The 57,671-nt window shown below is 55.2% G+C and carries 51 protein-coding genes, 1 pseudogene and 1 other annotated feature (2 of these 53 cut by a window edge); of the genes and pseudogenes, 38 read left to right on the top strand and 14 right to left on the bottom strand.

The window, feature by feature from the left end; translation table 11 throughout:
* From COHPA_RS0107760 to yunB, 9 genes are all read left to right on the top strand, one after another.
* Positions 1–2,082 carry the 3' portion of a hybrid sensor histidine kinase/response regulator gene (locus COHPA_RS0107760; protein WP_027085628.1) on the top strand. 1,020 nt of this gene lie to the left of the window's left edge, so the window shows 2,082 of its 3,102 coding nt (coding positions 1,021–3,102); its start codon lies beyond the left edge, outside the window; its stop codon occupies positions 2,080–2,082.
* Positions 2,079–3,209 carry a response regulator gene (locus COHPA_RS0107755; RefSeq protein WP_027085627.1) on the top strand — a complete coding sequence of 377 codons (1,131 nt, stop codon included), beginning with the start codon at positions 2,079–2,081 and terminating at the stop codon, positions 3,207–3,209. The genes COHPA_RS0107760 and COHPA_RS0107755 overlap by 4 nt, the downstream gene beginning before the upstream one ends.
* Before the next feature lie 172 nt (positions 3,210–3,381).
* Positions 3,382–3,693, top strand: a complete 312-nt coding sequence (locus COHPA_RS0107750; RefSeq protein ID WP_027085626.1) for a hypothetical protein — start codon at positions 3,382–3,384, stop codon at positions 3,691–3,693.
* An 18-nt stretch (positions 3,694–3,711) separates the two neighbouring features.
* Complete coding sequence (locus tag COHPA_RS24285) at positions 3,712–9,051, top strand: InlB B-repeat-containing protein (RefSeq protein ID WP_027085625.1); 5,340 nt, start codon at positions 3,712–3,714, stop codon at positions 9,049–9,051.
* Between the two features lie 309 nt (positions 9,052–9,360).
* Positions 9,361–10,521 carry an alpha-D-ribose 1-methylphosphonate 5-triphosphate diphosphatase gene (locus COHPA_RS0107740; protein ID WP_027085624.1) on the top strand — a complete coding sequence of 387 codons (1,161 nt, stop codon included), beginning with the start codon at positions 9,361–9,363 and terminating at the stop codon, positions 10,519–10,521.
* A gap of 21 nt (positions 10,522–10,542) precedes the next feature.
* On the top strand, positions 10,543–11,208 hold the full coding sequence (locus COHPA_RS0107735) for a potassium channel family protein (RefSeq protein WP_027085623.1): 666 nt from the start codon (positions 10,543–10,545) through the stop codon (positions 11,206–11,208).
* Positions 11,195–12,016: a TrmH family RNA methyltransferase gene (locus COHPA_RS0107730; protein WP_027085622.1), complete on the top strand. Its 822-nt coding sequence runs from the start codon at positions 11,195–11,197 to the stop codon at positions 12,014–12,016. Before COHPA_RS0107735 ends, COHPA_RS0107730 begins: the two co-directional genes overlap by 14 nt.
* 194 nt (positions 12,017–12,210) lie before the next feature.
* Positions 12,211–13,077 (top strand): helix-turn-helix transcriptional regulator, encoded by an 867-nt coding sequence (locus tag COHPA_RS0107725; RefSeq protein WP_027085621.1) that lies wholly within the window; start codon positions 12,211–12,213, stop codon positions 13,075–13,077.
* A gap of 103 nt (positions 13,078–13,180) precedes the next feature.
* Positions 13,181–14,083 (top strand): sporulation protein YunB, encoded by a 903-nt coding sequence (yunB, locus tag COHPA_RS23170; protein ID WP_156926613.1) that lies wholly within the window; start codon positions 13,181–13,183, stop codon positions 14,081–14,083.
* Positions 14,084–14,111: 28 nt separating this feature from the next.
* On the opposite strand, the gene COHPA_RS0107715 is transcribed toward yunB, so the two are convergent.
* On the bottom strand, positions 14,112–15,104 hold the full coding sequence (locus COHPA_RS0107715) for a M23 family metallopeptidase (protein ID WP_051421814.1): 993 nt from the start codon (positions 15,102–15,104) through the stop codon (positions 14,112–14,114).
* Between the two features lie 186 nt (positions 15,105–15,290).
* On the opposite strand from COHPA_RS0107715, the gene COHPA_RS0107710 reads away from it, so the two are divergent.
* The 9 genes and pseudogenes from COHPA_RS0107710 (at position 15,291) to COHPA_RS25065 (ending at position 25,552) form a co-directional block, all read left to right on the top strand.
* Entirely contained in the window at positions 15,291–17,042 is a 1,752-nt protein-coding gene (locus COHPA_RS0107710; protein WP_027085618.1) for a sensor histidine kinase, read from the top strand.
* Positions 17,011–18,618, top strand: coding sequence for a response regulator (locus tag COHPA_RS0107705; protein WP_169733252.1), 1,608 nt, complete (start codon positions 17,011–17,013; stop codon positions 18,616–18,618). Before COHPA_RS0107710 ends, COHPA_RS0107705 begins: the two co-directional genes overlap by 32 nt.
* 95 nt (positions 18,619–18,713) lie before the next feature.
* The gene (locus COHPA_RS0107700; RefSeq protein WP_027085616.1) at positions 18,714–20,141 is read left to right on the top strand and encodes an ABC transporter substrate-binding protein; all 1,428 of its coding nucleotides are present in this window, start codon (positions 18,714–18,716) and stop codon (positions 20,139–20,141) included.
* A 58-nt stretch (positions 20,142–20,199) separates the two neighbouring features.
* Positions 20,200–21,099, top strand: a complete 900-nt coding sequence (locus tag COHPA_RS0107695) for a carbohydrate ABC transporter permease (RefSeq protein WP_035119396.1) — start codon at positions 20,200–20,202, stop codon at positions 21,097–21,099.
* 21 nt (positions 21,100–21,120) lie between these two features.
* Positions 21,121–21,951 carry a carbohydrate ABC transporter permease gene (locus COHPA_RS0107690; protein ID WP_035120333.1) on the top strand — a complete coding sequence of 277 codons (831 nt, stop codon included), beginning with the start codon at positions 21,121–21,123 and terminating at the stop codon, positions 21,949–21,951.
* A gap of 15 nt (positions 21,952–21,966) precedes the next feature.
* Positions 21,967–22,689: pseudogene (locus COHPA_RS0107685) on the top strand (mannonate dehydratase); the annotation flags it as partial.
* 58 nt (positions 22,690–22,747) lie between these two features.
* Positions 22,748–23,593 (top strand): SDR family oxidoreductase, encoded by an 846-nt coding sequence (locus COHPA_RS0107680; RefSeq protein ID WP_027085612.1) that lies wholly within the window; start codon positions 22,748–22,750, stop codon positions 23,591–23,593.
* Positions 23,594–23,687: 94 nt separating this feature from the next.
* Positions 23,688–24,593, top strand: a complete 906-nt coding sequence (gene lipA, locus COHPA_RS0107675) for a lipoyl synthase (protein WP_027085611.1) — start codon at positions 23,688–23,690, stop codon at positions 24,591–24,593.
* Between the two features lie 5 nt (positions 24,594–24,598).
* Positions 24,599–25,552, top strand: coding sequence for a YutD family protein (locus COHPA_RS25065; RefSeq protein ID WP_084760972.1), 954 nt, complete (start codon positions 24,599–24,601; stop codon positions 25,550–25,552).
* Positions 25,553–25,619: 67 nt separating this feature from the next.
* On the opposite strand, the gene COHPA_RS0107665 is transcribed toward COHPA_RS25065, so the two are convergent.
* Both COHPA_RS0107665 and COHPA_RS0107660 read right to left on the bottom strand, forming a co-directional pair.
* Complete coding sequence (locus COHPA_RS0107665) at positions 25,620–26,414, bottom strand: NAD kinase (RefSeq protein WP_027085609.1); 795 nt, start codon at positions 26,412–26,414, stop codon at positions 25,620–25,622.
* 82 nt (positions 26,415–26,496) lie between these two features.
* Positions 26,497–27,591 (bottom strand): nucleoside recognition domain-containing protein, encoded by a 1,095-nt coding sequence (locus COHPA_RS0107660; RefSeq protein WP_027085608.1) that lies wholly within the window; start codon positions 27,589–27,591, stop codon positions 26,497–26,499.
* A gap of 462 nt (positions 27,592–28,053) precedes the next feature.
* Between COHPA_RS0107660 and COHPA_RS0107655 the strand changes: the two genes are divergently transcribed.
* Together COHPA_RS0107655 and COHPA_RS0107650 are read left to right on the top strand one after the other, a co-directional pair.
* The gene (locus COHPA_RS0107655) at positions 28,054–28,437 is read left to right on the top strand and encodes a globin domain-containing protein (RefSeq protein ID WP_027085607.1); all 384 of its coding nucleotides are present in this window, start codon (positions 28,054–28,056) and stop codon (positions 28,435–28,437) included.
* A gap of 18 nt (positions 28,438–28,455) precedes the next feature.
* Positions 28,456–29,154, top strand: coding sequence for a DUF2225 domain-containing protein (locus COHPA_RS0107650; protein WP_027085606.1), 699 nt, complete (start codon positions 28,456–28,458; stop codon positions 29,152–29,154).
* On the opposite strand, the gene COHPA_RS0107645 is transcribed toward COHPA_RS0107650, so the two are convergent.
* Positions 29,151–29,384 (bottom strand): hypothetical protein, encoded by a 234-nt coding sequence (locus COHPA_RS0107645; RefSeq protein WP_027085605.1) that lies wholly within the window; start codon positions 29,382–29,384, stop codon positions 29,151–29,153. The two genes, COHPA_RS0107650 and COHPA_RS0107645, sit on opposite strands and share 4 nt — an antisense overlap.
* 75 nt (positions 29,385–29,459) lie before the next feature.
* Here COHPA_RS0107645 and COHPA_RS0107640 point away from each other — a divergent pair, with 75 nt between their 5' ends.
* Entirely contained in the window at positions 29,460–31,235 is a 1,776-nt protein-coding gene (locus COHPA_RS0107640; RefSeq protein ID WP_027085604.1) for a M3 family oligoendopeptidase, read from the top strand.
* A gap of 175 nt (positions 31,236–31,410) precedes the next feature.
* On the opposite strand, the gene COHPA_RS23160 is transcribed toward COHPA_RS0107640, so the two are convergent.
* The gene (locus COHPA_RS23160) at positions 31,411–32,316 is read right to left on the bottom strand and encodes a transposase (RefSeq protein WP_245590334.1); all 906 of its coding nucleotides are present in this window, start codon (positions 32,314–32,316) and stop codon (positions 31,411–31,413) included.
* Between the two features lie 389 nt (positions 32,317–32,705).
* Here COHPA_RS23160 and COHPA_RS0107630 point away from each other — a divergent pair, with 389 nt between their 5' ends.
* Positions 32,706–33,101, top strand: a complete 396-nt coding sequence (locus COHPA_RS0107630) for a hypothetical protein (protein ID WP_027085602.1) — start codon at positions 32,706–32,708, stop codon at positions 33,099–33,101.
* Positions 33,102–33,185: 84 nt separating this feature from the next.
* Here COHPA_RS0107630 and COHPA_RS0107625 read toward each other — a convergent pair whose 3' ends face one another.
* Positions 33,186–34,037, bottom strand: a complete 852-nt coding sequence (locus tag COHPA_RS0107625) for a TIGR03943 family putative permease subunit (protein WP_027085601.1) — start codon at positions 34,035–34,037, stop codon at positions 33,186–33,188.
* A gap of 15 nt (positions 34,038–34,052) precedes the next feature.
* The gene (locus COHPA_RS0107620; protein WP_027085600.1) at positions 34,053–34,979 is read right to left on the bottom strand and encodes a permease; all 927 of its coding nucleotides are present in this window, start codon (positions 34,977–34,979) and stop codon (positions 34,053–34,055) included.
* Between the two features lie 128 nt (positions 34,980–35,107).
* Positions 35,108–35,347 (top strand) — a binding site (T-box leader).
* A gap of 44 nt (positions 35,348–35,391) precedes the next feature.
* Between COHPA_RS0107620 and trpS the strand changes: the two genes are divergently transcribed.
* On the top strand, positions 35,392–36,399 hold the full coding sequence (trpS, locus tag COHPA_RS0107615) for a tryptophan--tRNA ligase (protein ID WP_027085599.1): 1,008 nt from the start codon (positions 35,392–35,394) through the stop codon (positions 36,397–36,399).
* Here trpS and COHPA_RS0107610 read toward each other — a convergent pair.
* Positions 36,396–36,578, bottom strand: a complete 183-nt coding sequence (locus tag COHPA_RS0107610; protein WP_027085598.1) for a DUF5325 family protein — start codon at positions 36,576–36,578, stop codon at positions 36,396–36,398. The two genes, trpS and COHPA_RS0107610, sit on opposite strands and share 4 nt — an antisense overlap.
* 93 nt (positions 36,579–36,671) lie before the next feature.
* On the opposite strand from COHPA_RS0107610, the gene COHPA_RS0107605 reads away from it, so the two are divergent.
* On the top strand, positions 36,672–36,887 hold the full coding sequence (locus COHPA_RS0107605) for an alpha/beta-type small acid-soluble spore protein (protein WP_027085597.1): 216 nt from the start codon (positions 36,672–36,674) through the stop codon (positions 36,885–36,887).
* Positions 36,888–37,009: 122 nt separating this feature from the next.
* Here the strand turns inward: COHPA_RS0107605 and COHPA_RS0107600 are convergent, their stop codons facing one another.
* Positions 37,010–37,993, bottom strand: a complete 984-nt coding sequence (locus COHPA_RS0107600; protein ID WP_027085596.1) for a metal-dependent hydrolase — start codon at positions 37,991–37,993, stop codon at positions 37,010–37,012.
* An 86-nt stretch (positions 37,994–38,079) separates the two neighbouring features.
* Between COHPA_RS0107600 and COHPA_RS0107595 the strand changes: the two genes are divergently transcribed.
* Entirely contained in the window at positions 38,080–38,367 is a 288-nt protein-coding gene (locus COHPA_RS0107595; protein WP_035120318.1) for a hypothetical protein, read from the top strand.
* Here the strand turns inward: COHPA_RS0107595 and gerQ are convergent.
* Positions 38,357–38,836 (bottom strand): spore coat protein GerQ, encoded by a 480-nt coding sequence (gene gerQ, locus COHPA_RS23155; RefSeq protein WP_027085594.1) that lies wholly within the window; start codon positions 38,834–38,836, stop codon positions 38,357–38,359. The two genes, COHPA_RS0107595 and gerQ, sit on opposite strands and share 11 nt — an antisense overlap.
* Positions 38,837–39,044: 208 nt before the next feature.
* Here gerQ and cyoE point away from each other — a divergent pair, with 208 nt between their 5' ends.
* Both cyoE and COHPA_RS0107580 read left to right on the top strand, forming a co-directional pair.
* Entirely contained in the window at positions 39,045–39,935 is an 891-nt protein-coding gene (gene cyoE, locus COHPA_RS0107585) for a heme o synthase (RefSeq protein WP_084760466.1), read from the top strand.
* Positions 39,936–39,938: 3 nt separating this feature from the next.
* Positions 39,939–40,643, top strand: a complete 705-nt coding sequence (locus tag COHPA_RS0107580; RefSeq protein ID WP_027085592.1) for an SCO family protein — start codon at positions 39,939–39,941, stop codon at positions 40,641–40,643.
* 109 nt (positions 40,644–40,752) lie between these two features.
* On the opposite strand, the gene COHPA_RS0107575 is transcribed toward COHPA_RS0107580, so the two are convergent.
* Positions 40,753–41,115 carry a ribonuclease M5 gene (locus COHPA_RS0107575; protein ID WP_027085591.1) on the bottom strand — a complete coding sequence of 121 codons (363 nt, stop codon included), beginning with the start codon at positions 41,113–41,115 and terminating at the stop codon, positions 40,753–40,755.
* A gap of 333 nt (positions 41,116–41,448) precedes the next feature.
* Positions 41,449–42,690, bottom strand: a complete 1,242-nt coding sequence (locus COHPA_RS0107565) for an MFS transporter (protein WP_027085590.1) — start codon at positions 42,688–42,690, stop codon at positions 41,449–41,451.
* 167 nt (positions 42,691–42,857) lie between these two features.
* Here COHPA_RS0107565 and COHPA_RS0107560 point away from each other — a divergent pair, with 167 nt between their 5' ends.
* From COHPA_RS0107560 to COHPA_RS0107550, 3 genes are read left to right on the top strand one after another with little or no spacing between them, the layout of a single operon-like run.
* Positions 42,858–43,313 carry a hypothetical protein gene (locus COHPA_RS0107560; RefSeq protein WP_027085589.1) on the top strand — a complete coding sequence of 152 codons (456 nt, stop codon included), beginning with the start codon at positions 42,858–42,860 and terminating at the stop codon, positions 43,311–43,313.
* Between the two features lie 6 nt (positions 43,314–43,319).
* Positions 43,320–44,462 (top strand): transglutaminase domain-containing protein, encoded by a 1,143-nt coding sequence (locus tag COHPA_RS0107555; RefSeq protein ID WP_027085588.1) that lies wholly within the window; start codon positions 43,320–43,322, stop codon positions 44,460–44,462.
* A 30-nt stretch (positions 44,463–44,492) separates the two neighbouring features.
* Positions 44,493–46,595: a peptidoglycan D,D-transpeptidase FtsI family protein gene (locus COHPA_RS0107550; protein ID WP_027085587.1), complete on the top strand. Its 2,103-nt coding sequence runs from the start codon at positions 44,493–44,495 to the stop codon at positions 46,593–46,595.
* A 94-nt stretch (positions 46,596–46,689) separates the two neighbouring features.
* Here the strand turns inward: COHPA_RS0107550 and COHPA_RS0107545 are convergent, their stop codons facing one another.
* A complete protein-coding gene (locus tag COHPA_RS0107545; protein WP_027085586.1) occupies positions 46,690–47,778 on the bottom strand; it encodes a GGDEF domain-containing protein in 1,089 nt (362 codons plus the stop codon).
* Between the two features lie 148 nt (positions 47,779–47,926).
* Between COHPA_RS0107545 and ytxC the strand changes: the two genes are divergently transcribed.
* The 7 genes from ytxC to COHPA_RS0107505 all read left to right on the top strand — a co-directional run bounded on the left by ytxC (position 47,927) and on the right by COHPA_RS0107505 (position 55,233).
* The gene (ytxC, locus tag COHPA_RS24280) at positions 47,927–48,793 is read left to right on the top strand and encodes a putative sporulation protein YtxC (protein ID WP_027085585.1); all 867 of its coding nucleotides are present in this window, start codon (positions 47,927–47,929) and stop codon (positions 48,791–48,793) included.
* Between the two features lie 378 nt (positions 48,794–49,171).
* Complete coding sequence (gene thrS / locus COHPA_RS0107535; RefSeq protein ID WP_035120302.1) at positions 49,172–51,112, top strand: threonine--tRNA ligase; 1,941 nt, start codon at positions 49,172–49,174, stop codon at positions 51,110–51,112.
* A gap of 97 nt (positions 51,113–51,209) precedes the next feature.
* The gene (locus COHPA_RS0107530; RefSeq protein WP_027085583.1) at positions 51,210–51,554 is read left to right on the top strand and encodes a helix-turn-helix domain-containing protein; all 345 of its coding nucleotides are present in this window, start codon (positions 51,210–51,212) and stop codon (positions 51,552–51,554) included.
* Positions 51,476–52,360 carry an IS3 family transposase gene (locus COHPA_RS0107525; protein WP_084760463.1) on the top strand — a complete coding sequence of 295 codons (885 nt, stop codon included), beginning with the start codon at positions 51,476–51,478 and terminating at the stop codon, positions 52,358–52,360. Before COHPA_RS0107530 ends, COHPA_RS0107525 begins: the two co-directional genes overlap by 79 nt.
* Before the next feature lie 198 nt (positions 52,361–52,558).
* Positions 52,559–53,083 carry an RNA polymerase sigma factor gene (locus COHPA_RS0107520; protein ID WP_027085581.1) on the top strand — a complete coding sequence of 175 codons (525 nt, stop codon included), beginning with the start codon at positions 52,559–52,561 and terminating at the stop codon, positions 53,081–53,083.
* A 332-nt stretch (positions 53,084–53,415) separates the two neighbouring features.
* On the top strand, positions 53,416–54,864 hold the full coding sequence (locus COHPA_RS0107510) for a methyl-accepting chemotaxis protein (protein WP_245590291.1): 1,449 nt from the start codon (positions 53,416–53,418) through the stop codon (positions 54,862–54,864).
* Between the two features lie 15 nt (positions 54,865–54,879).
* On the top strand, positions 54,880–55,233 hold the full coding sequence (locus tag COHPA_RS0107505) for a hypothetical protein (RefSeq protein ID WP_027085579.1): 354 nt from the start codon (positions 54,880–54,882) through the stop codon (positions 55,231–55,233).
* Positions 55,234–55,401: 168 nt separating this feature from the next.
* On the opposite strand, the gene COHPA_RS0107500 is transcribed toward COHPA_RS0107505, so the two are convergent.
* Complete coding sequence (locus COHPA_RS0107500) at positions 55,402–56,682, bottom strand: ammonium transporter (protein ID WP_027085578.1); 1,281 nt, start codon at positions 56,680–56,682, stop codon at positions 55,402–55,404.
* 264 nt (positions 56,683–56,946) lie between these two features.
* On the opposite strand from COHPA_RS0107500, the gene liaF reads away from it, so the two are divergent.
* On the top strand, positions 56,947–57,671 hold the 5' portion of the coding sequence (liaF, locus tag COHPA_RS25945; RefSeq protein ID WP_027085577.1) for a cell wall-active antibiotics response protein LiaF. It continues 352 nt past the right edge of the window; only the first 725 of its 1,077 coding nucleotides appear in the window; its start codon is at positions 56,947–56,949; the stop codon falls past the right edge of the window.

The following is a 57,671-nucleotide window of genomic DNA, read 5'->3' as shown; positions in this document are numbered from 1 at the left end:
GGATTCGGTCTGGCTTCGCTGCGCGGACGCAGCGGGGCGCTGCTTCAATTGATCGGGTGGCTTGTCTTTATAGGCGCTGCTTTCCATGACATTCTGTACAGCAATGGCCGAATCATCTGGATCGATGCGCAGCTCGTCCTTTACGGCTTCATAGCACTCGTCTTCATGGAGGCGCTGGAATTGTCCAGAAGGTTTACGAAGGCTTACCGGGTCATCGGGACGCTCTCGGAAGAGTTAACTGAATCGAACCGGATGAAAGACGAGTTTCTGGCTAACACCTCGCATGAACTGAAGACGCCGTTGCATGGGATTATGAATCTGTCTTTGGCGCTCAGGGAGGAGAAGTCCGGTCCTCTTAACGCCGAACAACGCGATCAGTTGGAAGTCGTCGTCGGGGTCGCAAGAAGGATGTCCAATCTGATTAACGATATCCTCGACCTATCGAGGCTGAAGCATCGCGGCATCCTGCTTGAAGTAAAGCCTGTCGATGTACGGGCCGTGATCTCGTCGCAGCAGGAAATCTTCCGCAATTATATCGGGGATAAGCCCGTGAGTCTAAAGTTCGAGTGGCCGGAATCGCTTCCCGACGCGCTGGCGGATGAAAGCCGGCTGCTTCAGATCGTATATAACGTTGTCGGCAACGCGATCAAATTCACGCCGGCAGGGGAAGTCAGCGTTACGGCCATGTTCGAAGGGCGCATGATCCGCATCGCGGTCGCCGATACCGGAATCGGCATCGAGGCGGACAAGCTGGAAGCGATCTTCCAATCATTCGAACAAGTGGGCACTTCCGTCGCGCGGGAATACGGGGGGACGGGACTTGGACTCGGTATCGCCCGTCGCCTGGTCGAATTGCACGGGGGAACGATAGCGGTCGAATCCGAACTGGGCAAAGGCTCCGTATTTTCGTTCACGATTCCCGCGAGCGACGGGAGATCGTCGGTACGGAGGCCGGTAATGTTGGAAACCGAGTCCGATGCAGTCGCTTCGGGAAGATTCGAGAACGATCGAAGCAATTGGGAAACGGCGGCCGCGGTCGCTTCAGATCGCCTCGTCAATCGAGAACAAGTGATTCTCGCAGTCGATGACGACCCGGTTAATCTCCGCGTTCTCAAAGCGCTGTTCGCGTACGAGCCCTATGAGATCGTCACGGCGTCCAGCGGCGCTGAAGCGTTGGAAAGGTTGGAGCGGGACGGAAACAAGATCGGACTTGTTATTCTGGACGTCATGATGCCAGGATTATCGGGATTCGAGACGTGCAGGCTGATTCGCTCGAAGCACGCGCTGTCCGATTTGCCAATCCTTCTCACGACCGTACGGAACGAGCCGGAAGCCGTGACGCTTGGATTCGAGGCGGGGGCGAACGACTATTTGATCAAGCCGTTCCAGGCTTATGAGTTGAGAGCCCGGGCGCGCACGTTGCTGGAAATGAAACGTTCCGCGGAGGCGGCGGTACGGACGGAGATGGCGTTTCTTCAGGCGCAGATCAAACCCCATTTTCTGTATAACGCGCTGAACACGATCGTCTCGCTGACGCTGGACGAGCCGCAAACGGCCCATGACTTGCTGCTGTATCTGGGACGGTATTTACGCGGAAGCTTCGACTTCAAGAACAGAGACAGACTCGTTCCGCTTCGCAAAGAGTTGGAACTATCGGAAGCTTACCTGAAAATCGAGCAAGCCCGGTTCGGTCGTCGCTTGAGAGTCAAATACGACATCGATGAATCCCGCGATTGCATGCTGCCGCCTTTGACGATACAGCCGTTGATCGAAAACGCCGTCAGGCACGGGTTGACGAAGAAGGAAGCCGGCGGAACGGTAACGGTATCCGTTCGAGCCGAAGCCGAGCATATCTTGATCGCCGTCGAAGACGACGGAGTCGGGATGTCCGAGCCGGCGAACTGCATTCTTGCGAGAGAAGGAGACGGCAACGGAGGCGGCGTAGGGTTGAAAAATATCCATCAGCGCATGCTTCGCCAATTCGGCAGGGGGCTCGAGATCGAAAGCGTCGGCGGCATTGGTACCAAGGTCGCGATGAGAATTCCCCGAGCGGGGGAGCCGGAAAAGGAGGGTCGTATATGATTCGCATCATCGCCGTAGACGACGAACTCCCTGCGCTGAGGCGCGTAGGGCGACTCTTGGAATCGTTCGAGGACATTCGGGTGTGTGGGCTGTTCGGTACGCCGCAAGCTTTGCTCGAACACGCGTTAACATCGATGGAGCCGATCGACTTGGCACTGCTGGACATGGATATGCCGGGCATGCACGGATTGGAATTGGCGCGGAAGCTGCGGGGCGTTCGTCCGGAAATGCAGCTTGCGTTTCTGACTGCCCACGAAGAATACGCGCGGGAGGCATTCGATGTAGAAGCGCTGGATTATTTGCTTAAGCCGATCATGAAGGAAGATCTGGAGCGGACTTTGGGCAGGTACGCGAAGCGGAAGTCGATCGGAGGGAAGTCGGAAGAGGCTCCCGGGAAAGGGATTGTCGTGCGGAGCTTCGGTTCGTTTGACGTTACGGCGGAGAACGGACAGCCTGTCCGGTTTCGCAATTCGAAAGGCAGGGAGCTGCTTGCGTATTTGCATTCCCAACGCGGCAGATTCGTAGGCAAAGCGCAGATTATGGAAGCTCTTTGGTACGGCCGCGACTTAGAGCGGACGCAGGCGAACTTGCATACGACGGTCTATCAACTGCGCAAAGATCTCGAAGCCTGCGGGCTCGGGAACGTCATTCATCAGTCGAAGACCGCCGGTACCGGATACGGTCTGCAGTGGTCCGTCGCATTCGACGATGTGGCCGCTTACGAGGAAGAGATCCGCATGTTCAAGATGAATTCCTCTCTAACCGCTTTGATGCGCGCCGTCCAGTTGTACGGCGAAGGCTACTTGTCGGGAAGCGGATACGAGTGGGCCGCCCCGCGGCAAGCGGAGCTTGAGCTCGGATTCGTCGAGCTGCTGGAAGCGATGGTCGATACGTACGTCAAGCATCGGCGGTACGAAATCGCCCTCGGTCCGATGCAGAGATGGTCGCAGCTGCTTCCTCTTAGCGGCCGTCTGCATGCGAAGATGATCGCTCTCCTGCTGCTGATGAATCGGGACAAGGACGCTCATGACTATCACGGGCTCGCGCTCGAGTTGCTCGATCAGGCGGACGAATCGGCAGAGCTGGATTACGCGCGGATATTCGCGAATCCTTCGGCATTATTCTAAGAAATTAGGTTAAGAACGGCTTTCCGGATACGGGAAAGCCGTTTTTTTTTATGCAATTTGCCGCCAAACCTGACATGAAGCGCTTTCTTTTTAGTTTGACAACAGATGAAGGCGATATGCTGGAGGTATATTCGACAAGTTTGGCTATTTTGTGGAAACGAGGTTAGGCGCTATGAACCGTAATGCAACGCTTGCGACGCTGGTCGTATCGCAGCTCGTGTACGTTCTGTTTATCGTCGTCTGGCTGTTCATGGCAGGCATGTCCGTCATGATGTTCGATTCCCCCGACGCGGCTGGCAATGCGACGACTTGGCTCGTATTTATTCTGATCCTGCTATATCCCGTGGGGCTTCTGGCCGCACTGATCGCAGGTTGGAAACGGTTTTCCCGGCGAAGATACAAGGCAGCGTTGATCTGGAACGGCATTCCGCTCGTCTGGATCGTGCCGCTGGGCGGATTTCTATTGTATGCAAACCTTAGTTGAATTTCAGGAGGGCGAGAGATGAGATTCGGATGGAAAAAAGCAAGTGCCGCAATGTTTGCGGCGATCGTCGGTATTCTAGGGCTGTTTATTCTTGGGAGCAGTCAAGCCTCCGCGGCGACGACGAAATTCGTGACGGTAGGCGATGCCGGTATTTCGGATGGCATAGCCAGTTATAAGTCGTTCTTCGTGGATAACGGTACTCCTTACGTTGCCTATATGGATGCCGGGAACTCCAACAAGGCCACGGTGGAGAAGTACGACGGTAGCAGTTGGGTGACGGTGGGCACCCCCGGATTTACGTCGGATATCGCAACTCATATGTCGCTGTATGTTTATGAGGGCACTCCTTACCTCTCTTTTACGAAAGGAACGAGTCCGCGCAAGGCTATAGTGATGAAGTACGACGGAAGCGACTGGTTAGAAGTAGGCAGCGGCGGGGTGTCTGAGGGCGATGCCACGACAACGTCGTTGTACGTATATAACGGCACTCCTTATCTGGCATATCGGGATGAGCAATCGACTTTTAAAATAAAGGTAGCGAAGTACAACGGGAGCAACTGGGAGACGCTGGGTAACGGTCCGGTGTCGGAGAAACTGTCGATTTACCCATCGTTGTACGTATATAACGGCACGCCTTATGTCGCCTATAAACAATATGGCGGATGGCAGAAGGTCAGCGTCAAGAAATATAACGGAAGCGCTTGGGAATTGGTAGGCGCTGATGAATTTACCACGGATGCAGACAGTTTGTCGATGAGTATCGCGGGCGACGGGACGCCCTACGTGGTCTATCGGGAATTCGAGGACCCGCACAGGACGACGGTGTATAAATATGACGGGAGCGCTTGGGTAACGGTAGGCGGAGATAGGATCATACCAAGCAACGCCTTAAGCCCCTCTATCTATCTCGATGGAAATACGCCTTACGTCGCTTTCACCGATAGCGCTGTAACCAAATCTTCGGTGATGAAGTTTAACGGCAGCAGTTGGGAATTCGTGGGCCAACGCGGTATTTCGGCTGACAGCTCCAATTCTGCGCTGGTATACGTGGATGACGGAATTCCCTATGTCGCTTTTATGGATTCTGGCTACTCTAGCGGGGTAACGGTGATGACGCTGAAATACGCCGTGATCTACGACGGCAACGGCGCTACGTCCGGGACGGTGCCGGATGACGGCAACGGCTACGAGATGAACGCGAGCGCGACAATACTGGGCAATAGCGGGAATCTTGTACGAACCGGTTACACGTTTACAGGATGGAACACGAAACCGGATGGCACCGGGACGGATTACGACGCCGGGGATACGGCCGCTATCGGCACGGAAGGCGTCATGCTGTATGCCCAATGGTCCATCAACAGCTATGCGGTCGCATTCGACGGTAACGGAAGCGAGAGCGGAACCGCGCCTGCGGGCGGCAGTTACGTGTATAACTCAAACAATACGCTGCCGGGCAATACGGGAGGCTTGGCGAAGATCGGCTATACGTTCGCGGGGTGGAATACGCAACCGAACGGAAACGGAACGGACTATGCCGCTGGAAGCTCCTATACGATGGGAGCGGGAGACGTTACGCTTTACGCGAAGTGGACGATCAACAGTTATTCGCTCTCTTACGACGGCAACGGCGCTACGTCTGGAAGCGCTCCGGCGGGCGGCAGTCATAACTATAGCAGCGACGTCGTCGTAGCAGGAAGCGGCAGCCTAGTTAGGACAGGCTACACGTTCGAAGCATGGAATCGGCTCGCGGACGGGACGGGAACGGTTTACGCGCCGGGGACGATGTTGGTGATGGGCGCGTCTGACACGACGCTATACGCGAAGTGGACAATCAATAGTTACACGGTTGCATACGACGGTAACGGAAGCGAGAGCGGAATGGTGCCAGCGAGCGGCAGCCATGTCTACGATACGAGCGTCACGGTACAGGGCAATCCCGGCACTCTGACTCGGACCGGTTATTCGCTTACGGGTTGGAATACGAAGGCGGACGGGACCGGAACGAATTATGCCGCCGCGGCCGCATTCACCATAGGCGCGGCGGACGTTACGCTGTACGCGAAGTGGACGCCTAACCACTACGCGGTTAACTACGATGGCAACGGCGCTTCATCCGGCAGCGCGCCTGCAGGCGGCAGCCACGAATTTAGCTCTAGCGTTACACTGCCAGGCAACATCGGGAATTTGGCTAAGACCGGCTATTCGTTCGCGGGTTGGAATACGCAAGCGGACGGCAACGGTACAAATTATGGCACGGGTGACACGTTCTTGATCGGCGCGGCGGACGTTACGCTGTACGCGAAGTGGACGATCAACAGCTACGCGTTGAACTACGACGGCAACGGCGCCTCGTCAGGTACAGCTCCGGCGGACAGCAGCCATGAATATGGCACAAGCGTCGCGGTATTGGACAACGCCGGAAATTTGGTCAAGACGGGTCATACGTTCGCAGGATGGAATACCCAAGCGGACGGCAACGGTACGAATTATGGCACGGGTGACACGTTCTTGATCGGCGCGGCGGACGTTACGCTGTACGCGAAGTGGACGGTCAACAGCTACGCGGTGAATTACGATGGCAACGGAGCAACGTCTGGAACCGCGCCGACGGACGGCGACCATGATTTCGGCACGAGCGTCACGGTATTGGACAATGTCGATGGTTTAGTCAAGACAGGCTATTCGTTCGCAGGGTGGAATACGCAAGCGGACGGCAACGGAACGAGTTACGCCGCAAACGCGACGTTCACGATGGGAGCGGCAGACGTCACGCTTTTCGCGCAATGGACGATCAACAGCTTCCCGGTGACGTTCGATAGCAATGGCGGATCGCCGGTTACGAGCAAGACGGTGACGTATGGCAGCACGGTAACCGAACCCGACACCGTACCGACCAAGACGGGGTATACGTTCGCCGGGTGGTACGCGGATGGCGACTTGGAGACGGCATTCGACTTCGATTCGGCAATCGAAGACCATACGACGCTATACGCCAAATGGACGGTCAACCGTTACACGGTGAACTATGACGGTAACGGCTCTACATCCGGCAGCGCGCCGAGCGGCGGCAGCTTCGACTATGATACGAACGTCACGGTAGGGGGTAACGCCGGCAATCTAGTCAAGACAGGCTATTCGTTCTCGGGATGGAACACCGCGGCAGACGGAAGCGGAGCGGCCCTTGCTGCCGATGCGACGTTCAATATGGGGGCGGCAGACGTGACGTTGTACGCGCAGTGGACGATTAACAGCTACACGATCGTATACGATGGCAACGGCGCAACGTCGGGAATCGCGCCGAGCGGCGGTAGTCACGAGTACCAGACTGAGTTGAGCGTATCTGGCAATGCCGGCATGCTGGAAAGGATAGGTTATACTTTCAGTGGGTGGAATACCGCGGCGGACGGAAACGGGACGGACTATGCGGCGGGGGACGCGCTGATGGTGGGAGCGGAAGGCGTGACGTTGTTCGCGAAGTGGGCGGTCAACAGCTATGCGGTCTCTTACGACGGGAATGGCGCGACGTCTGGCAGCGCGCCGGGCGGAAGCAGCCATGACTACGGCACTAGCGTAGCCGTATCGGGCAACACCGGAAATCTAGAAAAGCCGGGGTATTCGTTCGCGGGGTGGAATACGGCGGCGAACGGTAGCGGCATGCATTACGGAGCGGGAGACACGTTCAGCATGGGCGCGGGAGACATCGCGTTATACGCGCAATGGGCAAGCAACAATGCGCAATTGTCCGTGCTGTCCGTTGACCAGGGCGTTCTATCGCCTGCTTTTTCTCCATCGGGTTTGAACTACGACGTGGAACTGGATGATACGGTCTCAACTCTTAACATTAGCTTCGCGGGGACGGATCCGAGCCAGGAGATTTCGGTCACGGGCGCCGTATATCAATCGGTTACGGATGCGGTATATACCTACCGGGCTTCCGAATTGATCATCGGATCGACACCGATCAGGATTAATGTTACGGCGGAGGACGGTTCCGAGAACGTATATACGGTTAACGTGAATCGCGTATCCGGCAGCAACGCGGATTTAAGCGGAATCGTGTTGTCGGGCGGCACGTTAAATCCGGTCTTCGCATCAGAAAAGACGGACTATGTTTCGAACGTGGGGAACGGCGTAACGAGCTTGACCGTGACGGCGAACGTATCCGATCCTCGGGCGACGATCACGATCAACGGACGGCTTGCGGCCAACGGTCTCGCGAGCGATGCCATCCATCTAGATGTCGGCCGTAACGAATTAACGCTCGTGGTGACGGCGCGGGATGGACTAACGACGAAAACTTATACAATCGTCGTAACCCGCGCATCTAGCAGCAGCGGTGGCGGTGGCGGCGGCAATGCTACGGTGCCGGTAAGCGGCGTACCGGCCTCCGATAACGGGCTGCTTACGCTGCCGGTTGGCAAAGAGGGAGAAGTCAGCCTGGAGAAAGCCATTACCGTTTCCATTCCGGCCGGCGCCTCGGATCGAGAGTTGCAAATTACGATCGAGAAGGTGCTGAACACGGAAGCGTTCGTCACCGATAACGTCGTGCTGACTAGTCCGATTTTTGAAATCCTGAAAAACCAATCCGAGAGCTTCAGCAAGCCTGTCACTCTGACATTCGTCTTCGACCCGGCGATCCTGAAAAGCGGACAAAAGGCAGCTGTATTCTATTACGACGAAGCGAATAAGAAGTGGGTGGAAGTCGGCGGCGAAGTGAATGGCAACCGCATCACCGTAGAAGTCGATCACTTCACGAAATTCGCGGTGCTAGCCGCTGGCGACGCGGAAGAAGTACCGGCAAACCCGATCGTATTCGCCGATATTGCCGGTCACTGGGCGGAAGCCGCCATCACGCAATCGGTAAGAGCGGGAATCGTCAACGGCTATACGAACGGCCAATTCAAGCCGGATGATACCGTGACGCGCGAGGAATTTGCAGTCATGCTTGCCAAAGCGTTGAAGCTCCAAGGGGAAGCGGCTCCTCTCGCATTCACGGATTCGGCGAAAATCGGGGCATGGGCCAAGGAAGGCGTCTCGCATGCCGTTAGCGCCGGCATCCTGAGCGGTTACGAAGATGGGCGGTTCCGTCCGGATGCGGAGATTACGCGGTCCGAAATGGCGGTCATGCTCGAGCGTTCAATCGGTATGTCTGAAGAGGAGCCAGTCGCCACCGGCTTTGCTGATGATAGCGGAATACCGGTATGGGCGAAAGGCGCTGTAAACGCCATTCAGAAGTTGGGACTTGTAAAAGGCAAGAACGGGAATCGGTTCGACCCTTCCGGCAGCCTGACCCGCGCGGAGGCCGTTACGGTACTGCTGAACTTGTCGGCAGCAAAAAACGAATCGCGACCATAATGCGACAGAGTGAGTTAACAAGGGTGACATAAAGGAGAACCGCATCCCGTGAGGGGTGCGGTTTTATGCATCTTTTAACGATATCCCCTTCGCTCAGGAATAGGGAGCTGCGCCACTCCTGAGCGAGCGGGATATCGATAAAAGCGCTCAGGAATAGGAGAGTACGCCGCTCCTGAGCGAGCGGGATATCGTTGTAATGCACGCCAGAGGAGGGCCCTTCATCGGCTTCCGGCAACCGATGCCTTGGATAACGTTTCGATGATGTTGTAAAATGGGTTATACGAAAAGGGAGAAGGGGACGGTTGTGGTATGAACGGCCGGTTGACGATAAAAGGCGGAAGGCTCGTGCTTCCGGACAGAATCATTCATAGTGACGTTACGATCGAGAATGGAAAGATCCTATCGATAGGCGACAACGACGGTTCTGCCCAATCCGCCATCGATGCGGAAGGTGCTTGGGTGCTCCCGGGCTTGATCGACGTCCATTGCGACGCGATCGAGAAGGAAGTCGAGCCGAGGCCGAATACGCTGTTTCCGATGGAGATGGCGTTCTTGAACTTCGAGCGCAAGCTGGCCGGCCACGGGATTACGACGATGCTGCATTCGCTGTCGTTAGGCGTGGGACTCAGCTTGCGCGGAGAGCACCTGGTCGCCAAGATGATCGAGCTGATCTCGTCTTTCCAGGGACAGCCGGCGATGATTCGCCACGGCGTGCATTTAAGGTACGAGGTGTCCCATCTGACCGGGTTCGACCTCGCCAGCCGTTGCATCGCGGAGGGACTTATCGACTATCTGTCGCTGATGGACCACGCGCCGGGAGTCGGGCAGTATCATCGTCTAGGCGCTTTCGAACGATACGTGATGAAAAATCAAGGCGTCGGACTGGACGAAGTGAAAGCGATCGTAGACGAGCTGCAAGGCCGAAGGTCGCTCGTCGATTGGGATCGGCTAAGAGCGTTGACCGCCGAGGCGCGCAGCCGCGGCATCGCCGTAGCCTCCCATGACGATGATAGCGAGGCGGCTGTCGACCGTTCGTTGTCGTTCGGAGCGAGCGTGTCCGAATTTCCGCTGAGCTTGGAGACTGCGGCTTATGCTGCCTCGCGGGGAATGGACATATGCGTAGGCGCGCCGAACATCGTGAGAGGCGGATCGCACGACGGGAATATGAATGCCGCGGACGCGATTAGAAGTAAAACGGCGAACATGATCTGCTCGGACTACCATCCGGCATCTCTGTTGCATGCGGTGTTCGAGCTTGAAGCTGCCGGAATTCCGCTGGAGGAAGCGGTTGCGATGGCATCGCTCGTGCCGGCACGCATGCTCGGCCGGGAATCCGAGATCGGATCGATCGCCGAAGGCAAGCAGGCCGACCTTATCGTCGTGCGCAAAACCCGCGGCGTTCCGATCGTCAGCGATACGTTGGTGAACGGGAATGTCGTGTTTACGGCGCGACCATACGTACGGAATTGAAGCCATGGAGGAGGGATCGCAATGGGGAAAAAGCAATACGCCGTCATCGGGCTCGGCCGATTCGGCTCGAGCGTAGCGAAGTATTTATCCCAGATGGGTTATGAGGTTCTCGCCGTGGACGACAACGCGGAGCGGGTACAGAACGTAGCGAATGTCGTGACGCACGCGGTCAGTGCCGATTCCACCGACGAGGAAGCGATGCGTGCGCTAGGTATTCGCAACTTTGACGTCGTAATCGTCGCAATTGGACAAGATATCCAATCCAGCATTCTGACGACGCTGATCCTAAAGGATCTTGGCGTCCCTAATATTATCGTTAAAGCGCAAAGCGATTTGCACGGCAAAGTGCTGAACAAGATCGGCGCGGACAAAGTCGTGTTCCCAGAGAGGGACATGGGACTGCGAGTCGCGCACCAGCTCATATCGCCGAACATTCTGGAGCATATCGAGCTGTCGCCCGAATACAGCATCGTGGAGTTGCAGGTTCCTACGGCGATGTTAGGGAAAAGCCTGATGCAGCTCGAGTTCCGGCAGAAATACAATTGCAACGTGCTGGCCGTCAAGAAGGGCGGCGTCATGAACATTACGCCGCGCGCGGACGAGCCGTTGACGGCTGAAGACATTCTCGTCATCGTCGGGAAGAACGATCAATTAACGAAACTGGAGCAGGCATATGCGGAAGCATGAGGGATATATTAGCTCGGCGGCCAATCCTAGAGTCAAAGAGTGGGCCAAGCTGCTTGACCGAAAGTATCGGGAACGGGAAGGCAAGTTTCTGCTGGAGGGCGTTCATCTCGTGAAGGAAGCGCTGGACGCCGGATGGCCGCTCGAAGCGGTCGCGTTCGACGAAGGCTCGGACGTTGCGGAACCGTTCGCGCCCTACATGGAGGAAGGCGACTTGCCGGGAGCGCCTGCGTGGGTACCCGTGTCGCCGGAAGTCATCGCCAAATGCAGCGGTACGGAAACGCCTCAGCCGATCTTCGCCGTCGCGCTTAAGCGGCCGCCGAAGCGGGACGCCCTATTCGCGGATAGCCGTGCGTTAGTCGCCGTGCTCGACGGCGTGCAGGATCCGGGCAACGTCGGCACGATCGTGCGCAGCGCCGCCGCTTGCGGGGCGACGGCCGTCGTCTTAGGCAAAGGAACGGCCGATCTGTACAATCCGAAGACGATCCGCGCGACGATGGGGGCGTTGTTTCACGTACCCGTGCTGGAGGCGGATTTATCCGAGCTGCTGCCGGAAGCCCGGCGCCATGGCGCTTCGATCGCGGGAACGAGCTTGCAATCGTCGCGTTCCTGCTACGGATACGACTTCCGGGGCCGCGGCGTATGGCTTGTCTTCGGCAACGAAGGGAGCGGCATGTCGGAGATGGCATCCGAGCTCGTCGACGACAACCTGATCATCCCGATGTCGGGACGCGCCGAATCGCTGAACGTCGCGATGGCGGCTACCGTGCTGTTGTTCGAAGCGCAGCGGCAGCGGACGTACAACCCATAATCGCCAAAGACTGGAGATGCTTAAACAAACTCCAGTCTTTATTATTGAGTCGCAAAAAACGGATTGACAAAAATAGGTTAGCTCAATCGGTGAACCTGTGTTACGCTACTATCATATTGCGCTGTTCCGGGGTCTTTTTAATCGATTTTGTCAATTATTTGTCCGATATTGCGGTTTGAGGTGATTCGAGCCACATGAGATTCTTACGTCAGGAAAATACGCGGCTGTCGGCGTGGGATTTTCCGATCAACGTGTTCCATCCCCGATTCGAGGAGCACCATCATCTGCCGCTGCACTGGCACGAGCATCTCGAGGTAATCTTGATCGAGCGGGGGGAGGCTACCCTGACGATCGGCAACCGCAAATACCAAGCGCGCGCCGGCGAGCTCTACTTCGTGAACAGCGGAGAGCTCCACGGAATTGGCGAACCGTCGACTCCGTTCATATTCTACGCGATCGTGTTCCATCCCTCGCTGATCGGGCTGCAAGAGGTCGATCTCGAGGCGATGGGATTAGCGACCTCGTATACGGAAGGCGACAAAGCGTTCGTGAACGTCCCTGATCCGAGCAGCGAGCATGATCCGCGAATCCGCAGCGCGGTCGATACGATCATAGGCGAGTTCCAGGCCAAGCTTCCCGGCTATCAGCAAGCGGTTCAAGCGTCCGTTCGGCTGCTGTTCACCTGGCTCTATCGTTGGTATACCGAGCCTTACGCTTCGGATAACCGACTGAGCGATACGAACTTGAAAGCGAAGAGATTCAAAGCGCTGCTGCGGTACGTCGAGGATCACTACGCCGAGCCGATCTCGCTGGATAAGGCCGCGGGCATCGTTCATCTGAGCACCTTCCATTTCTGTAAAACGTTCAAGAAGCTGACCGGGTTGACGTTCGTGCAATACGTGAACCACTACCGGATTCAAGAAGCGGAGCGATTGCTGCTCGGAACGACGCTGAGCATCACGGAGATCGCGGACCGGATCGGCTGCGGAAGCATTAACGCGTTCTCCAAGCTGTTCAAGCAAATCAGAGGCTGCTCGCCGAAGCAACTGCGGGCAAGATGACTAGACGCTATAGGGCACCGCGAACCGCCGTACCGGCGGCGAGCGGTGCTTTTTTGTCGTGCCCAAGCATAAGCATGAACGACACGGAAGAGGAGGGATCGCGTTGGCCAGACGATGGGGGATACCCTTGCCGAAGCCTATTCCGCGCAAATGGGGAAGAGGGCGCAGCATGCTGGGGGGCAGCGGTTTCAAGCAGCGGCCGGCGCCGCGCAGATGGGGGACGCGCAAGTGGTTGTCTTCCTCTCGTCCGGCAGTCGGCACCCCGGCGGCGAAGTGGAAGTCGAAGCGGCCGAGCCGGCTGAAACGAAAGCATAAATGGACGATCGCCATCCTGTTGATCGCGTTCCTCCTCTTGCAGGGCATGCTGTTCCTCGACAGGGAGCTGCGCGGCCCGCTCATGTTCCTCGCGAAAGTGCGCGTTACGCAAATGGCCACGGACGCGATCAATGCGGCGATTACGTCGGAAGTCGCGCAGACGGTCGATTCGGGTAAGCTGCTCGAGTGGAAAATGAACGAAACGGGAAAAGTGACCGGGCTCGTGCTCGATTATAAGGAACAGATGCGCATTACGTCGGAGACGATCGAGGTCGTTCACCGAGTGCTTAAGGAGAAGGAGGATATCCCCGAGCATATCCCGATCGGGCATGCGCTGAACAGCCCGTTCATCTCGTCGATCGGCCCGAGCGTATCGGTGAAGTTCCATCCGGCGACGGCGGTGAAGGTGGACGTCCTTACGAGATCGACGGAAGCGGGCATCAACAATTTATTGGTCGAGGTATACGTGCGGATCCGCACCGACATCGCGGTCGTGATCCCGTTCGATCAGGAGCCGCAGCAGTTGGAGACAGAAATTCCGCTGTCCTACGTCATGGTCGTCGGCGACGTGCCTACGTACTATTACGACAACCATGGCAATCCGGTCGGGAATTCGGCGCCGCAGGCGCCGGTCATCTCGCTGCCGAGACCGGAGACGGGGTCAGGGTCCGCTCCCGCCGCCTCGCATTAAAAAGCCGCTTAAGGCTCTCGTTATGGGATTAACGATGAGCCTTAAGCGACTTGCGTTCTTCTTTTTCCCACCGTTTCAGCAGCGGGTAAGGATCGAAAGCCCATTCGACCAAGCCGCGATCCCGGTATACGCCGTAATGCAGATGAGGCGGGAACTTGCCCGATGTGCCGGGCTTTCCGTAGCCCGAGCTGCCGACGTAACCGATCACTTGCCCGGGCCGGACGACGTCTCCTGCCTTGACCGTCTTCTCGAAGCCGGACAGGTGCGCGTAATAATGATACAGATTGTTGATGTCGCGAATGCCGATCCGCCAGCCGCCGTACTTGTTCCAGCCTTTGATCTCGACGACCCCGTATACGGTGCTCCGGACGGGAACGCCGTGTCTAGCGAATATGTCCGTACCTTCATGAATCCGGTAACCGCCCCAGCTGCGGCTGTTTCCCCAAGTGCTGCGAAACGAGTAGACGCTGCCCAACGGAAGAGGGAACGCGTTGCCCGATAAGTCAAGCCTGCCGAACGTGCGGTATAGATAGGCGAATTGCTGAATTCGCTGTACCGCCCGGGTGTTCTGATAATATTCCCACAGCCCGATCGCGAAGTCGTCCTTGACGCTGCCGTACCGTAGAACTTCCGCGGCTACCGAGTAGAGCAAGTCCTCGTCCTGGCTGCGGTCGGCTTTGCGATCGCCGGAGCCGTCGCGGCCGATGCCGCGGAAAAACTGTATCGACGCCGGTTCCGTATCTTGATCGTCGGGATTCAGCTCGCCGCTCCATTCCTCGGGCCGGACGTATACGCCGGTCACCGCGTCCTCCCGGATCGGCCTCGTCTTCGGATGAGCGCGCGACAACGTTCGCTCGTACTGGTCGATCGCCGCGATCTCGGCCCAATCCAGGCCGGTGAGCAAATGAATGCGCTCGTACAGCTGCGAGCGCTTCTTGAGCGTCTCCGGATCGGGCGCGGCGACGGCCGCGGAAGGCGCGCCGGCTGCGCAGGCGAGCGAAATTGCCAATGCGCTTATCATTGCGACTTTCCACAAAAGTCTGATCAACGCAAGCCCTCCTCTATTTCATCATGTAGAGTAGGTTTTTACAGATCATTGGTTTTTATCCGAATGATGCTTTTTTTGTGCGCGGAAGGGAAAGTCCTCCGCGATGTCGAACTTTCGACAAAGCAGGGGACTTTTGTTCGAAGTTGGGAGAGACCGAACGTGCGGGCATTCGCGAAAGGCTTGTCCAGATCGTATTACAAGCTAAGTTTCCAGACGAGAGTGCAAGTGACTTTCGTCGTATTGATCGTGCTCGCCATCTCCTTGACCGGAGGCGGGGCGTATTGGGTCGCATCGGACATCGTCGAGTCGAACGCGAAGCAAGCGGGGCAAGAGACGATCGATCGTTCCAGACAAGTCATGGACGAACGGATGAGACATATAACGGTATCCGTCATGACGTTAATTCTGAGCGACGCTTACCATCAGATGGCCAATGACGTGAAGCAGAGGGACAAGTCCAAATATTACACGGATCTAACCGCGATGCAGCCGTTGTTCGCCCAAATCAAGCTTAACGAACCGATGGTTCATTCCGTGCTCCTGTCGACTCCGATCGGGGACTTCTTCGACACGGCGAACGTCAGGAATTTGAACGTGCCGTTCGTAGGCTCCGACATCTATAAAGAACTGAAGACGGCGAAGAATCATGTGTGGATCAAAGGGCATGAAGATCCGTATTTTACGAGCCGCAAAGACGTCGTATCGTTCGTCATGCACCCGATTTCGGAAACGGACGAAATCTATATCATCGTTAACGTGCTCGAAAGCTCTTTGACCGATATTCTGATGTCGAATTTGAACGCGCAAAATTACGAAATGGCGCTCACCGATGCGGATGGGGCCAACGTGCTGAGTTCGGGGCTCGCGGACATTCGCATGGATAATAGACGGGAGGCCGACTACATCGTCAGCCAAGCGAAGCTGACGATGAACGATTGGACGCTCGTCAGTTTTCAGAAGCGCGCCGTCATCTTGAAACAGCTGAATCGGATACAATGGATCGTCCTATGGGGAGCCGCGAGCTGCATCGTTATTTCCCTGTTCGTCTCCAGAATGCTCGTCTCGCTCCTGCTCAAGCCGCTGCAAAGCTTGAAGACGCTGATGAAAAAAGTCGAGCGGAACGAACTATCCGTACGATTCAGGAGCAAATACGCCGACGAATTCAGCCTCGTCGGCCTTCGATTCAACCAAATGCTCGAGACGATATCGAACTTGATCGCCACGAACCAAACGATCGAGGAAGAGAAGAGAAAAGCCGAAATCGCCGCGCTGCAGGCGCAAATCTCTCCTCATTTTCTATATAACACCTTGAACACGATCTACTGGAAAAATCAGCTCGGACAGTCGGCGAACGTCGGCGAGATGGTGTTGTCGTTGTCGCAGATGTTCCAGCTTGGACTCAACGGGGGCAAAGAAATGACGACGATCGATCGAGAACTCGCCCATGTCGAGCAGTATATGATGCTTCAACGAAACTCCTACGAAAATTTATTCGAATATGAAATTTCGCTCGGGAACGAGTCGCTGCGGAGCTTGCCGATCTTAAAGCTGATGCTTCAGCCGATCGTCGAAAACTCGATTCTGCACGGATTCAAGAACGTTAAGGCCGACGGGATAATCCGGATCAGCCTGGCGACGAACGCTCGGTATTTGGTGATCACCGTATTCGACAACGGCTCCGGGATGGACGAGCAGACCGCAAGCAAGCTGCTGAAAGAACCGCTTGGAACGAGCGGGGGCTCCGGCAACGGCTACGCCTTGCGTAACATTAACAACCGGCTGCGGCTATATTACGGGGCACAGTCGTCGATGTCCGTTCAGAGCCGGCTTAACGTGGGGACTGTAGTGACCTTACATATTCCGATCGGAGGGCATGAAGATGGAACCAACCTGCACCTTGTGCGTGATTGACGATGTCCGAAGCGTGGTGGAGGGCATAACCAAGCATATCCCATGGGCTTCTCATCAGATCGACATTTGCGGAACCGCGCTGGACGGCGACGAGGGCATCTATCTGATCCGGACGATGAAGCCCGATATCGTGCTGACGGACATTCGCATGCCGAACATGGACGGGATCGAGATGCTGACATTGCTGAGAGAGGAAGCGTTCCAAGGCAAAGTCATCTTCTTCAGCGGTTACAACGACTTCGAGTACGTTCAACAAGCGCTTCGGCTCGGAGCGTTCGACTATATTACGAAGCCTCATTCCGTACAGACGATCGTCGACGTCGTGCTGAAGGCGAAGAAAGCCGTCGAAGAGGAAAGGCTGGCGGAACGCAAGGCGGAGGAAATCCGGTTAAAGCTGCGAATGAGCTTGCCGATCCTGCGTCAGGAATTTTTTCATCTGTTGCTCCATCATCCCGCGAGCGAGGATCATATTCGCAGGCGATGGGAATTCCTGCAAGTCGAGCTGTCTCCGGTTGACCTGGCGGTCATGGTCATCGAGATCGACCACTTCGCCGAGAGCAGCCGGTCGCTCTCGATCGAAGAAGCGGAGCTTGTCCGGTTCACGATGCACAATATCGTCGAGGAAACGATGGCCCAGTACACCGCAGGATATATTTTCAGAGACAGCAGCAGCAGGTTCATCGCGATCTACAACACGGTCGACTCGCTCGAACCGTCCGCAATCGCCGAGATGTGCCGGGAGAACATAGCGGCATTCACCAAGCTAACCGTATCGATCGGGCTAGGAAGGAAAGCCAAAGACGCGATTCATTTGAGAGAGGCCTATCGAGAGGCGATATTCGCGCTATCCTATCAATTTTACGCCGGCGGCAACGTTGTGCTGCTATACGACGACGTCGCGAACTCGGATGCCGGCCTTCCGAGTTACTCGAGGGACAAGGAACAGGACCTGGCCATGTGCCTGCTGTCGGGCAACGCGCTCAAGTCGTGCAGCGTGCTCGAGTCGATATTCGCCGAACTGTCGGCGGGACCTAAGCTGCCGGAGCCGATGCTGCTGGTCAGCGTCTACTACGAGCTTGCTTCCGTCATCGTCCGGATTCTGCTAGAGAAGGTGCCCTATCAGGAGATCGAACCGATCGAACGCAAGTTCAGAGACCGCGGGTGGATATCAAGCGTTCCGCTCGCCCATCTGCAGCAGGCTCTGCTCGATCTATGCAAGGAAGGTTGCAAATCGATAGAGGGCAGGCAGCACTCCGAGACGGAGAGAAGAATCGAAGAAGCGATCCGGTATATTCGCTCCAACCTTCACGCCGACCTGTCGATCGGCGATTGCGCCAAGCATGTTCATGTGAGCGCCAACTACTTCGTTCACCTGTTCAAGAAGGTTACGGGCAGAACGTTTGTTCAATACCTGACGCAAGAGCGCATCGAGAAGGCGAAAACGATGCTTGCCGCCGGCCACCAAGTGCAAGATATCGCGGTCGCTGTCGGATACGAGGATCGTCGGTATTTCAGCGAAGTATTCAAGAAATCGGTCGGCATGACCCCTTCGGAATATAAAGAGCATAATCTGTAGATTCTCCCCCCGATTGCGGTAGATTACCTCGCTCTCAATCGTGCGATAGACTCTTATACTCAATTCAGAGTCAGCCACAAGGGAGGATATAAGAGATGAAGAAGTTATCCGCCGCGCTGTCCGCGGTTACGTTGTCGGCGTTATTGCTGTCCGCCTGCAGCGGCAACAATAACGGCGCGAACGAGCCGAGCGCAGCCGCGCCAAACGCCCAATCGAGCGACAAAGCCCCCGAGTCCGCTCCCGCGGACAAAGGACCGAAGACCAAGCTCGTCTTCTGGACCTTCGACCGGCACGACAACGAGTACATTAAAGAACGGGTAGACAACTACAACAAGACGAACCAAGACAATATCGAAGTCGAAGTAACGGCGATGACGGAAAACTACGTACAGTCGGTAGACATCGCGTTCGCGAGCAAGCAAGCGCCCGACATCCTGCGCCCGAACCAAGACACGACGATTCCTTTCGTGAAGAAGGGATACCTCGAGCCGCTGGACGGCTATCTGACCGAGGAAATGAAGACGAAATTCGGCCCTACGATTCAAGATCAAGCGAACCAATTCGACGGCAAAATTTATACGCTGCCGAACTTCGGCTACACGCTGCGGCTAGTCTACAATAAGGACCTCTTCGCCAAAGCGGGGATCGCGAATCCGCCGACGACGCTCGCGGAGATGGTCGATGCCGCGAAGAAAATTACCGAAGCAGGCAAAGCCGACGGCCAATACGGTTTCGCTCTAAACTTCAAAGCTCCGAAGAGCGCGCTTGACCGTTCGGCGAGGGAAATTCTCCAGCTTAGCGGTATCGACGGCTTCGGCTACGACATTAGAACCGGCAAATTCGACTTCAGCGGCTTTAAGCCCGTCATCGATGCGTTCAAGCAAATGAGAGACGACGGCAGCATGCTTCCAGGCGTCGAATCGCTCGATATCGACCCGCTGCGCGCTCAATTCGCGCAAGGGAAGATCGGCATGTACTTGTCCTACTCCGCCGAACCGGGCGTCTATCAGAACCAATTCCCGACCGAGATCAATTGGGGCGCCGCGCAAGCGCCGTCGATCGACGGGAATATCAAGGGAGCCGCAGGCTTCGCGAACTCGGGACAATGGCTCGCGATCTCCAGCCAATCCGAGAAGAAAGACGCGGCATGGAAGTTCTTGACCTACATGTACAGCGACGAGCTTCTGAAGGATTACCACGAGAAGGGCTACGGGCTCTCGGCGGTTCCGTCCATCGCGGCGCAAGCGAACACGCCGGCCATCAATGGCGTCGAAGGCTTCCTGCTTACGCAGTACGACGCATTATGGCCGCTGCCGCCGACCGTGACGGTGCAAGGCTTGAACTACGGGGATGCGTTCTTCAAATACGTGTTAAGCGGAGGCTCGCTCGACGATATCGTCGCCGACTTGAATAAGCGTTATAACGAAGCGTTGGATAAAGCGGTTGCCGCGGGCGAGACGAAAGCGGTCGTTGATCCTGGCTTCGATCCGGCGAAGCTGCAAGGCACGATGCTTACGAAATAAGAAGATGCGGGGGCACGGAGTCTAACAACTTCCGTGCCCTCCTCCTTAAGAGGTGATCATGCGTATGAAGTGGAGAGTCCATGTCGAGAATTACGGCTTCCTGCTGCCGAGCTTCCTTCTGACCGCGGTGCTGGGCATTTACCCGATTTTCTGGGCGATGCGCTACATGTTCTACGACTACAAAGGCTACGGAGATATGATCTATATCGGCTTCGACAATTTTACCCGGTTATGGGGGGACGAATTGTTCTGGGAAGCCGTTCGGAATACGATCGTCTACGCAGGCGGGAAGATCGCGATCACGATTCCGCTTTCGTTAATTATAGCGGTCATTCTTGACCGGGGCTTGAAGGGCAGGAACTTTCTCAGAGCGCTTTATTTTATGCCCACGGTCATCAGTACCGCGGTCATCGCCGTCGTATTCTTTATTATTTTCAATTCGTACAACGGCTTATTGAACCAGTTCCTCCTTAAGAACCGCTTGATATCGGGAGCCATCGACTGGCTGGGGCCGGATTATGCGATGCTGACCGTCATTATCCTGGCCGTATGGGGCGCGATCGGGAACTATATGCTGCTGTTTCTGGCGGGGCTGCAAAGCATTCCCGGAGATTTATACGAGAGCGCCGAGATCGATGGAGCGAGCGCGATTCAGAAGTTTTGGAAAATTACGGTGCCTATGCTGGGACCGGTCATGCAGATGATTATTATGCTGGCGATAACTGTCTCGCTCAAAGGCTACGAGAGCATCATGGTTCTTACGGAAGGCGGGCCGGTCGGCAAGACGGAGGTCATGTACCTGTACGTGTACAAACTGCTGTTCCCAGTATCGACGGGATCCGCCATGATCCAAGAGATCGGTTACGGCAGCGCGGTCGGATTCGCTACGGCGATCATCGTCGGCGTCATAACCGGATTCTACTTCATGCTCTCCAGACGGCTGAATAAGATTTACTAGGAGGCGAGTCCGTTGAACGGGATGGGAAAATGGGTTTCGCGAGGTATTCTTTGGTTGTTTTTGTTGATCATCGCATTGTTCACCGTCTTCCCGGTGCTGATGACGATATTAGGCTCCTTCAAGTCGAACCTGGAGCTCGCTTCCGGAGCGACGATCTGGCCGAAGGAGTGGCATTTCTCGAACTACGCGGAAGCGTGGAAGCAAGCGAACTTCTCCACGTATACGTGGAACAGCCTGTTCGTGAGCGTGGCTTCGACCGTCGGTACGCTGATCGTCGCTTCGATGGCGGGGTACGTCGTGGACCGCAGGAATTTCATAGGCAAAAGGTTTTTCGTCGTCATGCAAGCTTCCACGATGTTCATCTCGATCGGAGCGGTCGTTCTTCGCCCGCAATTCGAGCTGATGGTCGATATCCGGTTGAATCAATCGTTGTGGGGCGTCGTGTTTATTCTGATCAGCGCGCATGCGACGACGTTTTTCATCCTGATGGGATTTTTCAAAGCGATTCCGCGGGACGTGGACGAGGCTGCGATGATCGACGGCTGCAGCTTCATGGGAATTTATTGGAGAATGATCCTGCCGCTGCTGAAGCCCGGTCTCGGGGTTACCGCGTTATTCGCGTTCCGGAACGCGTGGAACGAATATATTCTGCCGCTCGTCTTTACGATGAATACGCCGAAGCTGCAGACGTTAACGGTCGGGTTGACGAACTTGAGATACGGGAGCGGCGCGGCGATGCAGACGCATCTGATGATGGCTGGCGCGTGCTTGTCGATGCTGCCGATCCTTGTCGTCTATTTCTTCGCGAATCGTTCGTTTATGCAAGTTACGGCCGGGTCGGTCAAAGGGTAATAGGAGACTAAAGAGATGAGAATGGTGTTCCGTTGGTATGGAGAAGGCGACGATGCGTTTACTTTAAAGCAAATCAAGCAAATTCCGGGCGTTGAAGGCATCATATGGGCGCTGCACGACGTGCCCGCGGGCGAGGTATGGCCGATGGAGAGAATCCTCGCTTTCAAACGGTTATCCGACGAAACCGGCTTGCATCTGGAAGTGGTAGAATGCGTTAACGTCCATGACGATATCAAGATCGGCTTGCCGACACGAGACCTCTATATCGAGAATTACAAAAAGACGATGGCGAATCTCGCGACTGTCGGCGTCAAGACGATCTGCTACAACTTCACGCCGGTATTCGACTGGGCTCGCGGCGATCTGTGCAACTCTGAGGCCGCGAAGCCGGGTATGGAGCGGGAGCTTCTGGACCGTCTATCGGAACTGTTCGAGGCGTACAAAGACGTGACGGAGGAGAAGCTGCGCGATAATCTCCGGCACTTCTTGGAACATGTCGTTCCCGTCGCTGAGCAGTACGGCATTAAGATGGCGATCCAACCGGACAATCCGTCCGATTCGATCTGCAGCTTGCCGCGCATCGCGAAGAATCGCGACGACATTCGCCTCATCCTCGATTTCGTGGACAGCCCGTCCAACGGCGTGGCGTTGTGTAGCCGTTCGCTCGGGGCGACCCCGGAGATTGACATTACCGCGATGGTGCGTGAATTCGCAGGAAGAATTCCTCTTGCGCGCGTGGGGGCTGTGGGACTGTTGTGAACGGACGAAGACATAGAGGGCTAGAGGGGCTGAGAGTATGGGCGGAAAAGAGCATTTGCGGGGACGCGTAGCGGTTATCACCGGCGGCAGCGGCGTTCTCTGTTCGGAGATGGCCAAGGAGCTTGGCAGATACGGCATTAAAGTGGCGATACTGAACCGCAACGCGGAGAAGGGGGAGTCGCTAGCCGAAGAAATTTGGCATGCGGGAGGAGAGGCGATCGCGATCTCTTGTAACGTGCTGGACGTGGAAAGCGTGCGGGAAGCGGACGGGATCGTTACGCAGTTGCTCGGCCCATGCGATATTCTCATTAACGGAGCGGGTGGCAACCATCCGGACGGGATTACGACGAATGAGATTTTCCGGCTCGAAGATTTGCAGAATCCGGAAGTGAAGACGTTCTTCGATTTGACCGTGGACGGGTTCTCTTCCGTGCTTAACCTGAACTTCCTCGGCACGCTGAACCCGACGCAAGTATTCGCTAAACACATGGTGAATAAGACAGGCGCTACGGTCATCAACATCTCCTCGATGAGCGCGCCGAGCCCGATGACGAAGGTGCCCGCGTACAGCGCGGCCAAAGCAGCCATCAATAACTTTACGCAGTGGCTGGCCGTGCACATGGCTGAGGCGGGCATTCGGGTGAATGCGATCGCGCCGGGCTTTTTCCTGACGGAACAGAATCGCCGTTTGCTGACGAACGAAGACGGCTCTCTAACGGAACGTTCGGGCAAGATTATCGCCCATACGCCGATGAGGCGGTTCGGAAAGCCCGAGGATTTGCTCGGCACGCTTATGTGGCTCGTCGACGAAAGCGCTTCCGGCTTCGTTACCGGCGTGACCGTGCCGGTGGACGGCGGATTCATGGCATATTCCGGGGTTTGACGCGGAGCTTGACTCTTTCTCCCTCTTGAATATCTTCATTGGCATAAAGCGTTACACTACATTATAATAAGGGGGACAGAAAGAGGGGACCGAAATGACGACAAGCGCGAAGCCGCCCAAGCCGGAGTGGCTGAAGATCAGGCTGACGACCGGAGAGCCATACCAAGAAATCAAGCAGATGATGCGGACGAAGACGCTGCACACGGTGTGCGAGGAAGCGCGCTGTCCGAACATATACGAATGCTGGGCTAACCGCACGGCGACATTCATGATCCTCGGGGATATATGCACGAGAGCCTGCCGGTTCTGCGCGGTGAAGACCGGATTGCCGACGGAACTCGATTTGCAGGAGCCCGAGCGCGTAGCCGACGCGGCAGTGCAGATGGGCTTGCAGCATTGCGTCGTGACATCGGTCGCGCGCGACGATCTGAAGGACGGCGGGGCATCGATATTCGCCGAGACGATTAAAGCGATCCGTCGCAAGCTGCCGCTGTGCAGCGTGGAAGTGTTGATTCCGGACTTCCTCGGCAACGAGGAGTCGCTCAAGATCGTCATGGACGCGAAGCCGGACATCCTGAACCACAACATCGAGACGGTCGAGCGCTTGTCGAATCGCGTGCGCGCGAAGGCGAAGTATCGCCGGTCGCTGGAGTTGCTCAGCCGCGCCAAAGCGATGCAGCCGCAAATCCCGACGAAGTCGAGCATTATGCTCGGGCTGGGCGAGACGCGCGAGGAAGTGCTGCAGGCGATGGACGATCTGCGCGCGGTGGCTTGCAACATTCTGACGTTAGGCCAATATTTGCAGCCATCCTCGAGCCATATCGATCTCGTACGCTACGTTCATCCGGACGAGTTCAAGCAGTTCAAGCAAGACGGGCTGTCGCGCGGATTCTCCCACGTGGAGTCGGCGCCGTTCGTTCGCAGCTCCTATCATGCGCACGAGCAGGTCAAGTCCGCGCAGGCAAGTACGACGGGTGTTCGGGAGGAGAGCCTAACGTGATCTTCATGGCTGGCGGCAACGCTTACTCGCTGCTTCACGAGAACAAGAGCGGATGGAATCCGGAAGTTTTCCGCGAACGGTACAGCGAAGTGCTGGAGCGCTTCGATTATATCGTAGGCGATTGGGGTTACAGTCAGTTGCGTCTTCGCGGCTTCTATAAGGACGGTCATCCGCGCGCGACGAAGGAATCGGTCATCTCGAGCTTGATCGATTACATTAACGAATATTGCAATTTCGGGTGTGCCTATTTCGTCTTGGCGAAGGTGGATAGCAAGACGTTGACTCCCGAGGAGCTTGCGCAGGGACAGCAGAACGCTGCAGATGCTGCAAGCGCAAGCGCCGCAGCCGGCGAAGCTGTCGAGCAGGCGGCCGAGACGGCGGCGACGCACAACGGTCCGCTGATGCGATGGCCGCTGAAGGAACGTTCGGGCGGCCCTGCCAGAGTGCCGAATGTAACCGTATCCGCGGTTGCGAGAGCGGCAGCCGAAAGCGCGGAACGGCGAAGAGAGAGCAACGCCGCGAATGCAGGCGGCTCTCAGCATCGTGGAGGCTCCCGGCAAGGCCAAGAAGGCGGCGGTTCATACAACCGGCACGGGAAACCGGGTCATGGTCAAGGCGGAGGAGAGCGTCGCCAAGGACAAGGCTCCGGCAACCAAAGCCATAACCAAGAACGCGGCGGACAAGGGCGCGGCGAGCATGGCCAGCATCGCGGGAACCAAGGCGGACCTCGCGGGCCTAGGCCTCAGCAGAACGCTGAAGGCGGCAACCGGCAAGCAGCCGAAGGACGGAACCATGGCGAGGCTGGCGGCGCGCATCCGAATGCGGAAGCGGCCCGCAACGGGAGCCGGTGGCCGGGCAAGAACCGCAGGCGCAAAAGCTTCGGCGGCAAGCAAGGCCCTAGACCGGAAGGCGCGCAACGCAACGAAGGCGGCGGCAACAATCCCCGCGCGAGCGAATAATAGAAATGAATAAAGCCTTTTCCCGAAGCCGATCTTCGGGAAAAGGCTTTTTTGGTCGTTCGAAGAATTAATCTTTCGAGCCGATGAAGGCCTCTCTGACGCGATTCCAGAACGGAAATGGCCGATAGCGGGCGAAAGCGACCTTCTGATCGGACACCCGGCACGTAATCGAGGTGACGCCTGACATCTGGACGGCCAGATGATCGATGGCGATGTGCAGCTCTTTGTCGGGATTCGGTACGATGTCGCAATGATGATGCTTCGGCAATATAACCGACGAGCCGAGCGTACGGTAAATCCGATTGTTGATCGAAGCGATTTCCGCGATTTGCAGCGCCTCGAGCGACGGATGAATGACGGCTCCGCCAAGACTTTTGTTGTAGCCGGTACTGCCCGAAGGGGTGGAGATGACGATGCCGTCGCCGCGGAACATCTCGAACGGCTCGTCGTTAATGAGCAGCGAGGCTACCAGCGTCCCGTCGACGCCCTTCAGCGTAAATTCGTTCAACGCCAAGTAAGACGAGCTGCCGGATTTCGTATTCACTTCGATATGTAATAGCGGATAGATCACGTTATGAGGCTTCGAGGCGGCCATTGCGCTCACGAGCTGTTCGATCTCGTCCTTCTTCCAATCGGCATAAAAACCGAGGTGGCCCGTATGAACACCGACGAAGGACACGCAGTCGAGCTGATCTTTATAACGGTGAAACGCCTGAAGCAGCGTGCCGTCTCCGCCGATCGAGACGACGATATCCGGCTTTTGTTCGTTATGCGTAAGTCCCTTGGTCGCTGCAAGCCCGTGAAGCTGTTCGGCTAACTGCCGAGAAAGCTGGTCTCCACGGTCCAATAATGCGTATTTCAAGCGGTGACGCTCCTTCCGGACAAGGTGGCTGTATTTGATAAGATCATAAACAATAACCGGAGGGAATACAATGCTTGCCTTCTCAATGGCACAACGGCCAAATCAAATAGACGATGAACATGGCGAGTAGCCCGTGCAGCAAGCGGAATCGCGCGAACGGCCAGTAGCGCCATGGCGTGCGGCTCATCAGACCGGCTACCTGCGCATGCACGGATAACCCGGCCCAAGAGAGCACGAACGCGGCTGCCGCCACGCGATGGACAAGCGGAAGCGTGACTCCGGCATCCCCGCTCATCGCCGCGGCTTTGGCTCCGATCGTCACCTCGAACGTTCCGTTAATAAGCGAAGGCGCGAGATGAGGCGACAAGCCGAACAAGTCGAGGAGACCCGCGATCGCATGGTGGAACAGGATAAGCGATCCGCTGTCGACGAGCAGCGTCATGGCGGCCGAGAAAAACACGACCAATCCTCCGACGATCATCATGAGAACCAAGGAAGATTGCAACGATTGCTGCAACAGAATGGCGAAGGGACGTCCGTCCGCAAGTCTCGCTTGGTGCATGGCGGCCAATGCGCTGCGGATTCTGCTGCCTTGGGCAGGACCGGGAGGATGGCCCGTCTTGCTTTCGTTCTTATCGACGCGATATCGGGATATAATGCCTAACGCCAAGGCGCCGCCGTAGTGGGCGATCGCAAGCACAAGCGCAGGCTCCGTATTGCCGAAAAAGCCGATGCATACCGCGCCGATCAGGAAGATCGGGTCGGACGTCGTCGTCATGGCGACGAGCCGTTCGCCTTGATCGCGGTTAATCATCGACTGTTCCATTAAACGCGAAGTTAAACGGGCGCCGACGGGATATCCGGACACGAACCCCATCGCGACCACGAAGCCGCCGACGCCGGGCAGCCGGAATAACGGGCGCATGAGGGGGTCCAGCAGCTTTCCGGCGAAGTGAACGATGCCAAAGCCGAGCATGATTTCCGAAAGCACGAAAAAAGGAAAGAGGGCCGGAAACAGTACATCCCACCATACCGAAACGCCGCGCAAGGAGGCTTCAAGCGCTTTGCCGGGCATTCCGAACGCCAGCCCTCCGAGCAGGAGAGCGATCCCGCCGATTCCGAGCATGCCTGCAAAAGAGCTTATTCGGGTCTCGTTCCGTTCAACGAGGCGGTCCATCCGCAATGTTGTTCCCTCCAATGGGCAATGACTCTCTTGTCCCATTTATATGAGCCTGGTTGGACAATGTTTCCCGCGATCGAAGGGCATTTAGGATTGTAACCGCTTGCAAAAAAAGATGGCGTTCTAAACGAAATATGGTACAATCAAATTAGATATTCACGCATATAACCCGTTGCATCCAATCTGCTTCTTAATGGAGTGATGAATATGGCCGGCGTAGTCGCAGGATTAATTGTATGCGCTTTCGTATATGTCATCCGTGAATCATTGATGAGACCCGAAGAAGAAGTTTGAAAACCATACGCAACGGCTCGTGCCGCTTAGATCGTCCGAACTCGGATGATCTTTTTTATTTTTCAAGAGGCAAAATGTGACTTTGGTGGTATAATAGGCTTGATCCATTAGCCATGATGATTAGGTCCAGCATCCTAATAGCATCCGCGCGACAGGAGGGACGATTTGTCTAGTTACGCAACGATATATGAAGCCATTGGCGGAGCGCCGATGGTACGCGAGATCGTAGAGAGATTTTATCCTAAAGTACAACGAGACCCGTTGTTGTCTCCGCTATTTCCTTCCGACATTCGTCCGGTTATGGAAAAGCAATATATGTTTTTGAGCCAATTCTTCGGGGGACCTTCCCTTTATTCCGATGAATACGGGCATCCGATGATGAGAGCCCGCCATCTGCCGTTCCCGATTACGCCCGAGCGTGCCGAAGCCTGGTTATCTTGCATGACGGCCGCGCTTGCGGAAACCTCGATTCCGGAACAGCTGCAACGTCTTATGATCGAGAGGCTTTCGGGCCCCGCCCATCATTTCGTCAATACCGATCCATCTTAATCGAAAGGGGGAAGCTTCGTGGAACCGCTATTTCAAATCAAAGTGAAGTGCCACTGCTGCGAATCGAGCTTTCAAACCTCCCGCGTTCGTCCGAGCTTGAAGAGGGCCGTGCGGACCGACTCGGACTTTTGCTCGTACTTTAAAGAAGTGAATCCCGATTTCTATGTCGTGCGCGTATGTCCTTATTGCGGCTTCGCGTCTACGGAGAACTTTACGGAGCATCTCCCGGATAAATTAAGAAAAGCTTTCTTCGATCAAGTAGGCAGCAAATGGCAACATAAGGATTACGGAGGCGAGCGAACGGAAGAAGAGGCGATGGAGTGTTACAAGCTATCGTTGCTGTCCGCCCAGATTACCGGCGAGAAGGACCGTGTCGTCGCGGGGTTGCTCCACCACATTGCCTGGTTGTTCCGTTATAAAGGTGATATCGACCAGGAGAATAGATTTTTAGGCTACGCGCTTAACGCTTACATAAGCGTATTTCAGACCGAGCGCGAATCGCTCAGCAACGCAAGGCTAATGTTCCTGATCGGAGATTTGCACCGTCGCTTAGGCGATTTCAACGATGCCGTGAAGTGGTTCGGAAGAGTCATTCACGATCGCAGCATTACGGACGCCTCGATGATTCGGGCTTCCCGTGAGCAATGGCAGAACATCCGCGAGGAGATGACGGGGCGGGGCATGGAACTGCCCGAGGAAATGAAGCTAAGCGGTTAACGAATCTGGCGATTCGCAAGCAAATAGTCGGAATCCGCATCGATAATGCGAAGGCGGTTATGGCAGCAAGGAAAGACCAGCATGATTTTGCGCGCCCCGCCGTATAAGCTTTCGACGTCGGCGGGTTTAAGCGGGAGAATGACGTTCGCGGATTTGCAGAAGGGACATTCTTGCACGATGACGTCGTTGCCTGTAATATCGTAAGGCCAGCTGTTACGGAATGGGATCATGTAAGCCCCTCCTTTCTTGTACTAAGATAACATCACCGGGAAGCGGCGTGCAAATAGAAAGGAAGCGAACAAAAAATGAATATGAGATGGAACTTGGAGTCGCTGTTCGAGGGCGGCTCTTCTTCTCCGCGTTTTGCGGCATTCGTTCAACAGACGGAATCGCTTATTGCCGATTTGTTGAAGGACTTGCAAGATGCCGGGGATCAACTTGCGGGGGACGAGTTACTGACGGAGTGGACGGATCGGTTACAGCGAGGTTTGGCGCATTTGAGAGAAGCGGATGCGTTCGTGTCGTGTCTCGCCTCTCAGGAGATGAGCGACCGAAGGGCCGTGTCTTTGACGGAACGCATTCAATCGTTGTCGGCGAAGTTCAAGCAAGCGCAAGTCTTGTTCGAGTCGAAGCTGGCAGAGGTGCCGGAGGCCGAATGGGTGCGGTGGAGCGGAGATTCCGCGCGGGCAGCCGTCCAATTTCCTCTTAACGAGCTTCGCGAGGCGGCTAAGGAGAAGCTTCCTCCGGAGCTTGAGAGCGTAGCGAGCGAACTGGCCGTAGATGGCTATCACGGCTGGGGAGAACATTACAACACGATCGTAAGCCGTATCTCTATTCCTTGGAAGGAAGGGGACTCGGAAACCTCTTTGTCCGTCGGCCAAGCGGCGAACAAGCTGGATGACGCAAATTCGGAAGTTCGCGACTTGATGGCGGCCAAATGGGAACAGGCTTGGTCTGAGCAAGCGGATCTTTGCGCCGATACGTTAAACCGATTGGCCGGGTTCCGGCTGAAGCTTTACGGCATGCGCGGCTGGAACGATCCGTTGCGGGAACCGCTTAAGATGAACCGCATGAGCAAAGCGACGCTCGATGCGATGTGGGGAGCGGTAGCGGAGGGGATAGAGCCGCTTTCGAAATATTTGACGCTAAAGGCCCGCTATTTCGGCAAGTCGCAGCTGGCATGGCATGATGTCGATGCTCCGATCGCTTCGAGTCAAGCTAAAATTTCATTCGACGAAGCGTCACATATCATCACGGAAGCGTTCGAGCGTTTTTCTCCAGACCTGGCCAACCTCGCCAGGAAGGCTTTCGAAGATAACTGGATCGAAGCGGAAGACCGTTCGGGCAAAAGACCCGGCGGATTCTGCACGAGCTTTCCGATCAGCGAGCAAAGCCGAATTTTCATGACCTACTCAGGCACGCCCGGCAACGTCTCTACGTTGGCCCACGAGCTTGGGCATGCTTATCACGCTGCGCTCGTAGACGGACTTCCGCCGATGGCGCAAGAGTATGCGATGAACGTGGCCGAGACAGCATCTACGTTCGCTGAAGCTTTGGTGAGCGATGCGTTGCTGAGCAGAGCGGCGAGCGATCAGGAGAAGCTATCGTTATTGGACGATCGCCTGCAACGCGCCGTTGCGTTTTTCATGAATATTCGCGCGAGGTTCTTGTTCGAGACGCGGTTCTACGAGCGCCGAGCAGCGGGGATGGTCGAGACGGAGGAGCTTAACAAGCTCATGGTCGAGGCGCAGCAAGAAGCGTTCGGCCATTCGCTCAGCTCGTGGCATCCTCATTTTTGGGCGTCGAAGCTCCATTTTTACTTGACCGATGTGCCGTTCTATAACTTCCCCTACACGTTCGGTTACTTGTTCAGCACTGGCCTCGTCGCTATCGCGGAGCGGGAAGGCGATAGCTTCCGCTCGAAGTACGATCGGCTCTTGCGAGACACCGGTGTCATGACGGTAGAGCAACTAGCTTCTCGCCACCTGGGCGTTCAGGTGGATCAACCGGAATTCTGGCGCGACGCCGTGTCCAGGGTAGTCGAAGATGTAGAACGCTTTGCGGCTCTTTGTTCGAAGTAATGCCAGACCTTCCTCGATGATCGGGGGAGGTCTTTTTGATGTCCTTTACAAGGATATCCCCTTCGCTCAGGGAGTGATGGGTCGTAATCCCGATTTGCATCCTTTTACCGGTATCCCCCTCGCTCAGGGAGTGGATTGATCGAAGTTACAGGTGCTGCGCGAGTGACAAAGGACCTTATCCTGCTAGCATTGTTTCATGTTTCGTTGATCTGTTTGGTCTGGATGATCTTCGTTGATTGGAACCTGTGAGCGTGGGATAATCAATGGCTCTGCGTTGTACGCAATCTTTAAATATCTCATGATAGAGCACCGCTTTAGGCCTATTGCCGACGTAACAAAAATGATCCAAATACACCTGCAAATGCTTCAGACCGATGCCGCGAAACGTCCAAGCGATCCATGTCTCCGCGTCCCGGCAGATGCCAACCAATGTGTAGTTTACATTTTTGCCGTGCCGCTTCGTAAAGATGGCATGAGGAATAGACTCCGGAGAAACTACGCGGTTGATGAAAGGCGTCGGATCCGGCGATCCGTGTCTGTCAGTCCTTAGCGATCTCGGAGAGATTTGGATCTTGACATGTGTGGGCTCGCCGCGCTCGTTATCCATTGATCCGACCATCAGCGGTTGTTCGAATTCGATACAATTTCTGGGTGGGACGATTCGTCTGTACATCAACGCGTCGGATATTCGCACAATTCCGCTTAACAGCGTATCGGCGTCTGCTTTGCTCATCGCGTAACGCAGCTTGTGGCACATTAGCCAGGCGGTTTTATAGGTTACTTTAATGGCATCGGCTAATTGGACAGCGTTGATCCCGTTCCATCGCGTGTGAAGCAATATGGCTACAAACCAGGACCGAAGCGGCGTTCGCGAGTTGCGAAAAATGGTCTCGGAGATAAGGGAAGTTTGGGACTTGCATTTGCGGCATTCGTAGAGCGGCAGCTTGCGGGACCTGATGACATAGCATTGCGTATGTGAGCAGCTCGGACATAAGAAGCCATTGGGCCATTTCGCTGCATACAGTGCTTCTAAGCAGTCTTCTTCTGTTTTGAACAACTCATCGAATTCTTCTAGTGTCATTTCCAACAGTCTCACCCGCCTCTGAAATACGAACGTGTGTTCTACTAAATGTTAGCAAAAATAGATTGCTCCTGCAAGTTTTTTTTTAATTTAAACAGCGCCAACCTTCCTTATCCTGAGCGAAGGGGATACCGATTTAAGGGAGCAGGGCGATTGCTTCCTGAGCGAAGGGGATACCGGTGTAATGGAATAAAGGAGAGGGGGTGCCTGAGCGAAGGGGATACCGATGAAAGGCGTGCGGAAAAGAAAGCTGCGCCTCCGATCAACAGGAATTTACATTTCACAACTAAATTTTACAAAAAGATTGCAATTCTCAAATAATTCCACTACAATGGGTCTTGAGTCACTGAAAGGTAAATTTTTCATTTTAAGTACAAAGGAGGATATTAATGGATCAAACTTCACTGGTAAGGCAGGTCAATGTAGCTTTAGAGCAACTTGAGGCAGAACTTAAGGGACTAACTGCAGGGACAATCGTTCTTCAAATCCGTGATGATAAGGTTGGACGCTTCGGCATCCGGCATTTGCCGCTCGACTGCGGAAGTCGGCAACCGGACTTCGTGGGAGGGCTGACGCCAGCGCAAGTCAAACAATTGCGTCAGATGGCCGTGGACGCATTGCGTCATAAGCGGACCTGGACGCATGGCGAAATCGCTTACGATTTCGTATTAAGGCAAGGCCAAGTCTATGTAAGCGTTCAATTCGAGTCTAACTACAATATGGCCAACGTATTTTTCAGACCGCCTGTTAAACGAAGCGAACGCAAAGACGTTGCCAACGAATAACTGCCGGATCCATTACATAACCTATTTACAATAAACGGGGACTGCCCAGGAGCAATCCCCGTTTTCGTTTGTTTGCGAAGCCTTCTACTCCAGCTCGAAGTATACATCAGGGGATACGTAAGGGTTGTCGGGCGGCTGGATGTACCGGATGTCGTTCGCGACGAGCTGTATGGCTTCAATGCCGTTGTAAGAAGCAAGGGACAATGTACCGGTTACGGATACCCATTCATTCTCTTCAATCGAGTAAGCGTTATCGTCCTTAACGAGTATGCCGTAAGGATACGCATCAGCCGAGCAGCAGCTCATGGCGAAGCGCGTGACGCTGAATTGGCGGTTGTTCATCCCCCTCTCCCGGTATACGAAACCTTGTATTTGCACCGTACGTCCTATAAAAGCTTGTTTGTATAGATCAAGCGCCGTAAGCGTCTCGATAAAACGATCGTCCTGAACGCGAATCGGGTCTTGCTTCGACAGCTCTTGTCCATACTTGGCGAAGCTTCGGAGGAACGGATCGGAGGGAGATTCGGGCATGACGATCTGCCCAGCCTGGAATTGAACCCCCTTGGCGGCGGCCATCGCGCTTCCGAGCAAGCCGTTCGGGATGAGCAACGCCAAGGCGAGAGGCAGCACGAACCAGCCGTATAGCAGCAGACCGGTTCGCCAAGATGAGGGCATGTCGTGGGTATGATCGTCGCAGCAGTCGCGTGCGTGCGAGCGGTTGCCCGAGAGTGCTTGGAGGGTCCTGTATAGCTGATGAGCGGCGACGACGTACATGCCCAAGGCCGTGCACTTGACAAGCCATTGCATTCTGGCAGCGATATATAGATCCAGATTATCGGTTCGAACGAGATAGACGATGAAGAGAGCGAACGAAGCGAGTATGAACGAGCGAAGAAAATAATGGATAGTCTCGTGCAGGCGATATTTCAAGTTCAACGGGTCATTCCCTCCTCAAACCCATCCAAGTTCACCGAATAGAAACGAGCCGACAAATACTAATGCGAACAGGAGCAAGATGAAGGCCAGCACGAATTTGCGCCGAAAGACGGAAAGGAGCATGAGCGTGCTCTTCAAATCGACCATCGGCCCGAATACGAGGAACGCGAGCAACGCTGTCGGCGGGAACAAGGAGTTGAAGGATGCGGCGACGAAGGCGTCGGACGTCGAGCACAGCGACAGCAAGTAGGCCAACCCCATCATGAACAATTGAGAACCGAAATCGTGGTCGGCGACCGCAGCGATCGCTTGACGCGAAATGACCGTCTGCAACAGGGCCGTAAAGAACGCTCCGAACAACAAAAACTTGCCCATGTCGAAAAACTCCTCGGCAGCATGACCGGGCGTATGGGCGAGTTTGTGCATGAAACCGCTGCTGCCGACGGAGGCATGAAGGCGATTGTTACGGTGGTGCTGATGGTGGTGGTGAGACTCGGCTTTCATCGGATTTTTGGACATGAAAGAGTACAGCAACAAACCGAGCGCGAAGGAGACGAGGAAAGCCAAGTAAAACCTCGAGTAAGCCAGCTCGCGATTCGTGCGGAACGCGGCGAAGGTAGCGCTTACGACGACGGGATTCAAGATCGGTCCGGCGACGATATAGGTAAGACCGATATAGGCAGGAAGACCTTTGCGGATCAGTCTGCGGACGATCGGGATCATGCCGCACTCGCATAAGGGGAGCACGATGCCCAGCAGGCTGCCGAATAGTGCTCCGGTAATCGGATGCCTGGGAGTTAGCTTGCCAATTAGCCTGTCCGACACGAATGCCTGCAGGATCGCGGATACGAGCACGCCGATCAGCAGGAACGGCAATGCTTCGAGAATGATGCTGATGAAGATGATCTTGAACGTCTGCAGTTTATCGAAGTCCCAATGCACGTACTCACTTCCCGGGGCCTAATTGGATTATAAGAGCATATGCTTGGCCAGATTCGAATATGAACGGATTTGTCGGTGATGAGTTGACAATGGCAATGCTAAGCGTATAATAGGTAAAAACCTGACATCTAATGGCGTTGAAGGGAACAAGTACGTCTATGCGGAGCGCTCACAGAGAGCCGGTGGTTGCTGGAAACCGGTGCGCCCCTTGCGCGGAATGGATCCTGGAGCCGAGAGCGAAACGACGGTTGCGAGAGCACAACCGTTCCCATGCTCTCCGGTCGTTCTCCGATAACGGAACAGAAGGTTTTGCGGCTTGCGATGCGCAGAACGAATTAGGGTGGCACCACGGCTTTCTCGTCCCTTGCGGAGGAAGGCTTTTTTTATTTTCAAAAAAAGGGGTACGATTGAGATGTCCAAATTACGCGTTTTATCCGGTATTCAACCGAGCGGCAAGCTAACGCTAGGCAATTACATCGGGGCAATGAAAAACTTCGTTGCGCTGCAGCATGAACACGATTGCTTCTTCATGGTCGTCGACCTGCATGCGGTAACCGTCCCGCAGGAGCCTGCCGCGCTTCGCGAGCAGAGCGAGGCCGTCGCCGCGCTGTTCGTAGCCGCCGGCTTAGATCCTGCGCATGCGGCGATCTTCATGCAATCTCACGTGTCTGCGCATGCGGAGCTTGGCTGGCTCATGACGACGCTGTCCTATATGGGCGAGCTCGAGCGCATGACCCAATTCAAAGATAAGTCCGAGGGCAAGGAAGCCATCGGAGCAGGCCTATTCGTCTATCCGTCGCTTATGGCCGCGGACATTCTGCTGTACAATACGAATCTTGTACCGGTAGGAGACGACCAGAAGCAGCATCTCGAGCTGACTCGCGACTTGGCCGGCAGATTCAATTACCGGTTCGGCGAGACGTTCGTCATTCCCGAACCGTATATTCCTAAAGTCGGCGCGCGGATCATGTCTCTCGACGACGGAACGAAAAAAATGAGCAAAAGCAGCCCGAACGCCGGCAGCTATATCGCTCTACTCGACACGCCGGACGAAATTCGCAAAAAAATAGCCCGCGCCAAAACGGACACGGGTCGGGATATCGTATTCGACGCGCAAAACAAGCCGGAGATCAGCAACTTGATGAGCATCTACGCGCAATGCTCCGGGCAATCGCTGGAGCAAATCCAAGCCGCTTACGAGGGGCAAGGCTACGGCGCTTTCAAGAAAGACTTGGCGGAAGTCGTCGTTGGCGCGCTTGCTCCTCTGCAAGCGAAGTACAACGAAATCAGATCTTCCGGGGCGATCGGCGAAATTTTGCAGGCCGGCGCGGAGCGCGCGTCGGCCGTCGCGGAACAGACGCTGGCAAAGGTGAAGGAAGCGATGGGATTCCTGCCGCCGGTTCGCCGCCGCAAAGGCTAGTCCTTCGTTGCTCGCGATCGGCGCATCCTTGCTTTTAGGCTGAAGCCGTATCCGATGATCGCGAGCGCGATCAAGCCGAATAGCGCCGCGAGCCAACCGTTCTCGCTGATGGTGAATCCGGTAGCAAGCATGAACGCAACGGAAGTGCAGGCAAAAAATAGCGAAAGCGATTTACTCACAATGAAACAACTCCTTGAGCATATTTTTCTGTACATCTAGCATACTAACAAGGCAAGCTTGCAACCAATCATCAGCGAAAGGAGAATTCACTCATGGCAGGAAACCGAAGCAATCGGCTAATCGTTCCGCAAGCTAAAAATGCTCTGGAAAGCATGAAAACCGAGGCAGCGCAATCCCTCGGCGTAACGCTTCCGGCAGATGGCTATTACGGCAATGTAACATCCCGCGATGCAGGTTCTCTGGGTGGTTACATTACGAAGAAGCTTGTCCAAATCGCTGAGCAACAACTGTCCGGCGGCCAACGTTAACGAATACTCGTTACCCGCCGAAAGCCCGAGGCTTGCCTCGGGCTTTTCATATTGTGCGCTTCCGCGCGCGCGCAGTCAAGCGTATTTTGTACCTGAAGAAAGCGGAGGGGCTTCCTCCGCTTTCAGTACGAATTCATTCGCAAGCGCTTCTCGAGCCTCTCGTCGCTTAGCCAACCCACGAAAGACTGAAGGGGCGAGTAGGAGAAATCCATGAGCACGACGGCGACGAACGGATATTGTTTGCGATAGCGGTATCGAACGTCGACCCATCTGACTTCGTAACCCCACGATTGCCGCGTGACTTGGCCGCAGGGAAACGGAGTAACGCTGAGGAAGGCTTTAACGTCTTCATGTTCCTTAGAAGCGTCTAGCGCAGGGTGCACGTCGCATTTCATCGAATCCAGCCATTTCAGCTTGCCATGGTCCCATTCTCCGATATGGTACGTGCCGTCCTCCGACTGTTTGACGAGGTTCCAACGGTATAGCGAAACCGTAGGCATTAGCGTGTAGCGATCGTTGTTTTCCCTGCTCGAATCGATCGTCGGCATCCTGCGGGTCAAATTGAGGTGAACGAGCGTTCGCCAGATGTAGTAGACGGCGAGCATTCCGTACAATATCGGGAAAATAACGGTGGGAGAAGCGAATCCGGAAATCCACAGCAGTATTGCGAGCAAATGGGTGGAAAAAATAAACGGGTCGAAAATATGGATGATGTTCCATGCGACCCATTGTCGGCTTAGCGGCCTGAAAGCCTGCGTGCCGTAGGAATTGAACAAATCGATAAACACGTGAACAACGACCGACAAGAGCACCCAAAACCCGATATGCCACCAAGGAATGTCGCGGAAAATCAGGGAGACGCAAGCGGTAATGGCAGCCGCCCAGCCGACAATGGCTGGAAACGAGTGGGACAAGCCGCGATGGTTTTTGATATAATCGGCATTGCTCCTAAGGCGCAACAGGCTGTCCAAATCGGGGGCGTTAGACCCCGCCACCGTACCGAGCAATATGGCTACGGCCCCGTAATCGTACGAGGAAATGACGGGATCGACCATCGCCAAGCCGCCGAGTCCGAGCCCGAACACGAAATGGGTGCCGGTGTCCATGTCGAAGAGCCTCCTTCGTTATCGTTCGCTACTGATTCAGTATGGACGACTATCGGCGAAATTATAAAAACAAGGCAGGGAACAGCATGATCTTATTCTGCGAGTACGTCGTATTGCACGACTGTCGCGAAGCTTACTTAAAGTGGATGAATGAGCGGTTGAGCGAAGGATTGCCCATGCAGGCTCTGGAAAATACGGCCCAACCGGGCGTGTTCGTCGAAATCTGGCAAATCACGGACGCCGATCATGCCGCGCGAATCGAAAAGGAACGCCGCGAAGGGCGTTCCTGGGAGAAGATGACGCTATGGATTAAGGGCGGCGAAGCCGGGCTTCGCATCTGGACGTTCCGTCCCGTCGAAGCGGTTAACGGGTAGTCGTGCCGGTACCGAACGGCAACGTATAGTTAAGCGGCTCGTCGAACGTAATATAGTTGAGGTTGAGCGTAAGCAGCAAGTAACGTTTGCCCGTCGCGGGATCGCTGATAATAATATGGTCGCGTCCGGCCGCCTCGAGCACGCCTTTGAAAATTTTGGCGTTCCATTCGGAGTTGTTTTCGTACGTCATGTACAGCGTCGCTACCTTGCCCAAGTTCATGCGCAGAATGTTCTCGACGTACGACTCTTCAGGGACGAACGTACCGGGGAAAGCAGGTGCGCCCGGCGCGATCGGTATGCTTCCCGGGGGCAATGGGGCAGGCAGCGTAGTCGGCGTCTGGGTAGGCATCGGCATAGGCATAGGCATTGGCATATGCATCGGCATTTGCATCGTAGAAGGCATTTGAGCCGGCATCGGCATCATCCCCTGTTGTTGCGGTGCGGATGGCCATGGCGTTTTGTTAAACATGTGGTAAATCCTCCTTCAATTCATTAGGCACTTGTCGCATTACAGTGTATTGAGCTGCACGGCATTATGTGACTGGTAATCCGGCGTTTTCTAGGCGCGTTCGCACCTTGTTCACACCAGGTGGCGATTTCATGAACACGGGACGGCGAACATTGTCAATGCTTGAACATTTGCGGTATCATTGAACAGACAAAATGGCGTAAATGCATTGCCGCTCTGTTCGTCACAAAGGAGGAGCACCGTGCTTAAAGATCTCGTAGCCTTAACGAAACCGAGAATCATCCGATTGAATTTGATCGCGGGATTCGGCGGTTTCTGGGTTGCTTCAAAATGGCATATCGATGGCTGGCTACTCGTATGGATGCTGCTCGGCTCCGCGCTTACGATGGCTTCCTCGTGCGTGTTCAACAATTACTTGGACCGCGATTTCGACACGAAGATGGCCCGTACCCGCAACCGCGCGCTTCCGCAAGGCCGAATGAGCCCGGGAGCGGTGCTGGCCTACGCCATCGCGCTAGGAATAGCGGGTTTGGCCGTTCTGTTCTCGCTCGTTGACCCGCTCACGGGATGGCTGGGATTGCTCGGCATGTTCGTGTACGTCGTCGTTTACACGATGTGGCTCAAACGAAACTCCACCTGGAGTACATCGATCGGAGGGATATCCGGAGCGATGCCGCCGGTTATCGGCTACTGCGCCGTAACCACGGAGGTGGATGCGGGCGCTTGGATTTTATTCGCGCTGTTATTCCTATGGCAACCGGCGCATTTCTGGTCGCTCGCCATTCGCCGCATGGAGGAATACCGGGCGGCGGGGTTCCCGCTCTTGCCCGTGGTGAAAGGCGTAACGCGGACGAAATGGCAAATGCTCCCGTACATTCTCTTGCTTATTCCGGCATCGATCCTTATGTACACCTACGATTACGTAGGCGTCTATTTCCTCGTTTTGTCGCTAGTCATCGTCGTCATTTGGTTCATTCATGCGGTGTCCGGTTTCCGCGCCAAGGATGACGACAAGTGGGCCAGGACGGACTTCATCATTTCGATCAATTATTTGATGATCATGTTTTTCGTCATGATTCTCGACACGAATGGAGTGTAACGAATGGAGCAGGAACGAAACGATAATCAGACTACGAACGATCAGGTTGAAGTCGCGCCGAATAAGCAGGATCGCACTTTGTTGCAACGCTATACTTTTCCGCTCATTATGCTTGTGATCTGCTTGGCGTTAGGCGGCTATCTGTTGTACAGCCAGAACGAAACGAATAACAATGCCAACGAGCTGCCCGTCCGGGAAGGCGGAACCGATTTCTCGTTCACCGACACGGACGGCAACGAGGTTACGCTGCAGAACACGAACGGCAAAGTGCGGCTGCTGTACTTCTTCTTCGCCAGCTGCCCGGACGTGTGCCCGCCGACGACGGCGATCCTGTCCCAAGTCCAGGACGAGTTGAAAGAAGAGGGGCTGTTCGGGGACAAGGTGCAGATGCTGTCGGTATCGATCGATCCTACGCACGATACGACCGAAGTGCTTAAAGATTACGCGGATACGTTCGACGCGGATATGACGGGATGGAAGTTCCTGCGCGGAGACGAGAAGGAGACCGCCGCGATCGCCGAAAAATTCGGCGTCATGGTCTACAAGGACGAGAAGGGCAATTTCAGCCATTCCAACGTCGTCGTCTTGTTGGACGAGAACGGCAAAATCCGGGATTGGATTTCCGGCATGGACTATATCGATGTCGATTTGGGAGACAAGAAGCTGCAACCGGCGGAAATGGTCACCCAAATTAAAAAGGTGCTCTAACCGGCGCGAGCAAAGGGACGAGTCAGCGTAATTGCTGTCTTCGTCCCTTTGCTTTACAACGATATCCCTTTCGCTCAGGATCATTGGAGAGGCATGCGACTCCGTGCATTTATTCCTTCGGCCAAGCCGTGAGCGGCGGATCGGGGTAAATAATATACGACTCCAGACCGGCTTTTTCGAGCTGTTGGATCAAATACTCCTCCGGAGTTCCTTCCACCCCGTTATACCCGCGGCGCGTATAGAGATGTTCGGCATCCGGGAACACGTCGCGAAGGACGCCTCGGATGCGTTTGCCCGAAGCGTCGGGATCGGTAAACAAGAAGACTTGACGGTCTCCGACCGCCTTGCGAAGCGATTCGATACGTTCCGTATTAAGGGTGCCGAAAGTGCACAGGATCGGAATCTCGGCGGAGAGCACGCGGGATAAACGGGAACGGTCGTTTTTTCCTTCGACGATAATCGCAGCGTCCATTGGCGAGAGCCTCCGTTTCGGGAATGGATGGATGGAATGGAACGGGCAATGATTCTCTCCATTGTACCACGGGGCGTATCCGCATATGTATCTAACCAAGGCAAAGGGCCGCGGCGCGGCCCCCTTGAGCGTCGTTCCTTAAGTCCTTGACTAGTCAAGAGCGGTTAATATCCTGCTCTAAGGACGATGACGAGAAGAATGAACAGGACGAGAACGATCGTGGTGTTGGCACCGATAACAGTGGACATGCGCGTTCACCCCTCTTCGGCAAGCTGAGATGTAGCCCCGCGACAGGATTCGGGATAAAGCGTAGGCTTCATTCAGCATATGCCGCTATCTAGAACTCGACGTGTGCGAGTATCTAGGTGGAGAAGTCCAATTCATGCGGAAGATCGGCCTCGGGAAAAGAATAATGAGCGCGGTCATCAGTCCGAGGAAAGATAGAAAATAAGGAGAGAAAAATTGCCGCGACGCGCCGGCGGCGACCGGGCCGAGGAACGAGCCGATCGACAACGCGATGGACAACGTAGAGAACGTTCTCCCGTATCGCGAAGGACCGCTTAGCTGCAGCATGAGCGATGTCATCGCGGGAAAGATGATTCCCTTGGACATCCCGATGACGAACAGCAAGAGCAGAAGCGGCACCGGCCAGCCCGCGGCAAGTCCGTAATACGCGAGGGCGAGCAGCAAGACGCCCGACACCGTGCGGTTATAAGGCAGGTAGCGGTTTAGGAACAACAGCCCCAGCGTCGCGAGAGCGCCTAGACTGACGACGGAGAATAGCAGGCCGGTCGTCATGATCTCGGCGCTCGTCGTCCCTCTGAGCGGAAGCTCGAACGCCAGTATGCCTTGCGCGAACGCCATGCCTACTGGAAGGACGAACACGGACCAAGGGAACTTGCGCGGGGCGGCCTGCCCGTCTTCTTCCGTATCCGGCATCGGCGGCCGGTCATGGGCATGCGAATGCGCAAGCGCCGGAGTAACCGGCATAACAGGCGCTTCGTCCGGTTTCTCCGCCGAGCTCGAGTTAGCAGGCTCGCGGATGAACCAGACGGAGCCGATCCCGGTCATGAGCAGCACCCAGCCGAGTATGGCGAACGATCGGTTAAATCCGATCGTCGCTGCAAGCCATGCGCCGGCGGCCGGGGAGACGACGGAGGCGATCGTATGGACGAGGCCGTTGCCGGCCATCAGCTTGCCTTGCTGGATATGGTCCTTGGCTAATCGGGCAAGCAGCGACATGCAGGCGGGGGACAGGAACGCGAGAACGAATCCGCTAATCGATCGTATATAAAGCAGATCCCAAGGATCCGTCACTCGAGACTGGAACAGCAAGAGCAACCCGGCGCCGGAGAGGCTGGCCATAATAAAAAACCGGCTGCCGAACCGGTCGACGCCGTATCCGGCAATCAGATTGCCGGGCAAGTGAGTCAGGGAATACATCCCCATCACAAGACCGATGAAGGACGGAGCCGCGCCGAGCGACACGGCGAACGGCGTAAGCATCGGATATTGGGCATGCAGGTCGAAGAAAGCGACGAACAGAAACAAGTACAGCCAAATCGCGGTTTTCATCTTGAAGCCTCCTTAACCTTAGGAACGTACTCTTGTCCGCAACCGCGGCTTATCCTACTAGTACGTGAGGAGGCTGGCAGTTATGACCGTCGTTTACGCGGCGTCGCCCGGTAAGGTATAATAGGAGGAATGCTAATAATGAGATCTCTCTAAATGGAGGAGATACGATGAGTTTCGATAGCGAAGCTTGGAGTCAGTTTATACAAGATCATTGGATCGTCGTCGCCGTCGCGCTTCTCGCGATCGTCATCGTCGTGAAAGCCGTAAAGACGGTCGTGAAGTGGGTGTTCGTCGCCGCGATCGTCATCGGTTTCGCGGTATACGGCGGATATAGCATAGAGGACCTGAAAGAAGTCGGCAGCAAAGTTTCGGAAGTCGGCGATAAAGTCACGAACGAGCTGAAGGATCAGGCCATCAAGGCGATGGCGGGAGAAGCCACGGAAGCGAAATACGTGGACAACGCCGACGGCTCTTATTCGATCACGACCACGAATTTGGAGCTTAACGGAGTACCGAACTCGGGCAAAGTGTCCGTCAAGCTGCGCGGAGTATCGCTGGGCACCTGGGATATGGAAGGCCAAGTCCGCGAATTCGTCGTTCAGGCACGCCAAGCGGCGCAATAACGCGCAATGAACGGTAACGGCTGGGGAATACCGGGCGCGAACGTCGTGACATGGATCATGCTCTTGATCGTGGCGATTTCCTTGCTGCACGGCGTTCGGAGAGGCGCTTCGGGTTCTGCCAAGCATCTGCTGGCTTTCTTGCTGAGCGCTGTCATGACCGTTGCGGCGATCGCGGCGTCGGCGCTGCTCGCATCCGCGCTATCTCCGCGTCTGCAAGCATGGCTAGCGAAACATAGCGAGACGCAGCAGGGGACGGATCATAAGGCTTTGGCCCTGGTTTGGCATACCGTATGGGCAAGCCTGCGCGATTTGCCTCTGCTGCGGTTCTCCGTTCTCTTCTTTCTGATCTACCTCATCTGCCGGTTGCTTGCGGGAGTGATCGCCGGCGCGCTAGCTTCCGTCGCCGTTCCGCCCCTCTCTGTTTTTCCCGCCAAAGGCTCTCTGGGACGTCTGATCGGCGGGATCATCGGCGCGCTGCTTGGTACGGGGCGCGTATTGCTGTTCACCGCGGTTCTGTTCGCCTACTGCGCGATATTCCCGCGCGCGCAAGTTGCGGACTACATCGAGCAATCAGGGCTGTACCGCGAGGTGGCGGCGCAAGTGATCGAGCCTGCGGCGGGGACGATTCTGGGCGACGGGCTCCCGGTGCTGGCGCAAGCCTTCAATGATGAGCTTGGGCAGTTATGGCAGCGCAGATACGACGTAATCGACGCGAACCTTCCGAAGGATATCACGGCAGCGGCAGCATCGGTGACCGAAGGAATGACGGGCGACGAGCAGAAGGCAAAGGCGCTCTATGATTGGGTAGGCAGCCGCATCTCCTACGATTACGACAAAGCAGACGCTTATATCGATCGCGGAGAGTGGCGAGAGCAAGACCCCGGGACAACGTTCGATACCCGCATGGGGGTTTGCATCGACTATGCGAGGTTGTACGCGGCGATGGCGAGGTCCGTTGGACTGCAAGCCAGAGTCGTTACGGGTCTCGGATATGACGGAAGAGGCGGTTACGGACCGCATGCCTGGAACGAAGCGTATATCGAAGAACAGCATCGTTGGATACCGCTGGACGCCACGTGGGCTCAGGCGGGCAACTGGTTCGATGTCGCCGGCTTTGCCGATACGCACATCGAACAGACGTTATCATAGCTATATTTTAATGGCATCGAGGTGAACGAGTTGACCAGCAATTCGACGGAAGAAGCGCAGAAGCGCGAGATCAGAAACCGGCGGCATTTCAGCTTTCGGTTGAACGTATTTTTCTTTTTTACGTTTTTCGTGTTTTCCATGTTGATCGTTCGGCTCGCCTATCTTCAGTTCGTTGAAGGTCCTACGCTCAAGGAGAAGGAGCACGCGCTGGGCAACCGCGCGGTTCCCGTTCCGCCGATCAGAGGCAACATCTACGATAGCGAAGGCGTCCCGATCGCCTATTCCACCTCGACGCAGTCTTTGTATTATACGTTCGATACGAAGACGGGCGAAGAAGAAGGGCGAGCTCTGGCGATTAGAATCGTAGACGTGTTCAACAAGTATGGCGATAAAACGAAGAAGCCCCTGACCGTCGACGAAGTATTCGAGGACATGGACCTGAAGGGCAAAGTTTATTACTCCTATATGCCTCGCCGGCTTAAATCCGGCCTCACGAAGGAAGAAATCGCTTATTTCGCGGAGCATAAGGATGAATTCAAAGGCATCGACGTCGTCGAAGAGAGCATCAGGCAATATAACCCCGATAAGATCGCCGTACAACTCGTCGGGTACATGAAGAAGCTAAGCGGCGCGACGGTTCTCGATAAATACAAGGATATTAAAGAAGTGAATCCGGATCCGAAGCTCCGTTACTTGGATTCCGAAGAGGTTGGATTCGACGGCCTGGAATTAATGTACCAAGACGAGCTTCGCGGTTATAACGGGGTCAAGGAGTATCCGGTCAACAAGGACAGCGAGATTATCGGACCGATGAAGCTCACCAAGCCGATTAAAGGCGAGAACTTGTTCCTGACGATCAACAGGGATATTCAGCTCGAGACGCAGCGCGCGATTACTGAGCATATCGAAAGAATCCGCATGTCCACGGACAAATGGGAAGCAAAAGGGAAAAACGCGACTACCGGATATGCCGTCGCCATGGAAGTCGATACGGGCAAAGTGGTCGCGATGGCCAGCATGCCGGACTACGATCCGAGCGTCTGGCAAGGCGGTATCAGCCAGAAGGACCTCGATGCCATCAAGTTGTTCCAATACAACGGTACCATTCGCACGTCTCCGGCAGCTATTGCGGACGATAAGGAGCGGGCCAACCATCCGTCGTCTATCGTTTATCTCGGTTCGACGCAAAAGCCGCTATCTATCCTGATCGGTTTGAACGAGAAGCTCTTCACGCCTACGGAGAGGTACAACGATATCGGTTATTATGAATTTGGAAGCAAAGGGCACGAAGTAAAAATATGGAACTCCCAGAATAAAGCCAATGGTCCGATCAATGCATCGCAAGCGATCGAGAAATCGTCCAACGCGTTCATGTCGGCGATGGTCGGGAGCAGGCTGCTTTCGAAGTATGGTAAAGAAAGCGTCGACGTCTGGGACGATTACATGAAGCAGTTCGGTCTCGGCGTAACGACCGGCAGCGATCTTCCTAACGAATCCGCAGGGGTTATCGACTACTTCCACGAGGCTAAAGAAGCGAGCAATCAATCCGCGATGGTTCGTTCTTCTTGGGGACAGCAAGGGCGTTACACCGCGCTTCAGCTCGCGCAGTATGCGGCGATGCTGGCGAACCACGGCAAGCGCATGAAGCCGCAGTTCGTGAACGAGATCAAAGACGTCGACGGCAACGTCACGCAACCGTTTCAGCCGGATGTGCTGAATACGGTCGATTTACCGGAGGAATTTTGGGAAACCATCGAGAAGGGCATGTCGAAGGTCGACGTCAAAGGATTCGAAGGCGTGCCGTACACGTTTAATCGGAAAACAGGTACGTCCCAGCAAGACGTCGGAAAAAACTTGAAACTCGAGAACGCCGTGTTCATCGGTTATGCGCCAGCGGATAAACCGAAGCTGGCCGTTGCCGTCATCGTGCCGGAAGGCGGTTTCGGCGGCTGGGGGGCAGCCCCGATCGCCCGCAAAATCTTCGATGCCTACGATGCGAAGTACGGCCTTGAGGGCACGCCACGCAAACCGGCTGTCAATACCCCTCCGGCCGCGGGTACGACAGGCAATAACGCGAACGACGCGAACGACGTTACCCCGCCGGACCCGAATGCCGGCCATACGCAGCAATAGGTAAAATATCCGCATTATAACGATATCCCCGTCGCTCAGGAGTAGAGGTACTCGTCTCTCCTGAGCGACGGGGATATCGTTGTAAAGGCATAGATTACAAGGTAGCCGGTGCGGCTGCCGCGATGACGGTACGGTTTTTGCCCGAGCGCTTCGCTTCGTACAGCGCGGTGTCCGCTCCGACGAACAGCGCGTCTTTGCCCATGCCAGGGGCATACGTGTGAAGACCGATGCTGATCGTGACCGCTTGCCATTGGATCGCTTCATGCGACGTGGATTCGACGGAGTCGCGAATGTCTTCGACGGTATCGAACACTTCTTGGAACGGCTTCTCGGCGAAAATAATCGCGAACTCTTCTCCGCCGTACCGGGCCACGATATCGTTGCTTCCGACTTTCGAACGGATAATGGACGACACCTTCTTCAGTACGGCGTCCCCCGCTTTATGTCCGTAAGTATCGTTGACTTTCTTGAAGTTGTCGATATCGAGCACCGCGACATGGAGCTTCATCCGGCCATTGTCCGCTTGCACGACGTAATGATCCATGAATTCGTGGTAAGCCATATGGTTGAACGTCTCGGTTAGAGCATCCGTCTTGGCCAGCTTGTCCATCAGTATTGTCCGGACGAGCAACTCCTGGTTCGATTCGTAGGACGACCGCAAATGCATCAGCACTTCTCGCCCGCGGACGAGAATGCCTAGCGCGATGCCGGTAAACAATGTCATGGTGAAAGCAATCGTAACCCAATCCAACGCTCTAAGGGAAGTACCGTTCGCGAAAAGGATGACGCTTGCGATTACCGTGCAGACGACCGCGTATAACATTTTTTTCAGTTGAAAATAAAAAATGCTGACCATGATCGGCAGGAAAAGGAAAAACAGGAGATATCCCAAGGATACATGAATGCTCGTATTGATGATCGAGAATAGCGCAACCGAAGAGATGAGCACGTAATCATGGTGCTTGGGCAACCATCGAATGCCGCCTTCCGCCAGTAAACCGACGATCGCAAGCAGGATCGTGGGCCTAAGAATGTACATCTGGATGAACTCGTCCTTGGGAAGGTCGGATATTTGCAGAAATAGAACCTCAATGAGGATGGACAGAACGAAGATGGCCCAGTAACAATTCAACAGCAGCCGATTCCACCGTTTCTGGTTAAATTCCAGTGACGGAAATGACATAACAGGCTTCCTTTCCTCTTCAACGACTTCATAAAATATACCATAGCCGATGTCCCATCGTATATCCCTTTTTGGGCCACCATATAGTTAGTAACAAGCAGGTGGCGGCAACCAAGTTGTTGTCCATCCTTGGAGGAGGGGACAGGGGATGAAAAAAGTCGGACATATCGCGTACGGCCGGCAAGATCAGCCTTCCCTGGAACGGCTCGCGGGCATGCTGAATCGATCGCTGATCAGCTCGCACGAACCCGCTGTCGACTGCGTCGAATGGGAGCTATCGCTCGACGACGGCATCATACAGTGCCAATTTCCGCTCGGTTCGGCTTCCGCGGAAAAGCAACGCATCTGCAATAAAGTCGGACGCATTCTCGCTGAATATACGCTTGCGGAGCATGAACCGTCGTTGTTGCGAGGCATTTTCCAGGTACGTTACGCGTTGAAGGAGCCTGTCGAGATCGACGCTTTGATCGCCGAGTCCGTGTCCATGCTGGACGGGGAACCCGAAATCGAAGGCTCGTGGGCGGGCAGGGGGAGGGAGCGCAGAATCGGCAAGCTTGCGGCGCGGTTCGCGGCTTATCTTGCCGACAACCAGCGGCTCAATCTGCAAGGTTTCCTTAGGTTCAGGTTAACCGAATATCGGGCGGAAGTGCTGGAGGCGGCGGATACGGCCGTCGAGGAACGGCTTATGGAACGGCAATATCAGGAATTCATGTCATTGCTTCGAACGATGGCGGAATGGCAGGAAATCCGCACATCGGCCGTCCACGTCCTTCATGGCGGGGGCAATGCGTTCCGTCTTCTAGACGAGCATATGCGCCCGCTCGATTCCCAGTCTCCGGAGCTCGGGCAGAAGGAGGAGTTAGAGGAGGAGAGCAGAGTCGTCAGCCGGCTTCTCGCCGTATCTCCCCGCCAATTGTTCATTCATACGCCGGAGCCGGAATCGCAGGTTATTCGCACCATAATCGGGATTTTCGGCAATCGGGCGGCGCTATGCCCCGACCTACCGACGCATTAGCCGGGAACGGGTCCGCCGCTTGACTGACGGGGTACGGACGGCGTATAATGTGCGATATCAATCCACATTCAACAGCGATGAGAAAGACACCGATGCTTGTCCATGGACGGCTCAGAGAGAGGAACCTTGGCTGTAAGTTCCTTCCGAACCGGCTTGCGTCGACCCCTTTCGAGCTGCATGGAGGAATTCGGCGACTTCTCGGTCGCAGATACTATTCCATGCCGGGTCATGACCGTTATTCATGCCTGAGAATCGGGCATTATCGCCGATTGAAGGAGGGTGGAACCACGGGCCGCGAGCAGAGCACCCGTCCCTTTCGGGACGAGGTGTTTTTTTATTGCCCAATCATTCAAGGAGGCGTCAACAATGGCGGTTCAAATGCAAGTACTAGTCAAATTTCCGGACGGAGCGGTACGCTCCTTCGATAGCGGCGTGACGGTGGAAGACGTTGCCGGATCGATCAGCTCCGGGCTGAAGAAGAACGCGGTCGCGGGCAAGCTGAACGGCAAAGTCGTCGATCTGAGAACGCCGATCACGGAAGACGTATCGCTAGAGATTCTCACGTTGGACAGCCAAGACGGGCTTGAGGTCATGCGCCACAGCGCCGCGCATTTGATGGCGCAAGCGATCAAGCGTCTATACGGCGGCAACCAAGTGAAGCTGGGCATCGGACCGGTCATCGAGGACGGCTTCTATTACGACATCGACATGGAGCAATCCGTCACGCCGGACGATCTCGAGAAGATCGAGAAAGAAATGGAGAAGATCGTTAAGGAAGATCTGCCGATCGTTCGCCGGGAGGTGAGCCGCGAAGAGGCGCTGCGCATCTACGAGGAAGTCGGGGACCCGCTGAAGCTGGAATTGATTCGGGACTTGCCGGAAGGCGTCGCGATTACGATCTACGATCAGGGCGAGTTTTTCGATCTGTGCCGCGGCCCGCATCTTCCGTCCACGGGCAAGATCAAGTCGTTCAAGTTGCTTAGCGTGGCAGGCGCATACTGGCGCGGGGACAGCAAGAACAAGATGCTGCAGCGGATTTACGCGACGGCTTTCACCAAGAAGGCGCAGCTCGACGAGCACCTGCATTTCCTCGAGGAAGCGAAGAAGCGGGATCACCGCAAGCTTGGCCGCGAGCTGAAGATGTTCACGTTCTCCCGCGAGGTTGGACAAGGCTTGCCGCTGTGGCTGCCATACGGCGCGAAAGTTCGGCAGACGCTGGAACGCTACATCGTCGATATGGAAGAGAAGCTCGGTTACACGCACGTCTACACGCCGGTGCTGGCGAACGTCGAGCTATATAAAATATCCGGCCACTGGGAGCATTACAAGGAAGACATGTTCCCGCCGATGGAGCTTGACAACGAGGAATTGGTGCTGCGGCCGATGAACTGCCCGCACCACATGATGGTGTACAAGAGCGAGATGCGCAGCTACCGCGACTTGCCGGTACGCGTTGCGGAACTGGGCACGATGCATCGTTACGAGATGTCCGGCGCGTTAACGGGTCTGCACCGCGTTCGCGCGATGACGCTGAACGACGCGCACATTTTCTGCCGCGTCGACCAGATCAAAGAAGAATTCAAGCGCGTCGTGACGCTGATCCAGAAAGTATACGAAGACTTCGGCATCAAAGAATATCGCTTCCGCCTGTCTTACCGCGATCCGAAGGATACCGAGAAGTACTGGCCGGACGACGAGATGTGGGAGAACTCCCAGCGCATGCTTCGCGAAGTCGTGGAAGAGCTAGGCTTGCCGTTCTTCGAAGCCGAAGGGGAAGCGGCGTTCTACGGTCCGAAGCTCGACGTGCAAATCAAGACGGCGCTCGGCAAGGAAGAAACGCTGTCTACCGCGCAGCTTGACGTGCTGTTGCCGGAACGGTTCCAGCTCGAATACGTGGGCGACGACGGCAAGAAGCATCGCCCGGTCGTTATTCACCGCGGCATCATCAGCACGATGGAGCGCATGACGGCATTCCTGCTCGAGAACTTCGCGGGAGCGCTGCCGCTCTGGTTGTCTCCGGTACAAGCGAAGCTGATTCCGGTTAACCCTGCTTACGAAGCTTATGTTCGCGAAGTCGCGGAGAAGCTTCAGCTTGCGGGCGTTCGCGTCGATATGGATCTGCGCAACGAGAAACTCGGCTACAAAATTCGCGAAGCCCAGCTTGAGAAAATTCCTTACATGCTCGTCATCGGCGAGAACGAAGCCGCTAACGGCACGGTTTCCGTGCGCCGTCGAGGCGAAGGAGATCTCGGCACGCAGCCGGTTTCGGAGTTCGTGGCGCGCATCGCCGGGGAAATCGCAAGCAAACGAGTGGATTAATGTGAAAAAGCCCGTTACGGATATAGAGTGCACCCCTTAGAATGGACATTGGAAAAACCCCTGGTTTATCCGATGAATTCTAGGGGGTGCATTTTTTATGGCTGTTAAGGGGCAGAAGTTCAAGCGATACACGCATGAGGTTAAAGTAGAGGCAATTCGCCTCCATGTTGAGGAAGGTTGGACTTATCGTCAGATCAATGAACATTTGGGGATTGCAGATCAAGATCGCATGAAAAAATGGATGCGGAAGTATCGGAACTTGGGGCAGTTCGGGTTATTGGATCGGCGTGGCCGAAAAACAGAATACATCAACCAAGATCGACACTTACAAAGCTTGATACGGGAAAATGAAATGCTAAAAAAGTGTTTGGAAATCTGGATGCGGGAGGTGTGCGTCGAAAGTACAGGGCCATTGAGCAGGCGTCAGAGTGGTATGCGGTAAGTGAGCTTTGCAAAGCATTTAAGGTTTCGCGCAGTGGTTACTACGCCTATTTAGCGCGTAAGGGGGCTAGTCGAGATAAGGATCTCAAAGCAAGAATCCAGGCCTTATATACGAAGTATGACGGTAAATACGGGTATAGGCAGCTTCAGCTTTTCCTTTTTCAAGAACAGGGAATATGGGTTAACCATAAGAAAGTTCTACGTCTAATGCAGGAGCTCGGGATACGTTCTAAAATCCGGCGTAAGCACCGCTGTAACTACGCGTCAACAGTCGGTGGGCGCGTCGTGGAGAATCTGTTAAAGCGAGACTTTCAAGCCAACATGCCAAATCGAAAATGGGTCACAGATGTCACTCAGGTTCGAGTGGCGGATACCTGGCTATATTTATCGGTCGTTAAAGATTTATTCAATAATGAAATCGTCGCTCATCATATGGACTTACGTAACGACAACCAACTCGTCTTGCGGACATTCGAGAAGGCCTTTGAAAAGCAAAAGGACATGTCTGGATTGATCGTTCACAGCGATCAAGGATTCCAGTACACGTCCTATGCATACCACGACATGCTGCCAAAGGTTGGCGCCCAAATCAGCATGTCACGCCGAGGCAATTGTCATGACAACGCCTCAATGGAGAGCTTCTTCTCGCATCTCAAAACGGAAGGGCTCTACCTCTATGATATACGAAGCGTTGAAGAGGCACAAAGGCGAATCGAAACTTATATTGCGTTTTATAACCATTCTCGACCGCAAAGAAGACTTAAAAAAATGACGCCGGTTGAGTACCGACGCCAGTTTGTTGCTTAGGTGTTTTTCATTGTCCGCTAAATGGGGTCTTGACCAATACGTAATGGGCTTTTTTTATTGGCGATTTAGAGCTATAGTAGTGCTATAGCTGTTGCTGTCGATGTTTTCCTATTATTTGGAATATATTCTCTTTTGATCGCTTCTATGTTAGAATTACTCTTGTTAATAATATGCATCAGTTTAGGAGTGACAAGATCGATGAGCTTCCTCCGTGAACCAGATGTCCCTAGCCCGTTCCAATCGGAAGATGAGCTATTGGGCGAGCTTTACAATCAGATGCTTCGCGTCGTACGTCATAAATTGTGGCATAAGGGCGATGCCGGCGACGTGGTTCAAGAAGCTTGGGTGCGTATTTTAGAGAAAAGGTCGACGCTTAGGGAGCAGAACAAAATCATTCCTTGGGCGAAAGCGATCGCCGCCAATCTGGCCTCCAACGCCAATCGGGCGCGTCGATTCGAAGTGTCGGGCGATCAATACGAACAGATTTACGATGCGTATGCATCCGCTTCCAGTCCGGAGTTGATGATGGAATTGTCGGATTTGCTCGGCCGGCTGGATCCGAAGGAGAGGACACTGCTCTTATACAAGTTTTATTACGGCTTGAAGGATGCGGAGATCGCGGCTGCGCTTCAATTGCCCGTCGGCACGGTTAAAGCTCAAATCCATAGAAGCAAAGCCAAGCTGAACGCGCTCGACAAAGATGACGGCAAGCCCCATACATAAACCGAAACTTCGCTGTCCATGCTATGTCATGGAGGTGAAGGTCAACGTGGCCAAGAAAAACAAACAAAAGCAAGCGAGCCAAGATACGGAGTTTGCCGCAGATAACGCGGTAAGCAAAACATCGAACAATATGAACGCCAAGAACGCGAATCGTTAAGTTTTACACCGTTAAGTGACGCGAATGCGTCAGGTTTTTACTTAAATCGCTTAAAATGATGAAGAGGATCCGTTAGGATCCTCTTTCTTTTTGTTAAAACCCATTATATAATGTTAGAAAAAGTTACACGCCTATGTGGAGGAGTAACGAATAGGGTGCCTGGGAGTGGAGAGAGATGACAAAGTGGCGTCGTTGGATGGGCAAAAGGGAACAAGCTTTGGTCGAACGTGGTCAGGCATCGCGGGTTGAGGATTCGGTTATAAGCAGTACAAGAGACGGGACATCCGAATCGGAGGAGGATGGAGCGCTGCGCCGGATGATCGGGGAGGCTGTCGTGATCTCCGACAGGCTGCAAGCTGCCGTATCCGAGGTCGATTCGAGCATGGGGCAGCTCAGCGCGATCGCCGATCGGTCGGCGCAGCAAGAGGACTTGCTGCGGGACAATAGCAAGACGGCGATGGCCCGGCTAGGAGATGCGTTCTCCTCCTTGCAGGAGGTGTCGGCCGCTTCCCAGGAAATTCGGAGCGTGACCGAGCTCATGAGCCGGCAAAGCAAGGAGACGAGAGAAGTCGTCATCGAAGTGTGCCGGTCGCTTACCCACACGGACGAAGTGATGAACGATCTGTCCACCAATCATGGAACGATGGAAGGACGGGTTCGCGCGTTGATCGAACAAGCGTCCAAAATCGGCGAAATTAACGCGCTCATTCAAGAGATCGTCGCGCAGACGTCGCTGCTTGCGCTGAATGCGGCGATCGAGGCGGCGCATGCGGGCGAGCACGGCCGCGGGTTCTCGATCGTGGCGGGCGAAATCCGCAAGCTGGCGGAGCAGAGCGGCCAAGCCGTCAAGCGGTCTACCGGCATCGTGAACAACATCGAATCGGGCATACGCGAAGTCGTCAGCTCCGTCGAACTGGAGAAGAAGTCGGTTTCCATGGGACTCGAGGAGATGAACAAGACGCGGGAACGCATGGACATCATCTTCAACCAATTTCTTAAAGTCGACGAACATGTGGGCCGCACCAGCGAATTCGCCGCCGAGCAGGCAGAGCGCACGAACGTAGCGAGCGGAATGCTCGAGGACGTCGTGGAATCTCTGGGCAAGACGATGGGCAGCGTAGAAGAAACGCTGGCTCAGAATATAAAGCAAAGATTCGAAATCAACAACTTGGGCCGCGTGTCCGAGGAGTTGAAAGCTTCCGCCGAAGAGCTGATCGCCTCCGTCCAGCAGACGGGCGGGCGCGTGTGGGAAGGCGCAATGTCCGCCGACACGGCCAAGTGGATCGAGTTGCTGAGAACGGTCGCCTCCGATCCGGCGCTCGCGGGCTTGGACGAAGAAACCCATCGCGAAGTGCTGGGCGATTGGTTGAAGCGTTCTCCTGACATGGAGGCCATTTGGTCCAATCGGGCGGACGGTTCCTTCGTATACTCCGAGCCTGAGGCTGGTTTATTGAACGCCCGAGGGCGCGAATGGTGGAAGCGAGCTATTGCAGGAGAGGCATTCGTCTCCGAAGTGTACATTTCCGCGATCACCAAGCGACCATGCTTGACTGTGTCCATGCCGTTGCAGCGGTCCGACGGTTCGGCATTCGGCGTAATTGGCATCGACATTACGGTATCGTAAAGAGGGGGAACGAACGTGATCAATCCTTTGGCGGCCGAATGGGCGCGCGTGCCGGCAGCGCATAGAACGGCCGACGTGCATTCGTTGTTAGAAGCGCTTATCGCCAAGCGAGAGCAGGCGATCGCCGAAATCGAGCAGATGGTCGAACGATACGAACGGCGTATCAGGATGGAGGAGCAATCGTATCGTTCGATGTCTCCGCTCCGCCGCATGATCGCGGGGAGGAAACCGGATCACCATCTTGCGGTCGAGTATATTCATTACGTAAAAAAGCCGATGGAGAAAGTGCGGGAGCTTCGCGCGGAGGTCGCGAGGTACGAGGCGATGCTGAGCGGCTCCATTCCGGCTGAGATGCCTGCCCAGGAATAAACGAAAGAGGATGTCCCAAGCTCGATTCGACGCGAGGGACATCCTCTTTTTCGTACTGATCGTTTGCCAACCAGGCCAACGCAGCGTACCTTTTTGAGTCAGTTCCTTAGGGGAACTGTCTCTAGAAGCGATTTTTCGATCACTTGTGAGACGGCCCCTTCGTCTGCGTCAGGACTGTGAACGAAGTTGATCTACGTTAAGGAAACCGGGCTCTTGGCTGTACGCGGGAACGCCATGGATACCGACGTCCAAGCCGACAAGCTCTTCGTCGGTCGTGACGCGAACCGGCTTGAATAGCTGGATGAGCTTTAAGCCGCCCCAAGTCAATGCGAAGCCCCATATCGCGACGACGAGCAACCCCAATGCTTGTATGCCCAGCAGATTCCAGCCCCCTCCATAGAACAGGCCTGCGTGGGAGGCCGTATTCGGGAGCGTGAACAGTCCGACGGCAAGCGTGCCGATGCTTCCGCTTACGCCGTGTACGGCGAAAGCTCCGACGGGGTCGTCGACGCGGCGCCGCTCCAGCCATTCGCTGGCCAGCACCATCGCGATCCCGGAGACGGCGCCGATCAGTATCGCGGCTGCGCTGGAGACGTACGCGCATCCGGCCGTAATGCCTACCAATCCGGCTAACGCGCCGTTGATGGTCATCGGAGGATCGGCTTTCTGGTAACGCAGATTCGTGAATAAGATGCATGCGGCGCATCCGGCGGCGGAAGCGAGCATCGTCGTAACCGCGATATGGCCGATGCTTCCGTTCGTAGCGCTCAGCGTGCTCCCCGAGTTGAAGCCGAACCAGCCGAACCAGAGGATGAAAGCTCCCACGGATGCTAAAGGCAGATTGGACGGCGGGACGATGTTCGTCGATCCGTCCGCGCCGAATTTCCCGATTCTCGGCCCGATGAAGATCGCGGCGGCGAGCGCGGCGAAGCCGCCTAGCGCGTGAATCGCCGCGGAGCCCGCGAAATCGATCATTCCAAGCTTGGCGAGCCAGCCGTTCGACGACCATATCCAATGACCGGAGATCGGGTAGATCAATCCGGTCATCAGGATCGTGTAAAGAATATAAGCGCGGAAATGGATGCGTTCCGCCACCGCGCCGGAGACGATGGAGATCGCGGCGATAACGAAAGCGCATTGGAAGAACCAATAGGTATCGTTAGAGATGTTGAAGCTTAAGTGGGATAAGTCGCCTTTGATGAAGAAGCCCGTCGTTCCGATCAAGCCTCCGGCATCCTTGCCGTACATGAGAGCAAAGCCGAACGCGAAGAAAACGAGAGCGCCGAACGCGATATCCACGAACACCTTCATAATGATGCTGGCAGCGTTCTTCTGGCGGACGAACCCGGCTTCCAGCAGCGCGAATCCGCCTTCCATGAGCAAGATCATCGCGGCGGTTAAGATCACCCAGATCGTATCCAGGCCTTTCGATAATTCGCTAATATCCATGAATGGTATGCCTCCGCTTAAGATGAAATCTAACATGAGTTCAAGAAATCCGCACTCATTATATAAGTGGAGGCTGTAGGTGTCAATCATTTGTGTAAAGTTACCTAACATAAAGAGTGGTCATCTAGCGAAATATCACATTTCATTCTCCGTCTGCAGACCGAGGTACATTTACTCCCCTCGCCGCTATCCTGCAAGCAGGCCGCTGAGCTATACTGAGTACAAGGTAAAATCAGTAGTCAGCATGGTTACGGAGGGTTTCGCATGCATTCATCTTTCATGCATAGATTTCTATGGGGGTTTGTCGTCATCGCTGTCGGCGTCGTGTTTTTGCTCAATCATCTAGGCGTCATCACGATGAGCATCGGCGAGTTTTTCTCGACGTTCTGGCCGGTATTCGTCATTCTGTTCGGCTTGCAAGGCATGTTGCTGCAGACGGGAGGCGTATTCTGGTGGAATCCGCTGGTCGTCTTGATCGGGGTTGTATTCCTCGGACGGAATCTCGAATGGTTCGACTGGGACATCAGCGATCTCATGCAACTGCTCTGGCCGGTCGTTATTATTCTGATCGGTATATCGATGATCTTCAAAGGAAGCCGCAGATCGGAACGGACGAACGCTAACGGCGAACAATGGAACCCGATTACGCCGCCGGAACCGCCTGCTCCTCCCGTGCCGCCGGTTCCGCCGACACCTCCGGGACCGCCTCCTGCGCCGCCCGCGGACGGCGAACCGTTCGGTCGCGCCGAAGCGCCACCGCCACCCCCCGATTGGAACGCGTCCGGCAGCGCGGGAGACGCGATCCGGCAATGGAAGGATCAAATGAAAGAAGCGAAACACGAATGGAAGCAAGAGTGGAAGCAAACGAAACGGGAATGGAAAGAGAGCATTCGCGGCCGCAATGGCCATCATCGTCATTACTCCCAGCATAAGCACGAGCACGACTGGCAGGAGTGGCATTCGCGCGGCACTCATTCTCGCTTTATCGG

Origin of the sequence: Cohnella panacarvi Gsoil 349, assembly GCF_000515335.1 — a bacterium.
In the GTDB taxonomy this organism is placed as follows: domain Bacteria; phylum Bacillota; class Bacilli; order Paenibacillales; family Paenibacillaceae; genus Cohnella; species Cohnella panacarvi.
Note: the sequence above shows the minus strand (reverse complement) of the source record. Positions and strands in the feature narration are given on the sequence as shown.

What these genes read in the sequence shown, in the direction of transcription:
- COHPA_RS0107755 (WP_027085627.1), top strand. Translation starts at nt 2,079, where the DNA reads ATGATTCGCATCATCGCCGTAGACGACGAACTCCCTGCGCTGAGGCGC.
- COHPA_RS0107750 (WP_027085626.1), top strand. Translation starts at nt 3,382, where the DNA reads ATGAACCGTAATGCAACGCTTGCGACGCTGGTCGTATCGCAGCTCGTG.
- COHPA_RS24285 (WP_027085625.1), top strand. Translation starts at nt 3,712, where the DNA reads ATGAGATTCGGATGGAAAAAAGCAAGTGCCGCAATGTTTGCGGCGATC.
- COHPA_RS0107740 (WP_027085624.1), top strand. Translation starts at nt 9,361, where the DNA reads ATGAACGGCCGGTTGACGATAAAAGGCGGAAGGCTCGTGCTTCCGGAC.
- COHPA_RS0107735 (WP_027085623.1), top strand. Translation starts at nt 10,543, where the DNA reads ATGGGGAAAAAGCAATACGCCGTCATCGGGCTCGGCCGATTCGGCTCG.
- COHPA_RS0107730 (WP_027085622.1), top strand. Translation starts at nt 11,195, where the DNA reads ATGCGGAAGCATGAGGGATATATTAGCTCGGCGGCCAATCCTAGAGTC.
- COHPA_RS0107725 (WP_027085621.1), top strand. Translation starts at nt 12,211, where the DNA reads ATGAGATTCTTACGTCAGGAAAATACGCGGCTGTCGGCGTGGGATTTT.
- COHPA_RS0107715 (WP_051421814.1), bottom strand. Translation starts at nt 15,104, where the DNA reads ATGATAAGCGCATTGGCAATTTCGCTCGCCTGCGCAGCCGGCGCGCCT.
- COHPA_RS0107705 (WP_169733252.1), top strand. Translation starts at nt 17,011, where the DNA reads ATGGAACCAACCTGCACCTTGTGCGTGATTGACGATGTCCGAAGCGTG.
- COHPA_RS0107700 (WP_027085616.1), top strand. Translation starts at nt 18,714, where the DNA reads ATGAAGAAGTTATCCGCCGCGCTGTCCGCGGTTACGTTGTCGGCGTTA.
- COHPA_RS0107695 (WP_035119396.1), top strand. Translation starts at nt 20,200, where the DNA reads ATGCGTATGAAGTGGAGAGTCCATGTCGAGAATTACGGCTTCCTGCTG.
- COHPA_RS0107690 (WP_035120333.1), top strand. Translation starts at nt 21,121, where the DNA reads ATGGGAAAATGGGTTTCGCGAGGTATTCTTTGGTTGTTTTTGTTGATC.
- COHPA_RS0107680 (WP_027085612.1), top strand. Translation starts at nt 22,748, where the DNA reads ATGGGCGGAAAAGAGCATTTGCGGGGACGCGTAGCGGTTATCACCGGC.
- lipA (WP_027085611.1), top strand. Translation starts at nt 23,688, where the DNA reads ATGACGACAAGCGCGAAGCCGCCCAAGCCGGAGTGGCTGAAGATCAGG.
- COHPA_RS25065 (WP_084760972.1), top strand. Translation starts at nt 24,599, where the DNA reads ATGGCTGGCGGCAACGCTTACTCGCTGCTTCACGAGAACAAGAGCGGA.
- COHPA_RS0107660 (WP_027085608.1), bottom strand. Translation starts at nt 27,591, where the DNA reads ATGGACCGCCTCGTTGAACGGAACGAGACCCGAATAAGCTCTTTTGCA.
- COHPA_RS0107645 (WP_027085605.1), bottom strand. Translation starts at nt 29,384, where the DNA reads ATGATCCCATTCCGTAACAGCTGGCCTTACGATATTACAGGCAACGAC.
- COHPA_RS0107640 (WP_027085604.1), top strand. Translation starts at nt 29,460, where the DNA reads ATGAATATGAGATGGAACTTGGAGTCGCTGTTCGAGGGCGGCTCTTCT.
- COHPA_RS23160 (WP_245590334.1), bottom strand. Translation starts at nt 32,316, where the DNA reads ATGACACTAGAAGAATTCGATGAGTTGTTCAAAACAGAAGAAGACTGC.
- COHPA_RS0107630 (WP_027085602.1), top strand. Translation starts at nt 32,706, where the DNA reads ATGGATCAAACTTCACTGGTAAGGCAGGTCAATGTAGCTTTAGAGCAA.
- trpS (WP_027085599.1), top strand. Translation starts at nt 35,392, where the DNA reads ATGTCCAAATTACGCGTTTTATCCGGTATTCAACCGAGCGGCAAGCTA.
- COHPA_RS0107605 (WP_027085597.1), top strand. Translation starts at nt 36,672, where the DNA reads ATGGCAGGAAACCGAAGCAATCGGCTAATCGTTCCGCAAGCTAAAAAT.
- COHPA_RS0107600 (WP_027085596.1), bottom strand. Translation starts at nt 37,993, where the DNA reads ATGGACACCGGCACCCATTTCGTGTTCGGGCTCGGACTCGGCGGCTTG.
- COHPA_RS0107595 (WP_035120318.1), top strand. Translation starts at nt 38,080, where the DNA reads ATGATCTTATTCTGCGAGTACGTCGTATTGCACGACTGTCGCGAAGCT.
- gerQ (WP_027085594.1), bottom strand. Translation starts at nt 38,836, where the DNA reads ATGTTTAACAAAACGCCATGGCCATCCGCACCGCAACAACAGGGGATG.
- COHPA_RS0107580 (WP_027085592.1), top strand. Translation starts at nt 39,939, where the DNA reads ATGGAGCAGGAACGAAACGATAATCAGACTACGAACGATCAGGTTGAA.
- COHPA_RS0107575 (WP_027085591.1), bottom strand. Translation starts at nt 41,115, where the DNA reads ATGGACGCTGCGATTATCGTCGAAGGAAAAAACGACCGTTCCCGTTTA.
- COHPA_RS0107565 (WP_027085590.1), bottom strand. Translation starts at nt 42,690, where the DNA reads ATGAAAACCGCGATTTGGCTGTACTTGTTTCTGTTCGTCGCTTTCTTC.
- COHPA_RS0107560 (WP_027085589.1), top strand. Translation starts at nt 42,858, where the DNA reads ATGAGTTTCGATAGCGAAGCTTGGAGTCAGTTTATACAAGATCATTGG.
- COHPA_RS0107555 (WP_027085588.1), top strand. Translation starts at nt 43,320, where the DNA reads ATGAACGGTAACGGCTGGGGAATACCGGGCGCGAACGTCGTGACATGG.
- COHPA_RS0107545 (WP_027085586.1), bottom strand. Translation starts at nt 47,778, where the DNA reads ATGTCATTTCCGTCACTGGAATTTAACCAGAAACGGTGGAATCGGCTG.
- ytxC (WP_027085585.1), top strand. Translation starts at nt 47,927, where the DNA reads ATGAAAAAAGTCGGACATATCGCGTACGGCCGGCAAGATCAGCCTTCC.
- thrS (WP_035120302.1), top strand. Translation starts at nt 49,172, where the DNA reads ATGCAAGTACTAGTCAAATTTCCGGACGGAGCGGTACGCTCCTTCGAT.
- COHPA_RS0107530 (WP_027085583.1), top strand. Translation starts at nt 51,210, where the DNA reads ATGGCTGTTAAGGGGCAGAAGTTCAAGCGATACACGCATGAGGTTAAA.
- COHPA_RS0107520 (WP_027085581.1), top strand. Translation starts at nt 52,559, where the DNA reads ATGAGCTTCCTCCGTGAACCAGATGTCCCTAGCCCGTTCCAATCGGAA.
- COHPA_RS0107510 (WP_245590291.1), top strand. Translation starts at nt 53,416, where the DNA reads ATGACAAAGTGGCGTCGTTGGATGGGCAAAAGGGAACAAGCTTTGGTC.
- COHPA_RS0107500 (WP_027085578.1), bottom strand. Translation starts at nt 56,682, where the DNA reads ATGGATATTAGCGAATTATCGAAAGGCCTGGATACGATCTGGGTGATC.